Here is a 57,671-nt window from a genome sequence, read left to right as displayed (position 1 = left end):
GTTCCAGCGCCAGCAGCGGGATGCAGGCCATGGTGCGTTCCAGCGGTGGCAGCGCGGTATCCAGCGCCAGCGCCGCCACGCGTTCCGGCCAGGCCGGGGGCGGCGGCACGGCGAACGGGTCCTGTTCCTCGCATTCCCACAGCAGCCGCGCGATGTCCTCCAGCGTGGCGCCGGCGCGCGCCGCCGCCACCGCCGAGCGGCCGCGGTAATACGGCGCGTCCGGGCGGATCAGCGAGATCCGCGTCTCCAGCACCGGCAGGCCGCGGTCCAAGCTCTGCGCCGCGCCGCGTTCGGCGCCGCGGCCGGCGCGCTTGCGCTGCGCCAGCCGTTCCACCTCGGCGCGCAGGTAGACGCGGCTGCGCGGGTCCGGACCGGGCCGCGAACTGAGCTGGCCGCGGCTGACATAGGCATAGAGCGTGGCCGGGCTGATGCCGAGCAGGGCGCAGGCGTCGCTGGCGGGGATCAGTTCCGGTTCGGTGGGTTCGGCCATGGTGTTCAATATGTTGATTTATTGAATCAAGATTGATCAATGCTCTGGATGGTGCCAGATTGTGCGCCATCGCGGAACGGCCCTTTCGCCGCCGCCAGACCAGGAGTCCCGCCATGTCCCTTTCCTCCGCCGGCGCCGCCTTCCGCGCCGCCCTGGCCGCCGAGAAGCCCTTGCAGGTGATCGGCGCGATCAACGCCAACCACGCGCTGCTCGCCAAACGCGCCGGCTACAAGGCCATCTACCTGTCCGGCGGCGGCGTCGCGGCCGGCTCGCTGGGCCTGCCGGACCTGGGCATCAACACCCTGGAAGACGTGCTGATCGACGTGCGCCGCATCACCGACGTGTGCGACCTGCCGCTGATGGTGGACATCGACACCGGCTTCGGCCCGAGCGCGTTCAACATCGCGCGCACGGTGAAATCGCTGATCAAGGCCGGCGCCGCCGCCTGCCACATCGAGGACCAGGTCGGCGCCAAGCGCTGCGGCCATCGCCCGGGCAAGGAGATCGTGTCGCAGGGTGAGATGGTCGACCGGGTGAAGGCCGCCGCCGACGCCAAGACCGATCCGGACTTCTTCCTGATCGCCCGTACCGACGCGATCCAGATGGAAGGCGTGGACGCGGCCATCGAGCGCGCCATCGCCTGCGTCGAGGCCGGCGCCGACGGCATCTTCGCCGAGGCCGCCTACGACCTGCCGACCTACAAGCGCTTCGCCGACGCGGTGAAGGTGCCTGTGCTGGCCAACATCACCGAGTTCGGCGCCACGCCGCTGTTCAGCCGCGACGAACTGGCCTCGGCCGGCGTCGCCATCCAGCTGTTCCCGCTGTCGGCGTTCCGCGCCGCCAACAAGGCCGCCGAGAACGTGTACGAGGCGATCCGCCGCGACGGCCACCAGCGCAACGTGGTGGACGCCATGCAGACCCGCGAGGAGCTGTACGATCGCATCGGCTACCACGCCTTCGAGGCGCAGCTGGACAAGGTGTTCGCGCAGAAGGGCGCATGATGGCCGTCCCTGCGGCCACCTGATTCCCGCCATGGCGACGACCTCCTCCCACAGCACCCGTGTCGATCGCCGCGATGCCGCGCGGCGCCTGCTGCAACGCGAGCTGGAGCAGTTGACGCCGGAAGAACGGGTGGTGGTCGAACGCTTCATCTCCGGCGGGCGGGTCTCGCGCAACGTGCGACGCGAGCTGCACGAGTCCCGCACCCTCGGAGAGCGGGTCGCCGACCGCGTCGCCGCGGTTGGCGGCAGCTGGACCTTCATCATGTGCTTCGGCGTGGTGCTGGTGGTGTGGATGATCGTCAACAGCTTCCTGCTGGCCAGGGCGTTCGATCCCTACCCCTACATCCTGCTCAACCTGGTGCTGTCGTGCCTGGCCGCGGTGCAGGCGCCGATCATCATGATGAGCCAGAACCGGCAGGCGGCGGTGGACCGCATGCATGCCGAGAACGACTACCAGGTCAACGTGAAATCGGAACTGGAAGTACTGCAGATCCACGAGAAGCTGGACGTGCTGCGCTCCCACGAATGGGCGCTGCTGGTCGAACAGCAGAACCGCCAGATAGAAATGCTGCAGCGATTGCTGGAATGCGCCACCGCGGCGCCCGGCGACGGCAGGCAGAAACAACCCTAATCCTTCCCTCGGAGGCAGAAGACCATGTCAGAACAGACCACCGCCACGCCCGGCTTCAAGCCCAAGAAGTCCGTCGCCCTGTCCGGCACCGCCGCCGGCAACACCGCGCTGTGCACCGTCGGCCGCAGCGGCAACGACCTGCATTACCGCGGCTACGACATCCTGGACCTGGCCAATACCAGCGAGTTCGAGGAAATCGCCCACCTGCTGGTGCACGGCAAGCTGCCCAACAAGGCCGAACTGCGCGCCTACAAGGCCAAGCTGAAGTCGCTGCGCGGCATCCCGGCCGCGGTCAAGGCCGCGCTGGAGGAGCTGCCGCCGTCGGCGCACCCGATGGACGTGATGCGCACCGGCGTCTCGGTGCTGGGCTGCGTGTCGCCGGAGAAGGACGACCACAACCACCCGGGCGCGCGCGACATCGCCGACAAGCTGATGGCCTGCCTCGGCTCGATGCTGCTGTACTGGTACCACTGGAGCCACAACGGCCGTGTCATCGACGTGGAGACCGACGACGACTCCATCGGTGGCCACTTCCTGCACCTGCTGCACGGCGAGCAGCCGCGCGAGTCGTGGGTCAAGGCGATGCACACCTCGCTGATCCTGTACGCCGAGCACGAATTCAACGCCTCCACCTTCGCCTGCCGCGTCATCGCCGGCACCGGCAGCGACATGCACAGCGCCATCACCGGCGGCATCGGCGCGCTGCGTGGGCCCAAGCACGGCGGCGCCAACGAAGTCGCCTTCGAAGTGCAGAAGCGCTACGAGACGCCGGACGAGGCCGAGGCCGACATCAAGGCGCGCGTGGAACGCAAGGAAGTGGTCATCGGCTTCGGCCACCCGGTCTACACCGTGTCCGATCCGCGCAACAAGGTGATCAAGGAAGTGGCGCGCGAGCTGTCGGCCGAGCAGCAGAACATGAAGATGTACGACATCGCCGAACGCCTGGAATCGGTGATGTGGGACATCAAGAAGATGTTCCCGAACCTGGACTGGTTCAGCGCCGTCAGCTACCACATGATGGGCGTGCCGACCGCCATGTTCACGCCGCTATTCGTGATCGCCCGCACTGCCGGCTGGAGCGCGCACATCATCGAGCAGCGCATCGACGGCAAGATCATCCGCCCGAGCGCCAACTACACCGGCCCGGAAGACCAGGCCTTCGTGCCGCTCGACAAGCGCGCCTGATGCGCCGGCGCCTTCTCCCTGCGGGGAGAGGGCGCCTTCACGGGGAGCCGGCCCCTGCCGCTCCCCGCCGGGAAGCCGGCGATCACCGCGAAGCACGGGCGTGTCGATGCCGCCCCTCCCGCAAGCCCAGAGACTCACAGGCCAGCCATGAACACCGATTACCGCAAGCATCTTCCCGGCACCGCGCTGGACTATTTCGACGCCCACGAAGCGGTCGACGCAATCGCTCCCGGCGCCTGGGCCACCCTGCCGTACACCTCGCGCGTGCTGGCCGAGAACCTGGTGCGCCGCTGCGATCCGGCCACGCTCGCCGATTCGCTCAGGCAGCTGATCGAGCGCAGGCGTGACCTCGATTTCCCCTGGTTCCCGGCACGCGTGGTCTGCCACGACATCCTCGGCCAGACCGCGCTGGTCGACCTGGCAGGCCTGCGCGATGCCATCGCCGAGAAGGGCGGCGACCCGGCCAAGGTCAATCCGGTGGTGCCGGTGCAGCTGATCGTCGACCACTCGCTGGCGGTGGAGTGCGGTGGTTTCGACCCGCAGGCGTTCGAGAAGAACCGCGCCATCGAGGATCGCCGCAACGAGGACCGCTTCCACTTCATCGACTGGACCAAGCTGGCCTTCGAGAACGTGGACGTGATCCCGCCGGGCAACGGCATCATGCACCAGATCAACCTGGAGAAGATGTCGCCGGTGATCTACCAGCAGGACGGCGTCGCCTTCCCGGATACCTGTGTCGGCACCGACAGCCACACCCCGCACGTGGACGCGCTGGGCGTCATCGCCATCGGCGTGGGCGGACTGGAAGCGGAGAACGTGATGCTCGGCCGCGCGTCGTGGATGCGCCTGCCCGACATCGTCGGCGTCAAGTTGACCGGCAGGCCGCAGCCCAACATCACCGCCACCGACGTGGTGCTGGCGCTGACCGAATTCCTGCGCAAAGAGCGCGTGGTTGGCGCCTGGCTGGAATTCTTCGGCGAGGGCGCCGCGGCGCTGACCATCGGCGACCGCGCCACCATCTCCAACATGTGCCCGGAATACGGCGCGACCGCGGCGATGTTCTATATCGATCAGCAGACCCTGGACTACCTGCGCCTGACCGGTCGCGAGGAAGCACAGGTGGCGCTGGTGGAGAACTACGCGAAGACCGCCGGCCTGTGGGCCGACGCGCTGGCCACCGCACAGTACGAGCGCGTGCTTGAGTTCGACCTGTCCACGGTCGTGCGCAACATGGCCGGCCCGAGCAACCCGCACCGCCGCCTGCCGGTGTCGGACCTGGCCGAGCGCGGCATCGCCGACGAAGCCAAGCTGGAGAGCGGCAAGGGTGAGGAAGCGCAGGGCCTGATGCCCGATGGCGCGGTGATCATCGCCGCCATCACCAGCTGCACCAACACCTCCAACCCGCGCAACGTGATCGCCGCCGGCCTGCTGGCGCGCAACGCCAACGCGCGCGGCCTGGTGCGCAAGCCGTGGGTGAAGTCCTCGCTGGCGCCCGGTTCCAAGGCGGTGCAGCTGTACCTGGAGGAAGCCGGCCTGCTGCCGGAGCTGGAGAAGCTTGGGTTCGGCATCGTCGCCTTCGCCTGCACCACCTGCAATGGCATGAGCGGCGCGCTCGACCCGGCGATCCAGCAGGAGATCATCGACCGCGACCTGTACGCCACCGCCGTGCTGTCGGGCAACCGCAACTTCGACGGCCGCATCCACCCGTATGCCAAGCAGGCGTTCCTGGCCTCGCCGCCGCTGGTCATCGCCTACGCCATCGCCGGCACGGTGCGCTTCGACATCGAGAAGGACGTGCTGGGCATCGATGCCGACGGCAACGAAGTGCGCCTGAAGGACATCTGGCCGTCCGATGCCGAGATCGATGCGGTGGTGAAAGCCTCGGTCAAGCCGGAGCAGTTCCGCCGCGTCTACAACCCGATGTTCAACGTGCGCGTCGAGCATGGCGGCAAGGTCAGCCCGCTGTACGACTGGCGGCCGCAGAGCACCTACATCCGCCGCCCGCCGTACTGGGAGGGCGCGCTGGCCGGCGAACGCACCATGCGCGGCATGCGCGCGCTGGCGGTGTTGCCGGACAACATCACCACCGACCACCTGTCGCCGTCCAACGCCATCCTGCGCTCCAGCGCCGCCGGCGAATACCTGGCGAAGATGGGCCTGCCGGAAGAAGACTTCAATTCCTACGCCACCCACCGCGGCGACCACCTCACCGCGCAGCGCGCCACCTTCGCCAACCCGAAGCTGTTCAACGAGATGGTGCGCAACGACGACGGCAGCGTGAGGCAGGGCTCGCTGGCGCGCGTGGAGCCGGAAGGCAAGGTCATGCGCATGTGGGAAGCGATCGAGACCTACATGGAGCGCAAGCAGCCGCTGATCATCATCGCCGGCGCCGACTACGGCCAGGGCAGCTCGCGCGACTGGGCGGCCAAGGGCGTGCGCCTGGCGGGCGTGGAAGCCATCGTCGCCGAGGGCTTCGAGCGCATCCACCGTACCAACCTGATCGGCATGGGCGTGCTGCCGCTGGAGTTCAAGCCGGGCACCGACCGCCACACGCTGGGCATCGACGGCACCGAGACCTTCGACGTGGTCGGGCAGCGCACCCCGCGTGCCGACCTGACCCTGCGCATCCACCGCCGCGACGGCGGCACCGTCGAGGTGCCGGTGACCTGCCGCCTGGATTCGGACGAGGAAGTGGCCATCTACGAAGCCGGCGGCGTGCTGCAGCGCTTCGCGCAGGATTTCCTTGACGCTTCACAGACCGCCTGATGTTTTCGACGGCCCGGCAACGGGCCGTCTTCCATTGCAAGGAATCGTTTCGATGTCCCACCTCCCGCAGAGCCATGCTCCCCAGCAGCGCATTCCCGCCACCTACATGCGTGGCGGCACCAGCAAGGGCGTGTTCTTCCGCCTCGACGATCTGCCCGAAGTCGCGCGCGTCCCCGGCCCGGCGCGCGACGCGCTGCTGATGCGCGTGATCGGCTCGCCCGACCCCTACGGTAAGCAGACCGACGGCATGGGCGGGGCGACGTCGAGCACCAGCAAGTGCGTGATCATCGCCCCGGCCTCGGTGCCGGACCACGATGTCGATTACCTGTACGGCCAGGTCTCCATCGACAGCGCCTTCGTCGACTGGTCGGGCAACTGCGGCAACCTCAGCACCGCAGTGGGGCCGTTCGCCATCGCCAACGGCTTCGTCCCGGCCGCGCGCATCCCGCGCGACGGTACGGTGGCGGTGCGGGTGTGGCAGGCCAACATCGGCAAGACCATCATCGTGCACGTACCGGTCCGCGATGGCCAGGTGCAGGAAACCGGCGATTTCGAACTGGACGGGGTGACCTTCCCGGCGGCCGAGATCGTGCTGGAGTTCATCGATCCTTCCGACGACGAAGGCGAGGGCGGTGAGGGGCTCCAGCCCGGCATGTTCCCCACCGGCAACCTGGTCGACGATCTGGAGGTGCCCGGCGTCGGCACGCTCAAGGCGACGATGATCACCGCCGGCATCCCCACCGTGTTCGTCGACGCCGCCGCCATCGGCTACGACGGCACCGAACTGCAGCCGGCGATCAACGACGACAAGGCGGCGCTGGCCAGGCTCGAGGCCATCCGCGTGGCCGGTGCGCTGCGCATGGGCCTGATCAAGGCGCCGGAGGAAGCGGCCACGCGCCAGCACACGCCCAAGGTCGCCTTCGTGGCGCCGGCGAAGGACTACGCCGCCTCCAGCGGCAAGCACATCGCCGCCGCCGACATCGACCTCAACGTGCGCGCCATGTCCATGGGCAAGCTGCACCACGCGATGATGGGCACCGCCTCGGTTGCCATCGCCACCGCCGCGGCCGTGCCTGGCACCCTGGTGAACCTGGCCGCCGGCGGCGGGCAGCGCGACGCGGTGCGCTTCGGTCATCCTTCCGGCACCCTGCGGGTGGGCGCGGCGGTGGCCCGGGTCGACGGCCAGTGGACTGTCACCAAGGCGGTGATGAGCCGGAGCGCACGGGTACTCATGGAAGGATGGGTGCGGGTGCCTTGACGCCGCAAGCCAGTGAAGAGGGGCGGGGCAGGGCTGACGGCAAGGGCTGAGGCTGCCCCCGGTAGCGCGGGGCGGTGCCCGCCGTCGGTGGCCATGTCTCCATAGCGCCGGACAGGGGCACGGGGATTTGCCCGGGGATGCGCCAGCGGGGCGTTGCCTCGTGCTACAGGGGCGCTGGCCCGGCACCGCCTTGCGCGGTTTGCCGTGTCGGAAGCCGGTCACGGGAGTGTGGGCTTTCGCCCCCTATACTCACCGCGTCCGCAGGAGAACACCATGAACTGGAAGCAGGCGCACTGGGTCGTTGTCATGTTGTTGGTGCTGGCGCTGCTCGCCGGCTGCAAGCGCAACGAGACCGGGCAGCTGCCCGGCGCCAGCGGCGAGGCGATCCAGGCCAAGCGTGACGAGGTCAAGGGCTTCGCGCTGGTGCGCGTGTGGCCCGACCAGAAGGGCGGCGACGGCCTGTCGCTGGCGGTGGAGTTCTCCCAGCCGCTGGTCGGTACCCAGGATTTCGACAAGCTGCTGCGCTTCGAGGAAAAGGTCGGCACCGAGGACAGCAGCTGGTCGCTGTCCGACGACGGCAAGACCCTGCGCTATCCCTACGTCGAGGCGGCCAAGGACTACACCCTGATCGTCTCGGCCGACCTGCTCGCCGCCGATGGCAGCCGCCTGGGCAAGGAAGTGCGCCAGCAGGTGTTCACCGGCGAACTGAAGCCGGCCGCCGGCTTCGCCTCGCAGGGCAGCGTGCTGCCGGCGCGCGAGAGCCGCGGCCTGCCGGTGGTGTCGGTCAACGTGCCGGAAGTGGACGTCGAATTCCTGCGCGTGGGCGAGAAGAACCTGCCCACCTTCTTCAGCCAGTACCAGCGCGGCGGCCGCCGCGGCAGCTGGGAGCTGGACAGCGACTACGGCGAGCACACGCCGATCTCGCAGCTGGCCGACCCGGTCTACATCAACCGCTTCGTGCTCGGCGGCAAGCCCAACGAGCGGGTGCTGACCTACCTGCCGATCCAGGACGTCAAGGAGCTGCAGCAACCCGGCCTGTATTTCGCGGTGATGAAGCGTGCCGGCAGCTTCGAGGGCGAATACGACACCGCCTTCTTCACCGTCAGCGACATCGGCCTGCACACCCGCGCCTACAAGGAGCAGCTGTTCGTGCACACCGCCTCGCTGGCCTCCGGCGCGCCGGCGAGGAAAGTGGAACTGCGCGTGCTCGACGGCAAGGGCGAAACGGTGCTCAAGGGGCAGACCGACGCCAACGGCAATGCCCTGCTCAACTACACGCTCGACGCCTCGCACGTGCTGGTGGCCTCCAGCGGCGGCGATACCACGATGCTGCCGTTCAACCAGCCGGCGCTGGACCTGAGCGAGTTCGCCGTGGCCGGGCGACAGAACGCGAACTTCGACGTTTTCGCCTGGTCCGGCCGCGACCTGTACCGCCCCGGCGAGACCGTGCGCGTGTCGGCGCTGCTGCGCGACAACGACGGCAAGCCGCTGCCCGGCCCCGAGAAAGGCGGACAGCCGGTGTTCCTGCGGCTCAAGCAGCCCGATGGCAAGATCTTCCGCGAGACCCGGTTGCAGGCCGGCGCGCAGGGCTATTTCTCGTTCGAACAGGCGATCCCCGTCGAGGCGCCGACCGGCCGCTGGCAGGTCGAGTTCCGCACCGATCCGGCCAGCAAGGAAGCGGTGCAGGGCATGACCCTGCGCATCGAGGAATTCCTGCCCGAGCGCATGAAGCTGGACCTGGACAGCGCCCAGAAGACGCTCAAGCCCGGCGAACCGCTGAAGCTGCAGGCCGATGCGGCCTACCTGTACGGCGCGCCGGCCGACGGCAACCGCTTCACCGCCAGGCTGGCGGTGGCGGTGGAACAGCACCCGGTCGAATCGATGCCGGGCTGGTTCTTCGGCGACCCCACCGTGACCCTGCCGCGCGAAGCCAACGACGTGATCGACACCACCCTGCCCGGGGACGGCAAGCTGCGCGAGGATATCGCGCTGCCGGAAGAGGTCGGCAAGGGCACGACGGTGGCGGCGGTGGTGTCCGGCAGCGTCTACGAGACCGGTGGCCGCACGGTCACCCGCACGCTCAAGCGCGTGCTGTGGCCGGCACCGGCGCTGGTCGCGGTGCGCCCGCTGTTCAGCGACGCCGACGGCGCCGATGCCAACGCCAACGCCCGCTTCGAACTGATGCGCGTGGATGCCGACGGCAAGCCGCAGCCGGCCAAGGGGCTGAAGGTCACCCTGGTGCGCGAACTGCGCGACTACCACTGGACCTTCACCGACAACCGCTGGGACTACGACTTCACCCGCCGGTTCGAGAACAAGGACACCCGCAGCGTCGATGCCGGCGCGACCTCGGCGAAGTTCGATTTCCCGGTGGAGTGGGGCGAGTACCGGGTGGACGTGTTCGACCCGGCTACCGGCCTGACCACGCGCTATCCGTTCCGCGCCGGCTGGAGCTGGAACGACGACAACCGCGGCCTGGACGCGCGTCCGGACAAGGTCAAGCTCGCGCTCGACAAGACCGGCTACAAGGCCGGCGACACGTTGAAGGTGACGCTGACCCCGCCGCATGCCGGCCGCGGCGTGCTGATGGTCGAAAGCGACCGCATGCTCTACGTGCAGGACATCGAGGCCAAACCGGGCAGCACCTTCGAGATACCGGTCACCCAGGACTGGGAGCGGCACGACGTCTACGTCACCGCGCTGGTGTTCCGCGGCGGCAGCGCGCCGAGCAAGATCACCCCGGCGCGCGCGGTGGGCGTGGCGCACGTGCCGATGGACCGCCGCGACCGCCGCGTCGCCGTGGGCCTGGTGGCGCCGAAGCAGATGCGTCCCGAGCAGCCGATGACCGTCACCGTCAGCGCGCCGGAACTGGCCGGCAAGCCGGCGCACGTCACCGTCTCGGCGGTGGACGTGGGCATCCTCAACATCACCCGCTTCCCGGTGCCCGACGCCAACGCGCACTTCTTCGCGCAGCGGCGGCTGGGCGTGGACGCCTACGACATCTACGGGCGGGTGATCGAGAGCTTCGAGGGCAACAGCGGCAAGCTCAGGTTCGGCGGCGACATGGCCCTGCAGGCGCTGCCGCAGGCGCGGCGCCCGACCGCGCGGGTGCAGACCGTGGACCTGTTCTCCGGCCCGGTCGCGCTCGATGCCAAGGGCAATGCGCGCATCGCCCTGCAGGTGCCGGACTTCAACGGCACGCTGCGGGTGTCGGCGCTGGTGTATTCGGATACGCGTTACGGCAACCGCGACGTGGAGACCCTGGTACGCGCGCCGATCCTGGCCGAGGCCAGCATGCCGCGGGTGATGGCGCCGGGCGACCGCAGCACGGTGACCCTGGACGTGCAGAACTTCACCGGCAAGCCCGGCGAGTTCGCGGTGCGCGTGGACGGCGAGGGCCCGCTGGGCATCGGCGAAGCAGCGCGCAAGGTGCAGCTGGCCGCCGATGCCAAGCAGACCCTGAGCTTCCCGCTCACCGCGCAGGAGGGCTACACCGTGGCCAAGGTGCGGGTGCGGGTGGACGGCAACGGCTTCAAGGTCGACCGCCGCTACGACCTGCCGGTGCGTGCGGCGTGGCCGCAGGTGCTGCGCTCGCAGACCCGCACGCTCGATCCGCTGGCACCCATCACCCTGGACAGCGGCTTTGCCGGCGGGCTGATGGCCGGTTCGGTCAACGCGCGCATGCTGGTCAGTGCGTTGCCGCCGATCCCGTTCGCCTCGGCGCTGCAGGGCGCGTTGAATTACCCCTACGGCTGCGCCGAACAGACCACCAGCAAGGGCTATGCCGCGCTGCTGCTGGACCAGGCGACCTCGGCCATGCTCGGCGCCGACGGCCTGGACGCCAAGGCGCGCCGCGAGCGCATGGAAGGCGCGTTCGGGCGGCTGGCCTCGATGCAGGTGGCCAACGGCAACTTCTCGATGTGGGGCAACGACGACTACGTCAACCCGGCGCTGACCCCGTACATCGCCGAGTTCCTGCTCGACGCCAAGGATGCCGGCTTCGCGGTGCCGGACAACGTGCTGCAGAAGGCGCTGAACCGGATCAGCGAGGACCTGCTCAGCGGCGGCAACCAGTTCTACGGGCAGGACCGCCGCGACGCGTTGAAGTTCGCCAACCAGGCCTATTCGGGCTACGTGCTGGCGCGCGTCAACCGCGCCCCGCTGGGCACGCTGCGCGCGCTGTACGACAACGAGCGCGGCAAGGCGGTGACCGGCCTGTCGCTGGTCCACCTGGGCGCGGCGCTGTCGCTGCAGGGCGACGGCAAGCGCGGCCAGGCCGCCATCGCCGCCGGCTTCGGCATGGCCGGCAAGGACCGCCCGGCCTATTTCGGCGATTACGGCAGCCCGCTGCGCGATGATGCGTTGATGATCGCGCTGCTGCACGAGCGCGGCCTGGCCAAGCCCGAGTACGACGCGCGTGCGGTCAGCCTGGGGCGCACGCTGGATGCGCGCCGCAACAGCGGCTGGCTGTGGCTGAGTACGCAGGAGCAGGTGGCGCTGGCGCGGCTGGGCAAGGCGCTGATGGCCGACCAGAAGAAGCTGGTATCCGGCGAACTGGCGGTGGGCGAGGCGCGCGAGGCCATCGACGCGCGCAAGCTGTTCGCGCGCGTGTTCGACGCCGCGCAGCTGGCGCAGGGCGTGCGCTTCTCGCCGCAGGGCCAGGCGCCGATGTTCGCCAGCCTGGAAGTGGCCGGCATCCCGCGGCAGGCGCCGGCGCCGGACAACAGCGTGATCGGCATCGAGCGCGACTGGTTCACCACCGATGGCAAACCGTGGAGCCCGCGGCCGCTGAAGGAAGGCGAGGCGCTGATCGTGCGGCTGAGCGTCACCGCCAACACCGCTATGCCCAACGCGCTGCTGACCGACCTGCTGCCGGCCGGCCTGGAGATCGAGAACTTCAACCTCGGCGACGCCAAGCAGTGGGCCGACGTGGTGGTGGACGGCATCCAGATCAACGACCGCTCCAACGCCGCCGACGCCAAGCACGAGGAGTTCCGCGACGACCGCTACGTGGCCGCGCTGAACCTCTCGCGCGGCAGCACCGCGCGGGTGTTCTACCTGGTGCGCGCGGTCACCCCGGGCACCTACACCGTACCGCCGCCGCTGGCCGAGGACATGTACCGCCCCGAGCTGCGCGGCGTCGGGCGTTCCAGCCCGACCACGATCACCGTCGTGCAGCCTTGATGACGACAGCGGGCGCCTGCCCAGGCAGGCGCCCGCGCTGCAATGAATGGATGGCGGATGGCGAGCGGTACATCACAGGCACCCGCAACACAAAGCCCTTCTCCCGCCGGGAGAGGAGTGAGGGCCGGAAGCGGTAACGGCCCCGGGAAGAAGCGGAAATCCAGTAGGGTTCTACGCCTGCTCGGCCGCCTCCTGCCCTGGCTGCGCTGGGGCACGGTGACGGCGCTGTCGCTGCTGCTGGTCCTGGACCTGGCCTTCCCACCGCCGCTGCCGAAATCGCGCGATACCAGCACCCTGGTCGTCGCCCGCGACGGTACGCCGCTGCGCGCCTTTGCCGATGCCGAGGGCGTATGGCGCTATCCGGCCGACGCGAAGACCGTGTCGCCGCTGTACCTGCAGGCATTGCTGACCTACGAGGACCGCTGGTTCTGGCGTCACCCGGGCATCAATCCGTGGGCGCTGCTGCGCGCCGGCGGACAGATGCTGGCCGAGCGCCGCATCGTCTCCGGCGGTTCCACCCTGACCATGCAGGTGGCGCGCATCCTCGACCCGCACACGCGCACGCCGTGGGGCAAGCTCAAGCAGCTGCTGCGTGCGCTGCAGCTGGAGGCGCATCTGGACAAAGCGCAGATCCTTGATCTGTACCTGGAGCGCGCGCCCTATGGCGGCACCATCGAAGGCGTGGAGGCGGCCAGCTGGGCCTACCTGGGCAAGCCGGCGGCGCGCCTGTCGCATGCCGAAGCCGCGCTGCTGGCGGTGCTGCCGCAGTCGCCGAGCCGGCTGCGGCCGGATCGCCATCCGGAAGCGGCGCGGCAGGCGCGCGACAAGGTGCTGGCGCGCATGGCCGAACTGGGCGCATGGTCGGCCGAGGACGTGGCCGATGCGCGCGTGGAGCCGGTGGTGGCGCGCTCGCTGCAGCAGCCGCTGCACGCCGCCTTGCTGGCGCAGCGCCTGCGCAGCGCCCGGCCGCGCGCGGCGCACATCCAGACCACGCTCGACAGCGGCCTGCAGCGCACGCTGGAAGAACGCGTGGCCGCGTATTTCTCGCAGCTGCCCGAGCGCACCTCCGCCGCGCTGCTGGTGATGGACAACGCCACGCTGGAGGCGCGCGCCTACGTCGGTTCGGTGGCGTTCGGCGACAAGGCGCGGCTGGGTCACGTGGACATGGTGCAGGCCTGGCGTTCGCCCGGCTCCACGCTCAAGCCGTTCCTGTACGGCATGGCGCTGGACGACGGGTTGATCCATTCCGAAAGCCTGCTGGTCGATGCGCCGCAGAGCTTCGGCGGCTATCGCCCCGGCAACTTCGATGCCGCCTTCAACGGCCCGGTGGGCGCGGCCACCGCGCTGCGGCTCTCGCTCAACGTGCCGGCGGTGGACCTGCTCGACCGCGTCGGCCCGTCGCGCTTCGCCGCGCGGCTGGGCAACGCCGGCATCAAGCTGCGCTTCCCGCATGGGGTGCAGCCCAACCTGGCGCTGATCCTCGGCGGCACCGGCGCGCGCCTGGAGGACCTGGTCGGCGCCTTCGCCGCGCTCAACCGCGAGGGCATCGCCGGGCGCGTGCGCTACACCCCGGACGATCCGCGGATCGAGCGCCGGCTGGTGTCGCCGGGCGCGGCGTGGATCGTGCGCGACATCCTGCAGTCCAATCCGCGCCCCGGCTACGGTGTGGGTACGTTCGACACCGGCAGCCGGCCGCCCGTGGCATGGAAGACCGGCACCAGCTACGGCTACCGCGACGCCTGGGCGATCGGCAGCACGCGCCGCTACACCGTCGGCGTGTGGGTGGGGCGCCCGGACGGCACGCCGCTGCCCGGTCAATACGGCGCGGTCACCGCGCTGCCGCTGATGTTCGAGGTGATCGACAGCCTGCCGCGCCAGCCCGGCGACAGCGCCGCGCCGGCGGTGCCGGCCAGCGTCGATGAGGTGGATGTGTGCTGGCCGCTGGGCATCGCCGCGGCCGATACGCCGCCGGCGATGTGCCAGCGGCGGCTCGAGGCGCTGGTGCTGGATGGCACCGTGCCGCCGACCTTCGCCGAACGCGATGCGCGGCTGTGGCAGTCGGGCCAGGTGCGCTTCGAGGTCGATGCGCGCAGCGGCCAGCGGCTGTCGGCCGGCTGCGAGGGCCACCCGCAGCGGCAGGCGCGCGAGGTGGCGCGCTGGCCGGCGCTGGCCTCGCCGTGGCTGTCGCAGGTGCAGCGGCAGGCGCAGCGCCTGCCTCCGCTGGCGCCCGATTGCCCCGACGATGGCCGAGGCAACGACGGCATGCTGCACATCGACGGACTCACCGACCGCGCCACGCTGGCGCGCGCGCCCGGCGCCACGCACGGGCCGCGCCTGCAACTGCGGGCGATCGGCAGCGAGGCGACGGTGCAGTGGCTGCTGGATGGGCGCTGGATCGCGCAGACCGAAGGCGCGCGTACGTTCGTGCGCGATTTCGACGAACCCGGCGAGCACAGCCTCACAGCGCTGGCCGCGGACGGCGCCTGGACGCGCATCCGCTTCCGCGTGGCGCAGTGAGCGGCATATCTCTGCAGGTGCGAGGTTCGTCTCGCACGCCTTTCGTGGCCGATGTCGGGAAAGCCAGGTGCCGGGCGAGCCCGCCATCTACCGCGTTTTACTCGCCGATCCACCCGTCGAGCATGTCGGCGAAGTCGTCGGCGTGGTCTTCTTCCTGCGCCAGGATGTGCTCCAGGATGCGCTTGGTGGTGGTGTCCTTGTCGCCGACGAAGTTGATCATCTCGCGGTAGCTGTCGATGGCGATGCGCTCGGCGATGAGGTTCTCGCGCACCATGTCGCGCAGGTTGCCGCCTTCCTTGTACTCGGCATGCGAGCGCGCGGTGAGCGTATCCGGGTTGAAGTCCGGCTCGCCGCCCAGCTGCACGATGCGCTCGGCCAGCATGCCGGCGTGCGCCTGCTCCTGCTGCGCATGCTCCAGGAACTCGGCCTTCACCGCGTCGGCGAGCATGCCCTTGGCCATGTAGTAGTGGCGGTAATAGCGCAGCACGCATACCCACTCGGTGGCCAGCGCATCGTTGAGCAGCTTGATCACCATCTTGCGGTCGGCGCTGTAGGTCGGCGTGATCGCGCCGTCCTCGATGCTCTTGCGTGCGTTGGCGCGCAGGGTCTTGCGGTCGGTGATGGCAGTGGCCGTGGCCGGGACGGTCGTGGCCTTCTTGCTGGCGGGCTGCTTGCTCATGGCTGGCGTGCTCCGTGGTGGAAAGGGGGATCGCTACTCCGGAAGATGGGCGAGCATGTACTCGGCCGAGGACACCTCGAACCTGCCGGGTTCCTCGACATGCACGCCGCGGACGGTGCCGTTGTCCACGTACAGCGCGAACCGGCGCGAACGCATGCCCATGCCCGACCCGCTGGCGTCCATCTCCAGCCCCAGCGCGCGGGTGAAGTCGCCGTTGCCGTCGGACAGCATCATCAGCCCGTCCGGCACCGACTGCGACTTGGCCCAGGCCTGCATCACGAACGGGTCGTTCACCGCCATGCAGAACACCTCGATGCCGCGGCTGCGGAACTGCTCGAAATGCTCGACATAGCCGGGCAGGTGGCGCGCCGAACAGGTCGGGGTGAACGCGCCCGGCACCGCGAACAGCACCACCTTGCGGCCATCGAACAGCGCCTGCGTGTCGATGGTTTCCAGGCCTTCGCGGATGCGCTTGAGGGTCACTTCCGGGATGCGGTCGCCGACGTGGATGGTCATGGGGTTCTCCTGCTATGGATTGAAGTCTATGGACCGGGGGTTGAGGGTTGCGTCAACGGCTTGAAAAGAAAGTCTTCACGCCGCATTTCCCCACATGGGAACGATACCGGCATTGTCGCCGCTAAAATGGCGCTCCGACGCTTCCCGGCGCCATGTCCGCCCACACCAAGGCATCGCACGTGACCCGACTCCTGTTGCTCCTGTTGCTTGCCGCGGTGTCATCGGCCGCCGGCGCCGTCGTGATCCGGCACGATGTCGATGACGCGGAGTACCGGATCCCGGCTTCCGATTTTCCCGCCCTGGTCGACATGCCCGGCGAGGGGCACGGCGTCCTGATCGCACCGCAGTGGGTCGTCACTGCGGCCCATGCGATCCCGGCGCACGCGCCGCTCGATCAGGTGAGCATCGGCGGCATCGCCCGCGAGGTGGAACGCGTGGTCACGCATGCGGGCTACAGGACGCTGCCGCAGGCGCTGATCGACCAGGCCATGGCCAGCGGCGAGGCCATGTTGATCGTGGTGTTCCTTGCCGGGTCCGACGACATCGCGCTGGTCAGACTGGCCCGGCCGGTGACGGATGTGGCTCCCGTCGCCCTCTACCGCGACAGCGACGAGGCGGGCCAGGTCGTCCAGATCGTGGGGAAGGGCGCCACCGGCACGGGCGCCACCGGGCACAATCCCGCCGGCCCGAACCGGACGGAGTTGCGCCGCGCGTTCAACAGGGTCACCAGCGCTTACGACCGCTGGTTCTGCTACGTGTTCGACGAACCGCCCGCAGCGCTGCCGCTGGAGGGCGTCATCGGCAACGGCGACAGCGGCGGTCCGGCGCTCATCCAGGCCGATGGGCAGTGGCGCCTGGCCGGGCTGGCCTCGTGGAAGGTGGTCCAGGGCAATGTGCTGACTGCCCGTCCCGGGCGCTACGGTCAGACCGTCTGCAATGTCCGCCTGGGCCATTACCGGGAGTGGATCGAGAGCGTGATGGCCGGGCAGGCGCAGGCACAGGCTTACAATTCGTTCGACGGGCCGACGCCGCTTCGCGGCGGGGCCTGATTCTGGCAATGGCCGTCGCCACGCGGCGGCGGACCGACTTTCTGTAAAGGTGTCTGGATGGAATTCAAGGATTACTACGCGACATTGGGCGTGGAGCCCACGGCCGGCGATGCCGAGATCAAGACCGCCTACCGGCGGCTGGCGCGCAAGTACCACCCGGACGTGAGCAAGGAAGCCGGCGCCGAGGAGAAGTTCAAGGCCGTCAACGAGGCCTACGAGGCGCTGCGCGATCCGGCCAAGCGCCAGGCCTACGACCAGCTGCGCGCGCGCGGCTACCGGCCCGGCGAGGAGTTCCAGGCGCCGCCGGATTTTGGCGGCGGCCAGGGCTTCGACTTCGAGGAAGTGTTTGGTGGCGGTGGCGCCGGCGGCGGCTTCAGCGATTTCTTCGAGAGCCTGTTCGCGCGCCAGCGGGGCGGCGGCCGCGCGCATGGCGGTTTCGAGGGCTTCGGCGGCAGCGCCGGCCCGCAGCCGATGCGCGATACCCGCGCCAAGCTGTCGGTGCCGCTGGAAGCGGCCTACGGCGGCGATACGCTGCGCATCAACGTCGATGGCCGCCAGCTTGACGTGCGCGTGCCCAAGGGCATCCGCCCGGGGCAGGTGATCCGTCTGGCCGGACAGGGCAGCGGCGGCGGCAACCTGATGCTGGAAGTGGAATACGCCGCGCACCCGCAGTTCGAGGTGGACGGCCGCAACATCCTCTACACCCTGCAGGTCACGCCCTGGCAGGCGGCGCTGGGCACCAGCATCAGCGTGCCGACCCTGGGCGGCGCGGTGGAACTGAAGGTGCCGGCCGATTCTGACAGTGGCCGCAAACTGCGCCTGCGCGGCCGCGGCCTGCCGGGCAAGCCGGACGGCGACCAGATCGTCGAACTGGAAGTGATCGCCCCGGTGGCGACCAACGAGGCCCAGCAGAAGGCCTACCGCGCGCTGGCCAAGGCGTTCGGCGAGAAGGTGTAAAGCCGCAGGGGTGATCGCGGTGGGCCTTTGCCGGCGAAGCCCCAGCGGGGCGTTGCCCCGCTCTACAACGGGCTGGATCGCCGCGGTTCTGTAGCGCCGGGCAGCGCCCGGCGGGGCCTTGCCGGGAAAGCTTCAGCGGGGCGTTGCCCCGCTCTACAAACGGCTGGATCGCAGCGGTTCTGTAGCGCCGGGCAGCGCCCGGCGGGGCCTTGTCGCGAAAGCCCCAGCGGGGCGTTGCCCCGCTCTACAAAGGGCTGGATCGCCGCGGTTCTGTAGCGCCGGGCAGCGCCCGGCGGGGCCTTGCCGGGAAAGCTCCAGCGGGGCGTTGCCCCGCTCTACAAACGGCTGGATCGCAGCGGTTCTGTAGCGCCGGGCAGCGCCCGGCGGGGCCTTGCCGGGAAAGCTTCAGCGGGGCGTTGCCCCGCTCTACAAAGAGCTGGATCGCAGCGGTTCTGTAGCGCCGGGCAGCGCCCGGCGGGGCCTTGCCGGGAAAGCTCCAGCGGGCGATGCCCGTTTCGTGAGATCAAGCCTGGGGAGCGTCGCCACTGCCTTCGAACACCCGCGCGATCACCTCGGACAGCTCGTCCTCGGAGAACGGCTTGGTGATGTAGGCCTTGGCGCCCTGGCGCATGCCCCACAGGCGGTCGGTGTCCTGGTCCTTGGTGGTCACCAGCACCACCGGGATGTGCGCGGTGCTGGCCTCGCGCTTGAGCGTGCGCGTGGCCTGGAAGCCGTTGAGATTGGGCATCACCACGTCCATCAGCACCAGGTCGGGCAGGACCGACTTGGCGGCCTCCACGCCGGCGGCGCCGTCGGTGGCGGTGAAGGTTTCATGCCCCAGTTTTTCGACGATGCGCTGGATGCCGAGCAGCTGCGACGGCGAATCGTCCACGATCAGGATGCGCGCCACGTTCTTCCCCAAGATGATGTCGCCGGCATAGTGTCGGCCCGCCCGCGGCGCGAAGCAACCTGTATGCGCGCGCCGCGCGGCCGCATTCAGTCGATTCTTACGACCGTGCGCCCGAACGAACCGCCGGCCAGCATGGTGGCGAAGACCTCGGGCAGGCCGTCCAGGCCCACTTCGCGCGTGCAGATGGTGTCCAGGTGGCGCGGCTTCCAGTCCTCGCCCAGGTGCTGCCAGACCTGTTCGCGGATGTCGCGCGCGGTGCCGGCCGAGGCCACGCCCAGCAGCGACACGCCGCGGATGATGAAGGGCATCACCGTCATGTCCAGCTGCGCGCTGGCGGCCAGGCCGGCCGAGGCGACGTTGCCGTAGGGCGCGGTCTGCGCCAGCAGGCTGGTGAGCATGGCGCCGCCGACATTGTCCAGGCCGCCACCGAAGCGCGCCGATTCCATCGGCCGGGTGGTGGCCAGCGCGTCGCGGCCCAGCACTTCGCTGGCGCCGAGCCTGGTCAGGTAGTCCTTCGCCTCGGCCTTGCCGCTGATGGCGTGCACCTCGAAGCCGGCGCGGCTGAAGATGTCCACCGCCAGCGAGCCGACCCCGCCGGTGGCGCCGGTCACCGCCAGCGGGCCGTGTTCCGGCGTCTGCCGGTTGTCCTTCATGCGCAGCAGGGCCAGCGCGGCGGTGAAGCCGGCCGTGCCCAGCACCATGGCCTCGCGCAGCGACAGCCCCGCCGGCAGCGGGATCGCCCACTTCGATTCCAGCCGCACGTACTGGCCGTAGCCGCCGTCGCGGGTCTCGCTCAGGCCGCAGCCGGTGGCCAGCACCGCATCGCCCTCGCGGAACGCAGGATCCGTGGAGGCGACCACCTCGCCGGCCACGTCGATGCCGCCCACCAGCGGGAAGCGGCGCAGGATCTTGCCCTGGCCGGTGCCGGCCAGGGCGTCCTTGTAGTTGACCGAGGACCAGCGGGCGCGCACCACCACCTCGCCGGGGCTCAGCTGGTCCAGCGCGATCTGCTCCAGCCCGCCGCGGTAGCCGGCGTCGTCGTTGTGGATGCGGAAGGCGGTGAACGGAGCGTGGGCGGACATGGCGCGGCCTGCAGCGGAACGGGGGAATAACCAAGATAGCGGTTGCGAAACGTCAGGTCTGCCCCATCTTGTAGAATCGAAACCCGATTGAGACGGCTGGCGGCCCCGCGCCCGGCCCTGACAGATGGAGCATGCATGGCCTGGAACACACCTGGCGGCAACGAGAGTGGCGGCCCCGCCGACAACCGGCGCGGCTCGCGCTCGCCGCGCGGCGGCAATGGCGGCGGCGGATGGGGCGGGCTGCCCGGCCCGCTGCGCGACCTGTTCGACGGCGGCATCTGGCGCTGGGTACTGCTGGCGGTGGCGCTGCTGGTGCTGCTGTCCAGCTTCCAGCTGATCGGCGAACAGCAGCGCGGCGTGGTGCTGCGCTTCGGCCAGTTCTCGCGCATCCTGCAGCCGGGCCCGAATTTCAAGCTGCCGTGGCCGATCGAATCGGTGGTCAAGGTCAACGCCACCCAGATCAAGACCTTCAGCAGCAACGTGCCGGTGCTCACCCGCGACGAGAACATCGTCAACGTGGCGTTGAACGTGCAGTACCGCGTCGACGACCCGCGCCTGTACCAGTTCGGCACCATCGACGCCGACCAGGTGCTGGAGCAGTCGGCGCAGAGCGCGGTGCGCGAGCAGGTCGGCCGCGCCGACCTCAATACCGTGCTCAACAACCGCGGCCCGCTGGCCGTGGCCGCCGAGCAGCGCCTGCAGGCCTCGCTCAAGGCCTACCGCACCGGCCTGGTGGTCACCGGCCTGACCCTGCCCGACGCCCGCCCGCCGGAAGAAGTGAAGCCGGCCTTCGACGAGGTCAACGGCGCCCAGCAGGTCAAGGAACGCCTGATCAACGAAGCTCAGGCCTACGCCGCCAAGGTCGTGCCGGAAGCGCGCGGCCAGGCCTCGCGCGCCCGTACCACCGCCGAAGGCTACAAGCAGGCCATCGTCGCCCGCGCCGAAGGCGACGCGCGCCGCTTCACCCTGCTGCAGGCCGAGTACAAGAACGCGCCGGAAGTCACCCGCAAGCGCCTGTGGCTGGAAACCGTGCAGCAGGTGCTGGCCGAAAACCGCAAGGTCATCGGCGGCGACGGCCGCCAGCTGATCTACGTGCCGATGCCGGCCGACGCCGGCAAGACGGGCAACGCCCCGCAACTGACCCCGGAAATGGCGGTGCCGGCACTGCCGGCCGCCACGGACAGCATTCGCAACGCGGACCGCTCGGTCTCGCGCTCGGCAAACCGTGAGGAGGCCGGCCGATGAAGAATTCCCTGTTGATTGGCCTGCTGGTCGTCCTGCTGCTGGGCCTGCTGGGCTCGGTCTACGTGGTGCGCGAAGACCAGACCGCCATGGTGCTCAACCTGGGCAAGGTGGTGCGTTCGGACATCAAGCCCGGCCTGCACTTCAAGGTGCCGCTGGTGGAAACGGTGCGCGTGTTCGACCGCCGCTTCCAGGTGCTGGACACCGCCCCGGCGCGCTACTTCACCGCCGAGCAGAAGGACGTGAGCGTCGACTTCTTCGCCATCGGCTACATCTCCGACGTGCGCGCCTACTACCGCGCCACCGGCGGCGACGGCAAGGTGGCCAACGCCCGCCTGGCACCGATCATCACCGACTCGCTGCGCAACCAGATCAACTCGCGCACGCTGCGGCAGCTGGTCTCCGGCGACCGCGAGGAACTGATCGCCGGGCAGCTCAAGGGCATCAACGAGGCGGTGCAGACCCTGGGCATGCAGATCATCGACCTGCGCATCAAGCAGATCGACCTGCCCACCGACAGCCAGGTGATCACCGACGTCTACGAGCGCATGCGCGCCCAGCGCAAGCAGGAAGCGGCCAAGCTGCGCGCCGAAGGCGAGGAGCAGTCGCTGACCATCCGCGCCCAGGCCGACCGCGAAAGCACCGTGCTGGTGGCCGAGGCCGAGCGCGACGCCCAGCAGCTGCGCGGCGAAGGCGATGCCCAGGCCGCGGCCATCTACGGCAAGGCCGGCTCGGCCGACCCGGCGTTCTACGCCTTCTACCGCAGCCTGGAGGCCTACCGCGGTTCCATGGCCGATGGCAACGGCGTGATCGTGCTGGACAAGAACGACCCGTTCCTCCAGTACCTCAAGAACGACCGCTGAGCCCAGAAGCCCCAGCTTCTATAGCCCCTCTCCCTCCGGGAGAGGGGTTGGGGTGAGGGGCAGGGGGCGAAGCCCTCGAGTTGTCTCCCCCAGCGCTCCAGCCCACGCACCCTCATCCGCCCTACGGGCACCTTCTCCCGGAGGGAGAAGGGGAGACAGCACCCCATGCAAGACCTCCTCTCCGCCCTCTGCCTCGTCGCCGTCCTCGAAGGCCTGTTCCTGTTCGCCGCCCCCTTCGCGTGGAAGCGCATGGCCGCGCGCCTGCTGGAACTGCCCGCTGCCGCCCTGCGCCAGTCCGGCGCGGTGATGCTGGCCATCGGCCTGGCCGTGCTGTGGTGGCTGCGCCACTGAACCGCTGCCGGACGGCCGCCCCGGCCTGAACCCGCGGGGGTGGTAGCCGTCAGGCAAAACCCGGATAATCCAGAAAAGCCGGCCGGGGCACTCCCGTTCGGCTTTTTCCGTGTAAGGCCCTGGCGTTTGCCGGCCGCCCCCCGATGGGGCCGCCACACTGGCAGGCCCGCCGGCCCCGCACGGTCCCGTCCGCGGCCCCGATGGCCGCAGCCAACTCAGGAGTTCACCCGTCATGGGTCAATCAGTTGTTGTTCTCGGCGCCCAGTGGGGCGATGAAGGCAAGGGCAAGATCGTCGATCTGCTCACCGAGGAAATCGGTGCCGTCGTGCGTTTCCAGGGCGGCCACAACGCCGGCCACACCCTGGTCATCAACGGCAAGAAGACCGTCCTGCACCTGATTCCGTCCGGCATCCTGCGCGACGACGCGCTGTGCCTGATCGGCAATGGCGTGGTGATTTCCCCGGCCGCGCTGCGCAAGGAAATCGAAGAACTGGAAATGGCCGGCGTGGAAGTGCGCTCGCGCCTGAAGATCTCCCCGGCCGCGCCGCTGATCATGCCGTACCACATCGCCCTGGACCAGGCGCGCGAGAAGGCCGCCGGCGGCAAGGCCATCGGCACTACCGGCCGCGGCATCGGCCCGGCGTACGAAGACAAGGTGGCGCGCCGCGGCATCCGCATCGCCGACCTGCACTACCCGGAACAGCTGGCCGAAAAGCTGCGCGCCGCGCTGGACTACCACAACTTCGTGCTGACGAAGTACCTGGGCGTGGAGCCGGTGGACTTCGACACCGTCTACGCCGAAGCGCTGGCCTTCGGCGAGTATGTCGAGCCGATGAAGAGCGATGTGGCCGGCATCTGCCACGACCTGCGCAAGCAGGGCAAGCGCGTGCTGTTCGAAGGCGCGCAGGGCGCGCTGCTGGACATCGACCACGGCACCTACCCGTACGTCACCAGCTCCAACACCACCGTGGGCGGCGCGCTGGCCGGTGCCGGCGTGGGTGCCGACGCCATCGACTACGTGCTGGGCATCGCCAAGGCCTACGCCACCCGCGTCGGCGGCGGCCCGTTCCCGACCGAACTGGACGACGAAATCGGCCAGGGCATCCGCGACCGCGGTGCCGAATACGGCGCCTCCACCGGCCGCCCGCGCCGCTGCGGCTGGATGGACATCGTCGCGCTCAAGCGCGCCGTGGCCATCAACGGCATCTCCGGCCTGTGCATCACCAAGCTCGACGTGCTCGACGGCATGGAAAAGCTCAAGGTGTGCATCGCCTACGAATACCGCGGCAAGCGCACCGAATACGCCCCGCTGGACGCGCAGGGCTGGGAAGAGTGCACCCCGGTGTACCTGGAATTCCCGGGCTGGAGCGAAAACACCCACGGCATCACCAACTGGGACGACCTGCCCCCGGCCGCGCGCGCCTACCTGCGCTCGCTGGAAGAACTGGCCGGCTGCCCGATCAGCATCGTCTCCACCGGCCCGGACCGGGATCACACGATGGTGTTGCGGGATCCGTGGGGGTGAGGTGCTAGCTCCACAGGAGCTGGGGCGCTAGTTTCGATGTGATGATGTTGTACCAAGAAGCCCCGTATTTGCGGGGCTTTTTGTTGCTGCTGCTTAAGAAAATTTTCGCTTATCGCTAGCAATAAATGGAGCGCTTTTGGGCGCCGACTTAGGGCGGTGTCCCATTTCAATTGTCAGTTTGTACATCAGAGAATTTGCGGGGATTACAAGAAGAACATCAAGGTAATGTTCGCTTTCAGCCAGCAGCAGTCGGGGCGGAGGAGGCTATCGGTCAATGTCAGAAAATGACAATGACCCCGTTCGCGAAGTGGGCTTGGCCTTATTCCTCCCTCACTCAGTTGCAGTGCAGGCACTGAAGGGGGTGAAACTGGGACGAAGGCGATCCTCTCCGTCCCGGTTATATCGGCGCTGGCCGCCCTTTCTGCGGACTTTTCCGCTTACTTGTCAATCAACTTGAGATCGAACCTGCGCCGATTGACATCATACTTAATTACCTCGATAAGCACCCAGTCGCCAGTTTCGATGTCCGCACCAAAACCATTGAAATTCGTTCGGTGAACAAGGCCGTGCCCGCGGACACCAAAGTCAACAAAGAATCCATAATGTTGAACAGAGGCTACTTGTCCTGGCTCCTGCGCGCCAGGAGGGTACTGGGCCAACAATCCCTCGTATGCGCGATAAGCTTTATCGTTGTCTCTCAAGCGCGCGACCTTTTCACGCGCATCAGCAATGACCTCCAAGTAGGTCGGTCGAACTTCGGATACCAGACGCACATCGCCAATGAGATATTGCGCACGGTATCGTTCCAGAAAATCCAACAAAAGCACAGAGCTACTGAGTGCAGCTTGACGGCTATCCGCCGGGAACACGCCCCGGCCGACCATGTTATCCGCAACCCTCCGCGCGGCATCTCTGGAATCAAACAACACATCTTCAGCAACCGCACTTAGATAGTTCACATCAGAAATCAATTCCAAATGAATGAACCCAGCAGGCGCGATTGTGATCAAGTCGCATGAGTCGATGCTTGAGCCCTGGCTCTCGGAGTCAATGCACTCCGCATCAGAAAGAACCTGTACTTCATGTAAGACTCGCTCGGCGGAGAATCCGAACTCTTCAAGAGCAGCAACCAGCTGGGATACTTGGTGAAAGCCTTTGGTTCTGTTGGGGCCATACTCACTTCTCCGCTCTCGGAGCCACTGAAGTATAGAGATGCGGATGAATGGGTTCGGCAACGCATCATCTTGGGTTGCGGAAAAAAGATTATTAATGCCAGAATAAACGTCTGAATAATAACGGCGCTGTCCTTTTAAAAGGATTTTTGAGATTATATGATTAGGAATCTTGTGCTCGCCGTCCGAGCTCCTAATCTTAAGTATTTCAGATTCGTTGATATATCCGCTTTTGCAGAAATCCAAGACAATCTCAAGCCCTCGTCGAACATTCCGGCCCGCCAGTCCAGTAATGATTCTTCTAAAAAAACCGTCTTGAAAAAGCGAGGCGACAATAGATTTTAAGTAGTCGCCAACATCTTCGCGTTTACAATCCACGCGCATTCCGTTAGGAAGGTGATAGACGAATGCGCTTGATGATGCTGCTATTTCACGAATCGCATATTTGAGGCGTGCATATATTACCTGTTCGAGCAAGGGTGGATCAATGCGAAACACCAGATCCTTTATTACAGTATCTAGCGGAGGTTCCAAGCGATATTGATCGTATGTAGTGTCACGCAAGGGGAGGAAAATGGTGCATGAGAGGCGATCCTTTAACCAGGTTGCCACTTCAAACATTAGCAATTGATCTTCGCGTCCACGCTTGTCACAATTATCAAGAACAACGATAAGGTGCTTGCCGCGACCCTTATAAAAGAACTCTATGAATGCCCTTGCGGTCTCAAGTCTGTCAGACTCTACCCGCTTAAGTTCGTCGAAAATCGCCTGTCGGAATTGCTCAGATTCAACGGGGAACAACGCGGCTCTTCCTTTCTCGACCCTCGACAGCTGAGCCGAATAGACCTTTCGAAGAAAGGATAGATCGTCAAAATCCACGTCTGGAAATTTTTCCTTTGTGGCGCGTATAAGCTCGTCAAGAATCCAGTCGTAGATTTTTTCCTTAGAAAGAGGCGCAAGATTGAGATTGAGGCTCACCCATGCTGTTGTACCTATAAGGTCGCTCGGCAACCCTTCAACACGCAGGTAGTCTGTGAATGTCGACTTGCCCGACCCAACGCTGCCGATCAGCAGGCACAATTCATTGCTCCGGCCCGCGATACGTCGCAACTGATTGGTTACCTCGATTGGCTTCTTGAGATCACTAATTTCCCTGGCATCACGAATATGGGACGGAATGGCTGCGCGAATGATGCGGTCGATCGGGCCGACATGTGACATTCGACGTCGCGATGTTACGTAAGCATTCCGAACAATTCGCTCACGATCAGCTGTGCTTTCGGGATTGAATAAATATTTATACTCAATAGATATATTCGCGCCGAAGGAATTTTCACCCACCGTTTCTTCAGCCACCGACTTTCCGCCAATCTGTGACGTCGGCTTTACAAATTCAGCCGAATGGGAAGCAGTCCTAAGAACCTCACGTGCCGCCTTCGTAAGTGTTGCCGACCCAGCGAATGCAGCCAATTCGTCGAAGCCTTTTTCAAGGGGGGCAAGAGATTCGGCCGCCAGGTCGACGACGTATTTAATCTGATCCCAGTATCCAGCAACAACGCGAGCTCCATCTGATGCGAGAATCCGTGAACAGGGGTTTAGGCCGTTTGAATAGGAGGCATTAATCTCCGTTGCATATAGGCGCGCCTCGCGGAACGCCTCTTCAAGGTCCTCGCCAGGTGCCTTTGCTTCAACGATAAGGACCGGGACACCCTCGACAACAATCGCGTAGTCGGGGTAATAAATTTTCTTGGAGTTGCCTTTGTCGATCGTCAGGCGTTTTATATTTGCCTTCGTCTTAACCTGCGGGTGGGTATATCCAAGGCCATCTGGAGTTGGCGAAGTAAGCAGTGGATAAATGAACTGTTGCTCAACGTCGCTTTCGGTCTTGTACATTTGCCTTTCCTTTAGATTTCGTCAGTTCAAGAATCGAAGTTTAACGAAACACATCTAGCTACAACACGCTCATCAGGTGCGGACTGCCGTCGCGCATTCTGTGCTCGTAATACAGCTTCCTGGATCTTGCCGCGCTGGTACATGGTGTCCATGGCGCCGAGCATGCACTAAAAGTGTCAGAGACAATTCCCTAAGAGTGCACCGTTCGCTGCCGACGGCCGCTTTGGGTCGAAAGCAGCTATCCCGATATCGCCGTTTTCAATGCTTGGTCGCCGACATAGACATAACACCCCTTCATCCCTCGGCTCATCAGTGTTTTGTAGGTATTCCGGATGATCCGATCCACCTGGTCGTGAACCTCAAAATTATTCTTGGCCTGCGACTTGTACCCCCAAATCGAACGGTCCTGCTTTGAGCGTTTGCTTGGGTCGGTGACGAGCCGGCCATCGCGCCAGGCCAGGTCGGGGCCGATGATCACGCCTACGTAGTCCATTTCCAGGCCTTGGCTGGTGTGGATGCAGCCGACCTGCTCGACGGAGTTGTCGGCGATGGCCCACAGGCTGCCGTCGCTGCCCAGATTCCATTGGGCGCGGTAGTCGTGTTCGGGGATTTCGATGTCCCAGGCGTTGGGGTCTTTCTTGCTCTTCCAGTCCCAGCAGTAGCCGGCGACCATGCGCGACTTGTTGTTGGCGCGGTTCTTCTCGCGGATCAGTTGGTGCAGGTCGCGCGGGGAGTTGACGATGCCGAACTCGAAGGCGCCGCGGTCGAAGTCGGTATTGGCGGCTTCGCGGATGCCGAGCAGGTTGTCCAGCCATGCGATGTAGCCGTCCGAGCCGGCGCAGCGGAACTGGGACGACAGTTCGAGCAGGCTGACCTCGGCGTCGAAGTAGGCGGCCCAGCGGCGCAGTTCCTCGGTATGGCCGATGTCGGACAGGGTGACTATCTGGTCGTCATCGACAAAGAACACGGTGCAACGGGCGCTGCGGATCAGTTCCATGACCTGGTTGTCGCCGAGGTTGCCGTACAGGCCGCTCTTCTCGTTGAGACGATGGGCCTCGTCCACCACCAGCACGTCGAAGACGTTGGGCTCGGTGGTGTGGAAGCCGCCGGAGCCGGAGAACAGGCTGGCGATTTCGTACTTGCGGAGATGCCCGGCCAGCTTCTGCGCGTAGACGGCGCGCGGCGCGGCGTTCTTGGAGACATATTTAGTGGTTAGGCCGCGCTTGGTCAGCTCGACCAGCAGGTTGACCGCCACGACCGATTTTCCGGTACCCGGGCCGCCCTTGACGATGACGACCTGCTTGCGGGTGTCGCTGGCCTGTGCGGCACGGGCCAAGCAGTTTTCGTAGACCAGTTTCTGGTCGTCGATCAGTACGAATTCCTCGTTGCCCTTGAGCATGCCGGCAACGCTGTCGGCCAGCATCTTGGAAGGGCGCACACGGCCGTTTTCGATGCGGTACAGCAGTTCGGCGTTGTCGCCGCGTTTGACGTGCTGCTTGATGAAGGCGCGCAGCTTCTGCTTTTCGCTCGGCCCGCGTAGGAATACCGGTGCCTTGTCCAAGTGGGCGGCATAACGTGGGTCATCGATGGCGCCGTTGCGCACGTGGTTGTGCAGGTAGGCGCAGGGCTTGAGCTGGATGCCGCCTTCGTGCACGGCCTCGTTGAAGCCTTCCAGCAGCGCAGCGTAGGACCAGGCCTGATAGCTGGGGTGGATGCCTTCACTTTCCGAGCGGCCGCCGCGCTGGGCGATGATGATGCCATCCTTGTCGGTGACCCTGGACTCGGACCACTGCTTGAGTTCTACGATGATCGCGCGCGGGTCGCTGTCGGCGGCATGGCCACTCAGAATGAAATCGATGCGCTTGTTGCTGTAGGGAATGCCGAACTCGATGCCGACGCCCATGTCATCGGGCAGGTCGTCGTCGCTGAGTACGTCCACCATCTGCATCAGCGAATGGCGCCACGCGCGGAATTCCGGGGTAGGGGCATACCGCTTGGTCTTCTGGAGGAAGGCCTGCGCGACGATTTCCTCGATGGCGTTTTCTTCCGAATCCCTGAGGAATCCGGACCGTGTGGACTGATAGACAATCACGCTGGATCTTTCCCTGATGTTTCCCCGCTTCCGTGAAGCTCGGTGTACTTGTCGCTGCGGCCTTTTGCAAGTTCGACCGGGTATTTCTTCGCGTTGAGCGCGAGTTTGCTGCGCGCGGCGTCGGCCGGGTCGATCTGCAGAACGTCGCACAGGCGCAGCAGGTAAAGCAGGACATCGGCGATTTCCGTGCCGACTTGAGCCTTGCGCTCGTCCGTCAGATTCCGGCTCTGCGCTTCGGTGAGCCACTGGAAGTGTTCCATCAGCTCACTGGCTTCGATGCTCAGGGCCATGGCGAGGTTCTTGGGGCTGTGGAACTGCTCCCAGTCGCGCTCTTGTGCGAACTGGCGCATGGCGGACTGGAGTTCATGGAGTGCGTCGGACATGGCATCGAGTTGCTGTCAGAAATTTCCGATTATGGTAATCCTCGATTGACGTCGGTGGGATCCGGTAGCATCCTCGTCCCACGGAGCCTAGAAACTCCTTGCATAGCGGTACCCACCTCCGACAAACCGGTGGGTTTTTTGTGCCTGCATGTTTGTGGGCACAGCCGACGCGATGCCTGCGTCGGGAGGGCGGCGAATACAACACCCGCAAGGGGAATAAGCCCGCCGGCTATGCACGGTTTCTAGCCTCCCGACTTCCCGTCCGCCGTTCGCGGCGGGCGGCCACTTCATGGAAGGAGGCGGCAACGATGGCGAAGCACACGTTGGACGATGACCGGCCGGGCTATTACCTGCCCGAGGACAGCCAGCAGCGGCTGGTACGGCTGAGCGACCACATCAAATTCCTGCTGCGGTTGATGCAGCCGCTGGTGGATGCGGCGGACGAGCCGGTGCGCGAGGTGCGCATGGGCGAGGTGGCGTTCTGTCTGGAACTGCTGGGCGACCAAGTGGATCTGGTGCTGGACGAGGTGTCGTGGCCGGCGCGGCGGGCGATGCAGGCGAGCGCTTCTGCCCGCGATGCTGTGGACGAGGCGTTGGGCTACACCTTCGGTGTCACGCTGGCGCAGATCGACACGCTAGATGGGCTGGTGCGCACGCTCGCCGCGCATGGTGATGTGCTGGCGGGTAGCGATGCGGCTGGATTGGCGGGCGGTACGTTGCCGTCGATGGGGCGCGCGGTGTTCGATGCGGCGGCGGCCGTGCGCGGTGTGCTGGATGAAGTGGAAACACAGCGGCTGGCGGCAGGCGCCGATGCGCGCTTCCGGGTGGGTGAGGCGCGGGCGGTGTATGCGGTGCCGCGTGCATTGCCGGCGCGGCTGTCCACGGATCAGGTGCAGGTAGCGGCGGAACTTTCGTATGGCGACTACCTGCACTGAGGGTTGAAGCGAGGCACGGCGCAGGGCGGTGCAGCTATGGGCGGACGGGCTGTCGGCACGCCCGTAATCGCATTGGTGCGGACGGCTGTGTCACATAGCGGCCACCACCCACGTCGCTTCCCACGGGCAAGGCAAATCGGCGATGCTGCCGCAGCGAAAGGGGGAAGCGATGACGCACGGGGAGCAGGACGACAACCGGGATGCGCAAGGCAGTGCGCTGCCCGCCGAGCCGATCAACTGGTCGCCGATTCCCGATGTGGGCGCGGGCGATGACTCCTGGGTGCTCAACCTGTGGCGGCGCGGCTGCCGCGAGCCGGCGCTGATGTTCTCCGCCGCCTATGTGCTGGTGGCGTTCCTGGGGTTGTGGTCGAGCGCGTGGTTCTACCATGGGTTCGGCATCAGCATCGCCGATTACCTGCAGGCCAGCGATTACCTGGTGGCGGGCCTGCGCGACCCGGCGTATGCGCTGATCTTCGCCATCGGCGTGCTGCTGGCGGCGCTGGTGAGCTGGCCGGAGGCGCTGCGCCGCCGGTATCCGGAGTATGTCGCCGACCTGCGCCGCCGCCGCTGGTGGGCGCGCATGGTGTTCCCGCAGGCGCGGATCATGACCTGGGATGGCATCGGCATCCATCCCATCACCGGCGTCAGCATGGTGGTGGCGAGCTTCATGCTGCTGGGCTCGGCGGTTTACGTGCAGACCAAGGGCGAACTGGTGCGCGAGAAGGGGCGTGGCACGCCGGTGCGCGTGCACATGCTGGGCGATGCCACGCCGCTGCCCGGCGAGGCGCGGCTGCTGGGCACCAGCAGCGCTTTCGTCTACCTGTGGTGGCCGGCGCAGCAACGCGCCGAGGCGGTGCCGATCACGTCGGTGAGGCAGGTGCAGGGCCTGCGGAAATCCGCCCGGAACGCCAAGGCGCCGCAACCGGCGCCCACGGCTTCACCCACTGCGCGCTAGATGGCTCAGGGCTGGTCCAGCGGAATGCCGTTGAGCCGGCGTTCGAGGATTTCCAGGATGGTCGGCACGCTTACGCCGAAGGAGGCGGCATGGCCCGCGTCGAAGGCCTGCCGCCATTCGTCGTAACCCTTGCGGTAGTCGGCGGCCGGTGCCTGCGGCCCGATGTACACCATGCCGCTGCGTTCGAAGGTCTGTTCGATGACCGGTGCATGCGCCAGCCGCGTCATCACCCCACCGGGCAGGCCGGGGTGGCGCACGCGCAGGCCGTCCAGGGTGATGTGGAAGATGCGCCCGCCCAGCGGGTGGGTTTCGACCAGGTTGATCAGCAGCGTGGGCTGCTCGCCGGGCTCGCGGCCGTTGCAGCGCCACAGCTGGCCGGCGGCGTAGTCGGTGGGTACGGGCGGCTGGCTCATGATCATGGTCCGGGGAGTGGACCGCCGATGATGCCTGCCTGCGGCCGGCCTGGCGTTGCCCAATCCGGCCGGATGCGCTCAGTGCTTGGTGTCGTGCTTGCGCCCGCTGCCGGACTTCTTGCCGCCGCCGTCCTGCTTGTTGACCGTGGCCCAGGCGATGCGCTCGGCGGTCCTGGTGCTGGCGCCGCGTGCCTTTTCGCTCTTCTCGATGTGCTCGGCCTGGCGCTTCTGCTTGTCGGTATAGGTGGATTTGTCGCCCTGGGTCATGGCGGCGCTCCGGTGGGTTGTCGGGCTTGCAGATATAGGCCGGACGATGCGTGGAGAAGGTGAAGCAGCCGTTGGCGACGTGTTAGGCCGGCCCGTCTGCCCGGCACTGGAGGAGGGGTTGGCTAGAATGCGGCGACTGCACCGCTGCCGGACCCTTGCTTGATGCGCATAGACCCCGCCGAGATCGAAGCCCTGTTCGACGCCATTCCCAGCGTGCTGTTCTTCGCCAAGGACGTGGATGGCCGCTACACCCACGTCAACATGACGATGATGCAGCGGCTGGGCGTGCGCTCGCGCGGCGAGGTGATCGGCCGGCGCGCCGATGAGCTGTACCCGGCCGGCATGAGCGAGGCCTATGTCGCCCAGGACGCGCGCGTGCTGGCCGGCGAGGTGATCGAGAACGTGATGGAGCTGCAGCTGTTCGCCAACCGGCAGCCGGGCTGGTGCCTGACCTGCAAGCGGCCCATCGTCGAGAACGGCCGGGTGGTGGGATTGATCGGCATTTCCCGCGACCTGGGCCAGCGCGGCGGGCTGGAATCGCAGTACGAGCCGCTGCGGCTGGCGCTGGAGTACCTCAACACGCACTACGCCGAAAACGTGCGCATGCAGACCCTGCTGGACATCACCGGGTTCTCGCTGTCCAAGCTGGAGCGCAGTTTCCGCAAGGTGTTCCAGATGACGCCGCAGCAGGTACTCACGCGCCTGCGCATCCAGATCGCCCTGCACCTGCTGCACGGGCAGGACAGCGTGGCCAGCATCGGCCAGGCCTGCGGCTTCACCGACCAGAGCGCGTTCACCCGCAAGTTCAAGGCCGAGGTGGGCATGGCGCCGCGCCAGTACCGGGCGATGATCGCGGCGCGGCAGGAAGGCCGGGTGCTGGAAAGCTGAACGAACCATGACTTCCGGCGCTGTCGGGCTGGCTTCCCGAGGATGACGATGGGCGACTCGGCATTCCATCGACAACAGGGAGAGCAGGCATGCGCCGCATTCTGGCAACCGCGATCACGCTGGCCTTGGCCGGCACCGGCATTCCGGCATTCGCGCAAGGGGAGGCGCCCGCCGCGCCGGCAGCACAACCGCAGGCGGTGACGACGCAGTTGCCGCATACCGCGCGGCCCAGCCATTACCGTGTCGAGGTCACGCCGCACGCTGAGAAGATGGCGTTCGACGGCAGGATCAGCATCGATCTGGACGTGCTGGAGCAGACCTCGAGCATCGTGCTGCAGGCTGCGGACCTGCGTTTCGCCAACAGCACGCTGGTTGCCGCCGGCGGCAAGCCGATGCCGGCCAGGGTGAGCGTGGATGCCGGGAACCAGACCGCGAGCTTCAGCTTCGACAAGCCGCTCTCGCCCGGGCGCTACACGCTGGCTACCGACTACAGCGGCGTCATCAACACCCAGGCCAACGGCCTGTTCGCGCTGGACTATCCGACCGAGGCCGGCAGCCGCCGCGCGCTGTTCACCCAGTTCGAGAATTCCGATGCGCGGCGCTTCATTCCCTCGTGGGACGAGCCGGGCTTCAAGGCGACGTTCGATGTGGCCATCAACGTGCCCGAGGCCGACATGGCGGTCAGCAACATGCCGGTGGCCAGCAGCAGGGCGCTGGGCAACGGGCTGAAGCAGGTGGTGTTCCAGACCACGCCGAAGATGTCCACCTACCTGCTGTTCGTGGCCGCCGGCGATTTCGAGCGCGCCGCGATGGAGGACGACAACGGCACCGAGATCGGTGTGATCACGCAGAAGGGCAAGGTGGAGCAGGCGCGCTTCGCGATGGAAGGCAGCCGTGATGTGCTTCGCGAGTACAACGACTACTTCGGCGTGCCGTACCCGCTGCCCAAGCTGGACAACGTGGCCGCGCCGGGCAGCAGCCAGTTCTTCAGCGCGATGGAGAACTGGGGCGCGATCTTCACCTTCGAGCACACCCTGCTGCTCGACCCGGCGGTGTCCGGGGTGTCGGACAAGCAGCGCGTGTTTTCGGTGGCCGCGCACGAGATCGCGCACCAGTGGTTCGGCAACCTGGTGACGATGGCGTGGTGGGACGACCTGTGGTTGAACGAAGGGTTCGCAAGCTGGATGGAAGAGCGCACCACGCGCAAGCTGCACCCGGAATGGGACGTCAATGATGTCGGCGCGGCGATGACCAGCCGCGGCGCGATGGGGCGCGATGCCTATGCCACCACCCACCCGATCGTGCAGCACGTGGCGACGGTGGAGCAGGCCAGCCAGGCGTTCGACGGCATCACCTACGGCAAGGGCGCGGCGGTGATCGCCATGTTCGAGGACTACGTGGGCGCGGATGCCTGGCGCGAGGGCGTGCGCAGCTACGTGCGCGCGCATGCTTACGGCAACGCGGTCACCGACGACCTGTGGCGGGAGATGGACAAGGCCGCGCCGGGCAAGCGTTTCGTCGATGTCGCGCACGATTTCACCCTGCAGCCGGGCGTGCCGCTGATCCGCGTCGCCAGCCAGTGCGTGGACGGCAAGACCCGGGTGACGCTGACGCAGGGCGAATACACCCTCGACCGCAAGGACAAGGTGCCGCTGCGCTGGCGCGTGCCGGTGACCGTACGCGGCGCAGACGGCACCGTGGCGCGCACGCTGGTGGACGGCAACAGCGCGCTGGAACTGCCCGGCTGCGCCGGGCCGGTGCTGGTCAATGCCGGGCAGAAGGGCTACTACCGCACGCTGTACGCGCCGGAGCAGTTCAAGGCGCTGGGGCAGGGCTTCGCGCGCCTGCCGGTGGTGGACCAGCTGGGCATGATGATGGATGCCAGCGCGCTGGCGGCGGTGGGCCTGCAGCCGGAATCGGACGTGCTGGATCTGACCGCGCAGGTGCCGGCCAATGCGCCGTCGGACCTGTGGGAAATGGTGTCCGGCACGCTGGGTGGCATCGACGCCCTGTTCAAGGGCGATGCGCCGCGCCAGGCGGCATTCCGCAGGTACGCGCGTTCGCGGTTGTCGCCGGTACTGCAGTCGCTCGGCTGGGATGCGCGCGAGGATGATTCGGCGCAGACCCGGCAGCTGCGCAGTGGCCTGATCCGCGTGCTCAGCACGATGGGCGACGAGCCGGTGATCGCCGAGGCGCGCCGCCGCTTCGACGCCTTCCTGGCCAACCCGGAATCGCTGCCGGCCGACCTGCGCCGCACGGTGTTGGGCGTGGTCGCGCGCAATGCCGATGCCGCCACCTGGGACAGGCTGCACGCCCTGGCGAAGAAGGAAACCTCGTCGATGGTGCGCGACCAGTACTACGGGCTGCTGGCCCAGGCGAAGGACAAGGCGCTGGCGCAGCGTGCACTGGACATGGCACTGACCGATGAGCCGGGCGCGACCAACGCCGCCGAGATGATCGGCCTGGTGGCGCATGAGCATGCGGACATGGCGTTCGACTTCGCCGTGGCCCATCGCGAGAAGGTGGACACGCTGGTCGACAGTACCTCGCGCGCGCGCTACTACCCGGGGCTGGCCAGGAGTTCGGACAATCCGCAGATGGTGGACAAGATCCGCGCGTTCGCCGACAAGCACATCGCCCCGACCTCGCGTCGTGATGCGGAAACCGCGATCACCGGCATCCAGACCAAGCTGAAACTGCGCGCCCAGCGCAAGCCGCAGATCGATGCCTGGTTGAGGAAGAACGGCTACTGAGGTTCGTGGTGGGCTGAGGCGCGACGCAACCGTCGCGCCTCAGCCGGCGTAGTTCGCGCGCGGTTCCTGCACGCGGCCACCGGCATCGATGCGGATGCGCGGGCGTAGCCAGGTGGCGAATTCCGCTTCGCTGGTGGAGCCTTCGGCCAGGCGCAGCATGGCGATGTATTTCTCTTCGTCGGTCGCGGCCAGATGCCCGTCGTTGAGGGCGATGAACACGCGATAGCAGACATGCGCGGTGCGCTTGTTGCCGTCGACGAACGGGTGATTGCGCGCCAGGCCGAAGGCCAGGCTGGCGGCAAGATCGGCGAGATCCGGTGGCGGGTCGCCATAGGCATGCAGTTGCTGTGCACGGGCGAGTGCGGAGTCGAGCAGGGTGTCGTCGCGTACGCCGCTGCCGCCGCCATGTTCGGCGAGCTGGCGATCGTGGATGGCCAAGGCCAGCGGTTTGCTGATCCAGCGGATCATGGCCGCCTCACTGTGCCAGCTTGTACAGGACCTGCCGGTCCTCGCGCATGATCGCCTCGGCCACTTCCATCTGCGCGGCGAGCTCCGGGTCGAAGACGGTCAGGCGGATGCCGTCGGGGGTCTCCAGCGCATGGAGCTCGTCGCCCTTTTCCAGACGCAGGCGCGCGAGCAGCTCCTTGGGCAGGATGATGCCGGACGAATTGCCGATGCTGGTGATCTTGAGTTTCATGGTGGGATTCCGCGATTGTTATAACAAAAATTATCACTCAGGGGCGGGCTGGGCAAGCGGATGGCAGGGCGCGTCGGTCGCAGGCGTGCGTTCCCGCCGGTAGTGTCGACGTGGAAAAGAAACGGCCCGCTTGCGCGGGCCATTTCTTTTTCCGTCTGTCTCGACCGGATCAGGCCTCGACGTCGTCCTTGTAGGCATCCACCGGGATGCAGGCGCACATGATGTTCTTGTCGCCGTACACGTTGTCCACGCGCGCCACCGGCGGCCAGTACTTGGACTGCTTCAGCGACGGCAGCGGGAACGCCGCCAGCTCGCGCGGGTAGGCGTGGGTCCACTCGCTGGCCGACACCGCGGTGGCGGTGTGCGGGGCGTGCTTGAGCGGGTTGTCCTGGCGATCCAGGCGGCCGTCCTCGATCGCCTGGATTTCGGCGCGGATCTGGATCATCGCGTCGATGAAGCGGTCCAGTTCGTACTGCGATTCGCTCTCGGTCGGCTCGACCATCAGCGTGCCGGCGACCGGGAAGCTCAGGGTCGGGGCGTGGAAGCCGAAGTCGATCAGGCGCTTGGCCACGTCCTCGGCGCCGATGCCGGAGGTCTTCTCCAGCGGACGCACGTCGAGGATGCACTCATGCGCCACCAGGCCGTTGCGGCCGGTGTACAGCGTGGGGTAGTGCGCGGCCAGGCGTTTGGCGATGTAGTTGGCGTTGAGCAGGGCGACCTGGGTGGCCTTGCGCAGGCCGGCCGCGCCCATCAGCGCGATATACATCCAGCTGATCGGCAGGATGGAGGCGCTGCCGAAGGTGGCGGCGCTGACCATCGCGCCGTTGCCGGTGCCCTGCGTGCGCAGGCCGTCCTTGACCAGCGCGCCCGGCAGGAACGGTGCCAGATGCGACTTGACCGCGCACGGGCCCACGCCCGGGCCGCCGCCGCCGTGCGGGATGCAGAAGGTCTTGTGCAGGTTCAGGTGCGATACGTCCGAGCCCCACTTGCCGGGCTTGGCCACGCCGACCAGGGCGTTCATGTTGGCGCCGTCGGTGTACACTTGGCCGCCGTGCTTGTGGATGATCTCGCAGATCTCGACCACTTCTTCCTCGAACACGCCATGCGTGGACGGGTAGGTCATCATGATCGCGGCCAGGCGGTCGCCGTACTTCTCGGCGTTGGCGCGGATGTCCTCGACGTCGACGTTGCCGTTGGCGTCAGTCTTGGTGACCACCACCTTCATGCCGCACATCTGCGCCGAGGCCGGGTTGGTGCCGTGCGCCGAATCCGGGATCAGGCAGATGTCGCGGTGGCTCTCGCCGCGCGAGGCGTGGTAGGCACGGATCGCCAGCAGGCCGGCGTATTCGCCCTGCGCGCCGGAGTTCGGCTGCAGGCTCACCGCGTCGTAGCCGGTGCACTCCACCAGCATCGCTTCCAGCCCGTCGATCAGTTCCTTGTAGCCCTGCGCCTGGTCGGCCGGGGCCAGCGGGTGGATGTTGGCGAACTCCGGCCAGGTCACCGGAATCATCTCGGCGGTGGCGTTGAGCTTCATGGTGCACGAGCCCAGCGGGATCATCGTGCGGTCCATCGCCAGGTCCTTGTCGGCCAGCGAGCGCAGGTAGCGCAGCAGTTCGTGCTCGCTGTGGTGGGTGTTGAACACCGGGTGGGTCAGGAACGCGGACTGGCGCACCAGGGCGGCCGGCAGCGCGTCGGCGGTGGTCGCGTCCAGCGCGTCTACGTCCACGCTGGCGCCGAACACCGCGCCCAGCGCGACGATGTCCTCGCGGGTGGCGGTCTCGTCCAGGCTGATGCCCACCGCTTCGCTGTCGATCACGCGCAGGTTGATGCCCGCGGCCACGGCCTTGGCCTGCAGCGCGGCGGCGTCGACGTTGCGCACGTGCAGGGTGTCGAAGAAGTGCTCGCCCACGTCCACGCCGTTCTTGCGCAGCGCCGCGGCCAGCAGGGCGGCCAGGCGATGGGTGCGGCGGGCAATGCGGGTCAGGCCTTCCGGGCCGTGGTAGACGGCGTACATCGAGGCCATCACCGCCAGCAGCACCTGCGCGGTGCAGATGTTGGAGGTGGCCTTCTCGCGGCGGATGTGCTGTTCGCGGGTCTGCAGGGTCAGGCGGTAGGCCGGCTTGCCCTCGGCATCGACCGACACGCCGATCAGGCGGCCCGGCATCGAGCGCTTGTAGGCGTCGCGGCAGGCCATGAACGCGGCATGCGGGCCGCCGAAACCGAACGGCACGCCGAAACGCTGGCTGTTGCCGACCACGATGTCCGCGCCCCATTCGCCGGGCGCGGCGATCAGGGTCAGCGCCAGCAGGTCGGTGGCCACTGCGACCAGGCCCTGGCGGGCGTGCACGGCCTCGACCAGCGCCTTGTGGTCGCCGATGTGGCCGAAGCTGTCCGGGTACTGCAGCAGCACGCCGAAGGAATCGGCTTCCAGCGCTTCGGCCGGGGTGCCCACGCGCAGCACGATGCCCATCGGCTCGGCGCGGGTGCGCAGCAGTTCCAGCGTCTGCGGATGCACCGCGTCGTGCACGAAGAACACGTCCGACTTCGACTTGGCCGAGCGCTTGGCCAGGGTCATCGCCTCGGCGGCCGCGGTGGCTTCGTCCAGCAGCGAGGCGTTGGCGATCTCCATGCCGGTCAGGTCGGCGACCATCTGCTGGAAGTTGATCAGCGCTTCCATGCGGCCCTGCGAGATTTCCGCCTGGTACGGGGTGTAGGCGGTGTACCAGGCCGGGTTCTCGAGGATGTTGCGCAGGATCACGTTCGGCGTGTGGGTGCCGTAATAGCCCTGGCCGATGAAGCTGCGCAGCACCTTGTTCTTGCCGGCGATGGCGCGGATCTTGGCCAGCGCCTGCACTTCGGTCAGCGACTCGGGCAGGGCCAGCGGGGCGGGCGACTTGATCGCGCCGGGGACGATGGCGTCGGTCAGCGCATCGAGCGAGTCATGGCCGACCACGCGCAGCATCTGCGCGATTTCGGCATCGTTGGGACCGATGTGGCGGTCGACGAAGGCGGAGGCGTGTTCGAGTTCGCGCAGCGAAGGCGTGTTCTGGGGCATGACGGACGTCCGGAGAGTGGCGTGCGGGGCTGGGTCGGCGAGCCCCCATCCGGTCCGGCAGCAGTTCCGCGCACGCGGCACCACGGCCGGCAAGCCGGCGGCTCGCCTCGTGCCCCTCTGTCCTTTTGCCTGAGAGTTTGGAAGGCGCGACCTGCGGGTCGCGCGCCTCGTGCACCTTCGGCGCCGGATTGAACCGGTCTCTCCAGAGTTTTGACGCAGGTGGTATCGGGGCCTGAGCGATTGCGGGCGTTTGCGCCTTCGGCAGCGATGAACCGCTTCTCCCACCGTGTAGCGCGCTGATTATAGCGGTTGGCCCGGCTGGGCGGTGCCCGCTGCGGGAGCCTTCTCCCTCCGGGGTGAGGGCGTGTGGTTTGCGAGGTATTGGCTCGCGCATGCCTGAACGCGCGGCAGGTTGCGTCGGGCAGGGGGCGAAGCGAAGTGCCCCGCGGGGGCGGACGCGGGGGAGCTGCAAGGAATTACGGGATCGCGATGATGGACACGTCGCCACGCACCCATGTGGGAAGCAATCGGGATGCCATGGTTTCAGGTGGCGCATGCGCTCCACCCCGGCCCTCGGCTCCACCCCCGCCTCGCATCCTGGCCCACGCCAGCGGAGTGGGCGTTCGAACGCGCGCGTGCCTTCTCGTCCCAGAGTGAGGGCGGCTTCCCCGCATCGGCATTCAGCTGCGCGCCTACCGGCGGCAGGCCCACCCCTCTATCATGTGCAGCCTTCCCGTTTCCTCCCGGCGCCGCCCGCACAGGGCCGGCGCCCGTCGTGCGTCCTCGCGCACGCCCCGCCGGATACCCCATGACCACCGCTTCGCCCTCCACCCGCCGCCTGGCCCTGTTGCTCGCCGGGCTGTCCATGTTCGGGCCGTTCTCCATCGACACCATCTTCCCGGCCTTCCCGCTGCTGGCGCGGGAACTGGCGGTGGACGAGGTGGCGGTGCAGCAGACTGTCAGCGTCTACCTGCTGTTCTACGGCCTGATGAGCCTGGCGCATGGCCCGTTGTCCGATGCCTGGGGGCGCAAGCGGGTGATCCTCGGCGGGCTGGTGCTGTTCGTCGCCGCCTCGGTCGGCTGCGCGCTGTCCACCCACCTGGGCACGCTGCTGGTGTTCCGCGCGCTGCAGGGCGTTTCCGCCGGCGTGGGCATGATCGTCGGCCGCGCGGTGATCCGCGACCTGTACCACGGCCCCGACGCGCAACGGCTGATGAGCCAGGTGTCCATGATCTTCGGCATCGCCCCGGCCATCGCGCCCATCATCGGCGGCTGGATCCTGCTCGGCGGCGGTGACTGGCCGCTGATCTTCTGGTTCCTGGTGGTGTTTTCGCTGCTGCTGCTTGCCGCCACCGCGCGCTGGCTGCCGGAAACCCACCCGGCGCAGGCACGCACCGCGCTGTCGCCGCGCGGCCTGTTGCGCGACTACCTGCGCATCGGCTTCAACCCGCGTTTCCTGCGCCTGTCGCTGGCCGGCAGCGTCAACTTCGGCGGCATCTTCCTGTATATCGCCTCGGCGCCAGTGTTCGTGATGCAGCACCTGCGCCTGGGCGAAGGCGGCTTCGCATGGCTGTTCATCCCCACCATCGGCGGCATGACCACCGGCGCGTTCCTGTCCGGGCGCATGGCAGGGCGCACCTTGCCGGTGCGGCAGATCGGCATCGGCTTCGCCTGCTGCGCGCTGTCGGCGGTGCTGAACATCGCCTACGCGGCATCGGTGGAGCAGTTGCAGCTGCCGTGGGCAGTGTTGCCGATATTTCTCGGCGGCCTGGGCACCGCGCTGATCTTCCCGGTGTTGGCGCTGGCCGTGCTGGACATGTACCCCCAGCAGCGCGGCCTCGCCTCATCATTGCAGGCCTTCGTGCAGCTGATGATCAGCACCGTGGTGGCCGGCGTGATCTCGCCGCTGCTCAGCGGCCGGCCGCTGTACCTGGCGCTGGGCATGGCCGGCTTCATGCTGCTGGGCTTCGCGTTCTGGTACTGGGAACACCGTAGCGAGCGCCACCTGGCCGGCCCGCACATGCATATCTAGGCCCGGCGTCCATTCCCGCATCACTCCACCTGCTTCACTCTCCCCCTACCGGCCACCAAGGCCGTCATCGGAAGCCTGCAACCATGTCCATCCACTCCAAGGGCCGCCGCGAGGCGAAGAAAAAGCTGGCCGAGCGCGAGCGCAACCAGACTGCCGCCAACCCGGCGCCGAAGGCCACGGTGGAACCGCATGCCGAACTGCGCGACCAGCAGCGCACCCTGCTGGCCGGCATCGTCCGCCGCGACGGCGAATGGGTGCTGGGCATGGACGGCAAAATTGCCGGCGAAACCCCCAGCGCCGCCCGCGTGCTGGCGTTGATCATGCAGGCCGCCGAACTGCACGAACGCAGTGGCAAGCCCGTACGGCTGATGTACTCCGACGCGCTGAAGGATGCCGCGCATGCCGAAGTGGCGGAGCAGGGCATCGACTTCGATACCTGGAAGCGCAACCTGGCCGCGGAGCTCGGCATCGGTGCGAAGGATGCTGCGGCCACGCATTGAGTTGTGTCGGGGCGTGAACGGACAAGGGCGCCGCGGGGCGCCCTTGTCGTATGAGCAAGGCGTGTTGAATCAGCCCGGATGGAACAGGTACAGCGCGTACAGGACAAATGCGGTACCCAGCACGCCATGCACGGCGAGGCCCTGGCGACCCTGCAGGATCGATGCGGGACGCCTCGCATGTACGATCCACGCCAACCCGGCGGAGTGCGCCAGCAGCAGGCCGACAGGCCAGAGCGACAGGTAAAGCAGAATCACGACGCCATCCGGACCGGTGCCGTCGCCGTGATACGCCGGTACGTGCGTCACGGCGACGATTGTCCAGGCGGCCAATGCCAGCATGCTGATGACGAGGCTGATGCCGTAGTAAAGGAACACGGTGCGGGTTTCCTGCAGGAAGGCTTCGACACTTTACCGGCCTGCGGCGAAAGAACCCATCGCACCCCATGCTGCGACAGCCATCTTGCAAGCCGGCATACGAATACGGTTGGCGAAAAAACTGGCCGGTTGATCGGCACTGCGAAACCGGTATGCGGACGGGTTGTTCTTGCCGGAGAGCAGGGGCGTCGCTTTCGTACACCTTCGCTGTATATCCGACTGCGAGGTCACTGGCTGCGGCATGCGGGCTTTATCGCAGGCCAGAAGGCGAGCATGCACATTGAAGATGGCTGCATCACGATCGTTCCGAGCCCGGAGAGCTGATCTGCGATGGCGGGTAGGCAAAACATGTTTTGTCCACCGGCAATACTCCGTAACCAAGCTGGTCCGCGAGGCGGATTCGGCTTGAGCGAACGGTTAGGTTCCAAGTCCGTTGCTCGCGAGCAGGCGGGCCAGCACGTAATAGCCGAAGTTTGCCAGCTCTTCCTCCGGGAGTGTAGCCAAGTCCTCAAGGGTGCCAGGTGGGTAGTCCTTGAAGGTCACCAAGCTTTGGTATGCCCAAGTGCCTGGCTCTTGGCCCTTGCGAGCGTCGTCAAGTACCACCCTCAATGAACCATCAGGTAGCACCGCCAAGCTGCATAGAACAGCTATGCTTTTTGTTGGCGCAGGCTGGGAAAATTCCATGACACTTGGCGCCTGAATTAAGCCGCGCCGCGAAGCGGTGTCGGCTTGAATGAATTGTTAGATGTGTACATCAAGGCAATGCCTCAGCTGTGCTCCAGAGCGTGTCGTATGCGGATACCGACTTGTTGCACTGTTCCGAGAGTTGCTGGACAGACATTCCGAGTCTTGCAGCCTCTACCTCCCAGAAGCGAAGCACAAATGCCTCACCGCCCTCCATGCGAATGGTCTTTTGGAACTGAATCATTGAATCCATGATGCCGCAGGCACCGGTCTTCTTTCCGATTGCCAGAATGCCTTGGGCCGACAAGTCATCCTGTGCGGAGGCTGGCATGCCAAGAGCAAGCGAGGTAGCGGCAACGACGATGAACTTGCTTGCGGTTTTCATGATCATCCCCTGGCGCCTAACTCCGGAATTAAGTCGCGCCACGAAGCGGTGTCGGCTTGGATGAACTGTTAGGTGGTGAACTCATTTCACGTACTGGTCCCAGTTATCCAGCAGTACGGCGGGAACGCAGTACCCGCCTTCGGGCTGCATACTAAACGGAGGTAGCTCGAAGTAGGTATAGCGGCCTCCGGCCTCATTGCAGGTCATGCCGTTCGGCAACTCGAATCGAATAATACGGACGGTATGGTTGGGGCAGATGTCACTACATTTGTACTCAACAACTACGTCGACGCCCCGCAGACTGCCCAGGATCTTGGGTGGTTGGTCGTAGAGCCTTTTGTCATAGCCAGTGGACGCATAGTTGAGTACTCCGCTATCAGTTAGACGCGGCCCGCATCCAGCAAGGCCGACTAGCGTCAGGCCAAGTCCAACCCCCTTGAAAATACGCATCATTGCCACCTAACTCTGGAATTAAGCCGCGCCGCGAAGCGGCGTCGGCTTGAATGAATTGTTAGGCATCAAGCCGACACCAGAATGCCAGCGAGTACCTGCCCATGTCGATTGACTCCCAATCAGAGGACTCATGAATTGGCATCTTAAGGACGATTGTGTTGAGGTCAACATGAGTTGGGAACTCTGAAAGAACAATATCCGCCGCTTCTTGCCCGAGCTTGTGAGTGATTTTGAACAGCGGGGAAAAGCTTGAGAGCTCGGCAGCACCTACGCGAAAGCTGTCGCGGGTCAGCAGTTCGTCACCTTCAAAGAGGGCTAAGTCAACGCGCACAGATCCGTCCTTTGATGCCTAACGCCTGAATTAAGCCGAGCCGCGAAGCGGCTTCGGCTTGAATGAATTGTTAGACCTGCTACCCGTGACCATGACTAAAGGCGCCTTTGGCATCAAATGTGGGGTTGCCCAGCTCGTCGTGGAGTGATTCCAGGATGGCTGCAATGGTGTCGGGTGCAGATTGGCCGTACTGCTCCTGGAGTGCATTGGCGATGTGGCGGATGGTGTCAGCTAGGAAGATGCCCCATGCCGGGGCCTCCTCACGACCGTTGTCCTGCCATAGGCCGATGTTAATCGTGCAGTGCTGCCCGTGCTCAGCGATCCAAGCGCTGAGCATTTGGATGGAATTGTCATCGCGCTGTGTGGCGGGTGGGATTACGAGAGGTTTCATAGCAGGTCTAACGCCTGAGTTAAGCCGCGCCGCGAAGCGGTGTCGGCTTGAATGAATTGTTAGGTTGCACGCTAGTCATCTTTAACTTTGACTGTAAGCGACCCGTCACCGTTTAAAGCAGATCGTAGCGACTGATGCAAATCAATCTGTGCTTTCAATGCGTCTTCATCAATTGGAAAGCTGGTGACATTCATGCTTAGGGGGCTTGCTCCGGAAAGAACATCAATGGCGAGACGGCGCAGCCTTTCTTGTTCCTCCTCAAGGCGACCATGAGCCACGGGTGAGTAGATGTGCTTTTTTAGCTGGACGCGGTCAAAGGTAAAGTCAACGTCAACTGCAATTGCGTTTAGCAAGTTGACAAAGAGCTCTTCTCCGCGTGCTCTCCAGTTCGCCGCTTGATCATCCTCAAATTTTGTTTCAAGGTGGTCCAGGTACTCTCGCCAAGAGTTCAGCACCGTCTGCTCCCGCTTAGATCGACGATGTATCCCTAGAGCTCTATGACCATAGAACGTCAGGTCAATCATGTTGAGCGCTTGCACGTGCTCAGTGCTTAGACGAGCTGCGCGCGTTGCCATTAAGGTGTGGAATACCCAGAGCTTTCGCTGTCTTCTCTCGCGAATACGCTCAATCGTCTTCTGAGCTTGTACGGCAAGAATTGGGCCGAGTAGCGTGGCAGAGATGATGAGTGTGTTTGCTATTTCCATCATATCCCCCTGATGTGTCCGTGCAACCTCAACGCCTATTGGACCGCCTAAACGCGGTGTAATGCGGATCATGGCTGACTTCCATTGGGCTGGCAATGCGTGGCTTTCCCTTTCTGCATCAGTTGCTTGGAGGGCTCTTGAGCGATTGGGTAGGATGGTTTTGCTTCGGCGTTATACCGCAGGAATGCTGCTGTAACGAATACACCTGCTGGCCCGTGGGTGTAACGCGGATGCGACGTAACCGGATTGCCGCGCAGGTCAGCGTGGTTGGATGCAGAAAAGCGAAGGGCGCCATCGGGCGCCCTTCGTGTTCTGGTTTTGCTCCGGCTCCATGGTGCGCCGGTGTTGCGATATCAACCTGCCGGTTGCATCGGCTTTTAACCGTTCACTTCAATCCGGGGCGGCGGCGCCTACACCGACGAGAGCAGCTGGAAAATCGGCAGGTAGGCCGACAGAAAAACCAGGGGCACGCCGCCGAACAGCGTGAGCAGTCCGAGCACGCCTGCGGCGATCGGGCGGCGGGCCTTGCTGGGCCAGGACAGCCGGATCAGGATCACGAGAGCCGGGGCGCACCAGATGGCGGGGTAGAAGCGGGTGGTCAGGCGAGTGAGCAGCGGCAACTCGTTGCCGGACAGGCTGAAGGCGGTGAAGGTGTCGGAGAACTGCGGGAAAACCCATGCGCCGATCAGGGTGATGGCGATGGCCGCGACGATGCTGGAGATCAGGCCGATGAGCAGCCAGATGATTCCCCGCGAGTGTGCCGGTGTTGCTGGGGCAGGGGAAAGTCCGGGAGATCTGCTTGCGGAAATATCGGTCATGGGCAGTGTTTTAAGGTCATGTCGAGATATGGGGCACGCGCGGGTTTCACCTGAGCGAAGGGCGCCTTGAGGCGCCCTTCGTCTCCACGCTTCAACCCGGCTTTACGGCGCCGCCGGCTTCACCGGCTGCGGGGTGCCCGCCTGCCACCCGCACATCTGCCCTTCGTTCTGCTGCTTGAGCCATTCCTGCAGCGGGGCGAAGTATTCCAGCATCGGCGCGGCGTCGAGTTTCTCGGTGCCGGTCAGTTCCTTGAGGGTGGCCTGCCACGGCTGGCTGGCGCCCTTGCTGAGCATGGCCCAGTACTTCTGGCCGGCTTCCTTGTTGCCGTAGAAGGTGCACTGGTTGAGCGGGCCGGTATAACCGGCGGCGTCGCACAGTCCCTTGTAGAACTGGTACTGCAGGATGCGCGCCAGGAAATAGCGCAGGTACGGGGTGTTGCCCGGCACGTGGTACTTGGCGCCCGCGTCGAAGTAGTCCTCGCCGCGCGCGCTGGCCGGGGCCACGCCCTGGTACTGGGCCTTCAGTTCCCACCACTTCTGGTTGTACTGCTCGGGCTTGATCGAGCCGTCGAAAACGCCCCAGCGCCAGCGGTCGATCATCAGGCCGAACGGCAGGAACGACACGCCGCTCAGCGCCATGCGCATCTGCGCGTTGATGGTGGCCTCGCGGCTTTCCTGCGGCTTGTCGACCAGGCCGATGGAGTTGAGGTACTGCGGGGTCATCGCCAGCACGATGGTGTCGCCGATGGCTTCGTGGAAGCCGTCGTTGGCGCCGCCCTGGAACAACGGCGGCAGCGGGTTGTAGGCCAGGTCGTAATAGATGTGGCCGAGCTCGTGGTAGATGGTGGTGAAGTTTTCTTCGTTCGGGGTGATGCACATCTTGGTGCGCACGTCCGCGCCCACGTCCTTGCCGTCGCCGCCCATGTTCATGTCCCAGGCGCTGGCGTGGCAGACCACGTTGCGGTCCAGCGGCTTGATGAACTGGGTGTTCTGCCAGTAGCTGGGCGGCAGCTTGGGCATGCCCAGGGACACGTAAAAGTCCTGCGCGCGCTCGGTCATCTGTTTGGCGGTGGCCAGTTCGGCCTCGCGCTGGGCCTTGAAGCGGGCGGCGACGTCGGCGTTGGCGCCGGCCTTGGCCAGCGCCGCGCTCAGGTTGCCCTGGTGCTGCTTCTCCAGCGCGGCGGTGATGTCCAGGCTGCCGGCGCCGGGGTAGGGCTGCAGCTGGTCCCACAGGTTGCTCCAGTCCTGCTGCCACATGTTGCCGGTCAGGTGCGCGGCGATCAGGCCGCCGCCGACTTCGGCCTTGTCCTTGCCGTATTCCTTGTCCAGCTTGGCGCGGGTGTAACAGTGCAGCTGTTCGTACAGCGGCTTGACCTGCTCCCACAGGCGGTCGGTTTCCGGGCCGACCTGCTCGGCCGGCATGTCGTAGCCGGCGCGCCACATCTGCCCGGCATCGGTGTAGCCCAGTTCGCGCGCGCCTTCGTTGACCAGTTCGACGAAGCGCTGGTACGGCTCGCGCGAGGCCACGGCGGTGGAGTGCCAGCCCTGCCACGCGTCGAGCTGCTTGGCGTAGTCGTGCGAGCGCGCCAGCACCTGTTCCAGCTCACCGAGCTGGCGGCAGTTCTGCGCATCGCCTTCGCCGGTGCAGTAGGTGCCGGCGCCGTAGTCGCCTTCCAGCTTGGTGGCGATGGCGGCCAGTTCGGCCAGCTTGGCCGGGTCGCGCGGGGCCGGCATGGCGGTCATCAGCTTGAGCAGGTGCAGGGCACGCTTTGTGTCCTCGCTCATCGGCTGGCCTTCGTACTTGCCGGCCTGTTCGATCCAGCCGTTGAGCGTGGTCAGCCAGCGCTCGTTGGCCTTGGCCGCCACGCGCGCGGAATCGTCGTTGATGTAGGTGGACGAGAGCCACTGCGCCGAGGTCATTTCCGGGTACATGGCTTTGTACTCGTCGTTGACCCGGGCGATGAACTGGTCGGCGCTCTCGGATGGCGCGGCCTGCGACGCCGGTGCGGCGGTGTCGGTGGCGGTTTCCTTGTTGCAGGCGGCCAGCGACAGCACGCCGGCGCTCACGGCGAGGGCCAGCAGCAGATGACGTTGTTTCACGCGATTCCCCGGTGGTAGTTGACCGGCGAAGGCTAGAGGGCCGCGGCGGTCGCGGCAAGAGGCGAGGAACGCGTGGAGAGGAGCGAGACGGAGGCTGGACGATCTGCGTCTTGTAGAGCGGGGCAACGCCCCGCTGGGGCTTCACCGGGAAAGCCCCGCCGGGCGTCGCCCGGCCCTACAGAGCGCGGCGGTCGTGTAGAGCGGGGCAACGCCCCGCTGGGACTTCACCGGAAAGCTCCGCCGGGCGTTGCCCGGCGCTACAACACCTCAGCGCTTAAGGGCCATCAGCAGCACGCCGCCGCCGATCATCGCCACGCCCAGCCATTCGCGCCAGGCCAGGCGTTCGTGCAGGAAGGCGAAGGCGAATACCGCCACCAGCACCACGCTGAGCTTGTCCACCGGCGCCACCTGCGAGGCCGGGCCGCGTTGCAGGGCGCGGAAGTAGCACAGCCACGAGGCGCCGGTGGCCAGTGCCGAGAGCAGCAGCCAGAGCAGGGTCTTGCCGGGCAGGGCCAGCGGGTTGCTCCACTTGCCGGTGGCGGCCACGAACAGCCCCAGCACCGCGACGATGGCGACGGTGCGCAGCAGCATCGCCAGGTCGGAATCGACCTGCTGCAGGCCGAGCTTGGCGAAGATCGCGGTCAACGCGGCGAAGGCGGCCGACAGCAGGGCCCAGGGCAGCCATTGCGGGAAGGTGGCCATGGTGGTTCTCCGGGGTGAGTCGGATCATCTTGCCACCGAAGAAGCGCACTTCAGTGCGCGATGGGGCTTCGGCGGGGTACTGGCAGAAGGCTGTCCGCAAAGAGCGGCAATGACGCCTGGAAAACACCGACTGTTTTTGCTTCCTCTACGGACAGGTGTTCCGGAAAGGCCTCATCGTGCATTGAAGTGTGCTCGCGCGAAGGGCGGCTTTACCCCCCGCAACCGGCGAACAGGTCGCGGTCGCGCGCGTAGACCGAGGTGCCGACCTGCATCAGCCCCAGCACCGAGGGGAACAGGTTGTCCTGGTCGGTACGGCGGTGCGCGCGGTCGCGCAGGCATTGCAGGTCCAGGCCGCGGTCGGTGGCGAACTGCGGCGAGAACCACATCACCATCGGCACGCGGGTCTGTTCGTCCGGTGCGATGGCATAGGGCACGCCATGCAGATACAGGCCCTTCTCGCCCAGCGATTCGCCGTGGTCGGAGAGGTAGATCATGGCCGTGTCGTAGTCGTCCAGGCCGCGCAGGGCGGCGATGGTCTGGGCCAGGAAATGGTCGGTGTAGCGCACCGCGTTGTCGTAGCTGTTGACGATCTGTTCGCGGCTGCATTTGCCCAGGTCCGCGGTGTCGCAGGTCGGCGCGAACTGGCGGAACTGCGCCGGGTAGCGTTGGAAGTAACTCGGGCCGTGGTTGCCCAGCTGGTGCAGGACGACGACGCGGTCGCCCGGCTTGGCGCGCACCTGCGCGGCGAGGTCGTCGAGCAGGATCTCGTCCATGCAGCGGCCGTCGGCGCACAGGCCGGGCTTGGTCGCATCGTCCAGGCGCTGGATGTCCAGGCCTTCGCACACGCCCTTGCAGCCGGACTGGTTGTCGCGCCACAGCGTGGCGATGCCGGCATGTTCGAGCACATGCAGCAGCGACTGGTGGGCGCGGATCTTCTTCTCGTCGTAATCGTGGCGGCCGAACGGCGAGAACATGCAGGGCAGCGAGACCTCGGTGCTGGTGCCGCAGGAGTGCATGTCGGGGAAGTTGATCACGCCGGCCTGCGCCAGTTCGGGCGTGGTCTGGCGGTCGTAGCCGTTGAGGCCCCAGTTCTGTGCGCGCACGGTTTCGCCGACCACCAGCACCAGCAGGCGCGGCCTGCTGCCCGCTGCGCGAGGGGGGGCCTTGGCGTCGGTGCCGAGCGGCAGCTTGGGCTGGTTCTTGATCGGGTTGGAGGTGACCAGGTTCTGCTTGAGCGCGATCAGGTAGTTCACCGGGGTGGCCAGGTAGCGCACCTCGCGATGGTTGCGCATCAGCGCCGACACGTTCTGGAACGAGGCCAGCGTGCCGGCGCCGGCCACCACCACCACGCCCACCAGGAACAGCAGACGCCACAGCAGGGTGCGGCCCCAGCCGCGGCGGCGCAGGCGCACGCGCCACAGCAGCACGCACGGGACCAACGCGTAGCCGAGCAGCGGCAGGAGCAGCGCCGGCGTCATCAGCTCGCGCGATTCCTTCTGGTCGGTGGCCAGCACGTTGCGCAGCATGTCCGCGTCCAGGTAGACGTTGAAGCTGTTCATGTAGTGCGTGGCGAAGGCGGTGGTGACGAACAGGACCGTCAGCAGCACCTTGGCGTTCCAGCGCCACACCAGCAGGCCGAGCAGCAGGGCATGCACGCCCATCAACAGGGCGAACAGCGACAGCGCGAACAGCACGCTGCCGGGGTTCGTGGCCATGGCGTCGCGCCAGAACAGGCCGTTGCAGACCAGCGCGAAGAACGCGCTGGCCAGCAGGATCAGCGTTTCGGTAGTGATTTCCGGGCGCCACCGGCGCAGACGCGCGAATGCGGTGGTCGATGCGGGCAGGGGCGGGGAGACGGCGTTCATGCGCGAGCTTCTTCCTTGAAGGGGGTGGCCTTGGCCGGCGGGAACATCAGCAGGTAGATCAGTACCGCCACGGTCCAGCTGACCGCCAGCGACCACACATCATGCGAGAGGAAGTGCGCGCCGCGCAGTTGCTGGGAGATGCCGAACACCAGGCCGGTGGCCACGGCGACCGCCAATGCCGCCCAGCGCCATTGCGGGCGCATCCGCAGCGCGAAGAAGTACAGCGCCACCCAGCCATAACCGGCGCTGGCATGGCCGGCCGGGAAGCAGGCGGCATGGCCGAGCATGACCGGGCGTGGCTGGAACAGGCCGATGAACGGACGCAGGCCGCCGTAGCGCTGCAGGTCCCAGGGGCAATCCATCTGGGTCATGGATTTGAGCAGGGCGACCATGCCGGTGGACAGGCCCACCGCCAGCAGCAGGTACAGCAGCGGCATCCGCAACGGCTTCCAGCGGGTGTCGAAACAGGCGCGCAGCAGGGCCAGCATCACCAGCAGTGCGGCGAGGGTGCTCAGGTTCTTGCCGCCGCGATGGACCACATGGCTGGTCCACCAGGAATCCTTGAGTGCCCATTGGCCGCCCTCCCAGCGGTAGAACAGGTCGGCCAGCCACTGGTCGCCATTGCCGGCCATCAGTACCGCGCTGGCGGCCAGCGCGATCAGCAGGGGAATCAGCAGGTGGCGGCCAAGAAAGCCGCGCCGGGTGGCGGCGAGCCCGCCGACCGGCAATGCATAGGGAGCAGGCGAGGAAGGAACGGCAGGCACAGGAGCGGTACGCCATCGACGGTGAATGGCGGCATGGTCGGTCCCGGCATGTCGGAGACTGGTCGGAGGCGCGTCGGCAGGACGTTAATGCCACACCGGGTTCAGTCGTCGTTGGTTTCGTCCGGCGTTTCGGCGACTTCGCCGTGGCTTGCGGCCACGCAGGCGGTATCCAGCGCGGTGCCCGGCAGCAGCTGCCATTCGTTGCGGTTGGCGCTGCCGATGTCGATCACCCGTGCCGGGTCGGCGCAGGGCGTCATCGCCTGCTTGAGGACGAATAGCCAGCGCCGCTCCGGAGCGGCCGCCACCCACTGCCCGGCCAGTTCCCACTGTTCGGACCAGGGGCGCTTGAAGCCGAAGTCCGCCGCCTGCGGATGGGTCTGCAGCAGGTTCTGCTCGCGCCAGGCGACCATGCCCAGTTCGCCGTCGCCGATGCGCTGGCGTGCCTTGTCCATGACCGCGGCGGCCGAACTATAGGGGTCCAGCGCCGGCATCAGGCCCAGCCCGTACATCGCCCACAGCAGCACGGTGGCCAGCACCGCCGCCAGCCCGGCGCGGCGCAGGCGCAGCGTTGCCACCAGCGCCAGTGCGGCGATGCCGAAACCCAGTAGCCAGGCGCCGACCTGCGGCAGCACCCACGGGTCGATCGCGCGCTTGGCCGCGTTGCGCTGCGCCCAGCCGTCGCCGTGCAGCGCGCCATAGCCGATGGCCAGCGTCGCCACCGCCAGCAGCAGCACGTATGCCAGCAGCGCCCAGCGCACGCCGGTGCGGCGCAGCAACCCGGCCAGCAGCGGCGCGGCCGCAACCGCCAGCGCCGGCAGCATCGGCAGGATGTAGACCTCGCGCTTGCCCGGGCTGGCGCTGAAGAACAGCAGCACCAGCAGCGCCCAGCCCAGCAGCACGATGTAGCGCGGATCGGCGCGGCGCAGGCGGCGCCACCAGGCCGGCACCAGCCACGGCAGCAGCAGGCTGCCCGGCAGCCACAGCGTGGCGATCACCTGCAGGTAGTACCAGGCCGGCTGCTTGTGGTGCCAGGCGTTGGCATAGCGGGTGCCGGTCTGCTTGAACAGCAGTTCCTGCGCGTAGGACTGCAGGTGCGGATCGGGGTTGTGCAGCAGGGCGATGCCCAGCGGCGCCAGCCACACGCAGGTGCCGGCGATGAACAGCGGCAGGATCAGCCACCAGCCCCAGCCGCGCCCGGCGCCGGTCACACGGGGGTGCCGCCAGCGCCAGGCGGCCCAGGGCAGCAGCGCCAGCAGTGGCAGGAACCCCACGCCCTTGGTCACCGTGCCCACACCGGCGGCGAAGGCGCCCAGCGCCAGCAGCTTCCAGTTGGGCCCCAGCAGCAGATGCCGCAGCAGCGCCCACAGCGACAGCGTGGTCATGCCCACCAGCACCATGTCGATCTGCGCGCGCTTGGCCATCAGCCCGAACTGGATGCACACGAACAGCCCCAGTACCGCGTAGCGCGCCACGCGCCGGTTCCACAGCCGCCGCGACAGGTCCCAGGTCAGCCACAGGGTCAGCAGCGCGGACAGCAGCGACGGCAGCAGGAAGGCGATGTTCCAGTTGCCCAGCACCTTGTAGGTGGCGGCCTGGATCCACATGAAGGTCGGTGGCTTCTCCGCGTACAGCTCGCTGCCCCGGTGCGGCAGCAACCACTGCCCGGTTTCCACCATCTGCCGCGCGGCCAGCACGAAGCGCGGCTCGTCGGGCGGGGAGGGTTCGCGCATGCCGAGCCCTGCCAGCAGGCTGGCCACGATCAGGGCCAGCAGCAGGAACCAGGGGGCGGAAGATCGGAGGCGGGTCGGGCGCACGCGGGGCTCGTCTGCGGGGTGGTCGGGGATCATCGCGCGGCCGGCGTGGGAAGCGCGTCGTAGGACGCATTGTCACCTGTTTCGACGTCGCTCCGACCACCGCTGCGGCTACGATGGGCACGCACGCCCGTCCCACCGCCGCCTGGATGCCCGTCGATGGCGCCGGAGTGCGTTCCACAGGCGGGGCGGGGCATCGTTCTTCCAAGGGTTCTGCACATGCGGCTGCTGGTCATCGAAGACAATCGCAATCTGATCGCCAATCTTTTCGACTATTTCGAGGCGCGCGGCCATGTGCTCGATGTCGCCCCCGACGGCGTGACCGGGCTGCACCTGGCCGCCACCCAGTCCTACGATGCGATCCTGCTGGACTGGATGTTGCCGCGCATGGAGGGGCCGGAGGTGCTGCGGCGCCTGCGCGAGGAACACCGCTCCGAGGTGCCGGTGATCATGCTCACCGCGCGCGACGAACTGCCCGACAAGATCGCCGGTTTCCGCGCAGGCGCCGACGACTACCTGACCAAACCCTTCGCCCTGCCCGAACTGGAAGTGCGGCTGGACGCGGTGCTGGCGCGCACGCACGGGCGCAATCCACGCAAGGTGCTTGAAGTGCACGACCTGCGCCTGGACCTGGCCACGCTGGAAGTACGGCGTGGCGGCCAGCCGCTGCACCTGTACCCGGCCTGCCGCAAGCTGCTGGAAGTACTGATGCGCGCCAGCCCGGCCGCGGTGCCGCGCGACCAGCTCGAGTACGCGCTGTGGGGCGAGGAGCCGCCCGACGGCGACATGCTCCGCTCGCACATCTACGAACTGCGCCGCAGCGTCGATGGTCCATTCGAGGAGAAACTGCTGCACACCCTGCCGCGCGTGGGCTATCGCCTGTGTGCGCCCAGCGCGTCGGCGATGGCCGAGACGGGCGAGCGATGAAGCGGCGGACGCTGCGGCGCAAGCTGCTGGGCTGGCTGGCCAGCTATCTGGCCCTGCTGACCCTGGTGGTGTTCAGCGCCGCCAACTACGTGCACGAGCGTGCCGAGCATTCGGTATGGCGGGCGCTGCTCAATTCCGAACTGGACAGCGTGATCGCCAACAAGCGCGTGGACCCGGACTACCGCTGGCAGGATTCGGACACCCTGCATTTTTTCAGCGAGCACGATGCCCATGGCATCCCGGACGTGCTGGCGCACCTGATGCCCGGGCTGCACGACGGCGTGTGGCTGGAAGGGCACCGCAGCGCGGTCATGGTGCGCGAGACCAGCGACTTCGGCCGCGCGATGCTGGTGCTGGACATCACCGATTTCGCCGACCTGGAGCACTTCATCACCCGCTGGGCGGTATTGGCCGGCATCGCGATGGCGATCGTCACCCTGCTGATGGCCTGGGTCGGCATGAACCGGCTGGTGCGCCCGCTGGTCGGACTGGCCGACGACATCGCCGGGCTGCAGCCCGAGCGCAGCGGCCAGCGGGTGCAGGTCACCGCCCGCGGCAGCGCCGAGATGGAGGTGATCGCCGACTCGGTGAACGATTACCTGGAGCGCAACGAGCGCTTCGTCGAGCGCGAGCGCGCCTTCATCAGTACGGCCAGCCACGAACTGCGCACGCCCATCGCGGTGATCACCGGTGCGGCCGAGCTGGCGCTGGAGCAGGCCGGACTGCCGCCGCGCGCGCGCCAGCAGCTGCAGCGGGTGCGCAGCACCGCTTCCAGCATGGAACAGCTGATCCAGCTGATGCTGCTGCTGGCCCGCGAGCCGGCGCGGCTGGCGGCGTTGAGCGAGCCGTTGGCGCTGGAGCAGTTGCTGCCGGAGATCGTCGCCGACCATGCCTATCTTGCGGGCGGCAAGGAACTGTCGGTCCAGGTGACGGAATCGGCGCCCTGCACGATCGTGGCGCCGGTGGGGGTGGTGCAGGCGGCGGTCGGCAACCTGCTGCGCAATGCCATGGAGAACAGCGACCGCGGCGTGATCCGCATGTCGCTGACGCCGCGGGCCGTGGTGACCATCGAGGATCCGGGGCATGGCATGAGTCCGGAGGAAGTGGCCGCGGCCTACGCCAAGATCGCGCGCGGCGAACGCAACATGCGCACCGGCATCGGCCTGGACCTGATCGGCCGCCTGTGCGAGCACCTGGGCTGGAAGCTGGACATCCACTCGGGCCCGGAGCGCGGCACCCGGGTCACGCTGGACATGGGCGCATCGTTGCCGTGATGCAGGCAGGCCGGTCGCCGCGGCTTTGTAGCGCCGGGCAACGCCCGGCGGGGGCTTTCCCGGTAAGGTCCCAGCGGGGCGTTGCCCCGCTCTACGAGGTGCAGGCTGCCGTGGCTTTGTAACGCCGGGCAACGCCCGGCGGGGCTTTCCCGGTGAGGCCCCAGCGGGGCGTTGCCCCGCTCTACAAGGAACGGGCTGCTGTGGCTTTGTAGCGCCGGGCAACGCCCGGCGGGGCTTTCCCGGTGAGGCCCCAGCGGGGCGTTGCCCCGCCCTACAGGAGGGGCAGGGCGAGCAGGTTGCGTTCGACCAGCCACTGCTTCGCGTCGTCGGCATCCTGCTCGAACCACGCACGCGTCGAGCCGAGCCGGTAGGTATAGCCCCACGCATCCATGTCGGCCATCAGCCGCGCGCTGCCGACGCCGGGCAGTTGCCCGGCCAGCACGATCTGCAGGTAGCAGGTGGCGTCTTCCTCGGGCACCGAATCGGTGGCGTCGGTGTGCACGAGCGCGCGCCGCTCGGGCGGCAGCACGATCAGGTGGCAGGCCTCGTGCAGCATCGAGTGCACCGGCGTGTCCGCGCGCACGTAGACATCGGTGGCGATGATGCCGGCCTCGGGTTCGCCCCAGTAGCTGCCGGGAATCTTCTGCCCGTCGTCGACCCGGTTCAGGCGCAGGCCGTGGCGGGCGAGCAGCGCGGCCGCGTCGTCCCAGGCGATATCGCCCACGCACAGGATGGTGGCGGGCTCGGTGGAGGGCGGTAGGGGCATCAGTATCGGCACCCGGGGCCGGCAGGCGGCCCCGGGTGCAGGAATCAGCTCTGCGGGCCTTCGGGCAGGGCCACGGAAATGTCGAGCACGTCGTGCTCGCCATCCTTGACCAGGTCGACCTTGACCGCGTCGGCGTCGATGTTGACGTACTTCTTGATCACTTCCAGCAGCTCGCGCTGCAGCAGCGGCAGGTAGTCCGGGCCGCCGCGGGTGCTGCGTTCCTGGGCGATGATGATCTGCAGGCGGTTCTTGGCGGTTTCGGCCGTGCTTTTCTTGGCCTTGAAGATGTCGAAAAGTCCCATCGTCACCCTCCGAACAGCTTGCTGAAGAAGCCCTTCTTCTCAACGGAAATGAAGCGCATCGGGCGCTCCTCGCCAAGGATGCGGCCGACCGCGTCCTCATAGGCCTGGCCGGCCATGGATTCGGTGTCCAGGATCACCGGCTCGCCCTTGTTGGAGGCGTTGAGCACGTCGCCGGACTCGGGGATCACGCCGATGGCCTTCAGCCCCAGCACTTCCTCCACGTCGCCGATGCTGAGCATCTCGCCGCTTTCCACCCGCGCCGGGCTGTAGCGGGTCAGCAGCAGGTAGGCCGGCACGTTCTTGCCGACCTCGGCATTGGCGGTCTTGGAGTCGAGCAGGCCGATGATGCGGTCCGAGTCGCGCACCGAGGACACTTCCGGGTTGACCACGACCACCGCGCGGTCGGCGAAGTACATCGCCAGGAAGGCGCCCTTCTCGATGCCGGCCGGCGAATCGCAGATGACGAAGTCGAAACCGTCGGCGGCCAGGTCCTTGAGCACCTTCTCCACGCCCTCCTTGTTCAGCGCGTCCTTGTCGCGGGTCTGCGAGGCGGCCAGCACGAACAGGTTGTCGAAGCGCTTGTCCTTGATCAGGGCCTGTTTCAGCGTGGCCTCGCCATGGACGACGTTGACGAAGTCGTATACCACCCGGCGCTCGCAACCCATGATCAGGTCCAGGTTGCGCAGGCCGACGTCGAAGTCGATGACGGCGACCTTCTTGCCGCGGCGGGCCAGGCCGCACGCGATGCTGGCGCTGGAGGTGGTCTTGCCGACGCCGC

51 protein-coding genes and 1 riboswitch (1 of these 52 running past the window's edge) are annotated in these 57,671 nt (G+C 66.7%); of the genes, 22 read left to right on the top strand and 29 right to left on the bottom strand.

Features of this window, described 5'->3' with window-relative positions:
- Positions 1-490 carry the start of a citrate synthase family protein gene (locus tag ABB22_RS07860; protein ID WP_055765313.1) on the bottom strand. 734 nt of this gene lie to the left of the window's left edge, so only the first 490 of its 1,224 coding nucleotides appear in the window; it begins with the start codon at positions 488-490; the stop codon falls past the left edge of the window.
- 113 nt (positions 491-603) lie between these two features.
- On the opposite strand from ABB22_RS07860, the gene prpB reads away from it, so the two are divergent.
- From prpB to pbpC, 7 genes are all read left to right on the top strand, one after another.
- Entirely contained in the window at positions 604-1,491 is an 888-nt protein-coding gene (gene prpB / locus ABB22_RS07855; RefSeq protein ID WP_055764219.1) for a methylisocitrate lyase, read from the top strand.
- 31 nt (positions 1,492-1,522) lie between these two features.
- On the top strand, positions 1,523-2,122 hold the full coding sequence (locus tag ABB22_RS07850; RefSeq protein ID WP_055764222.1) for a DUF1003 domain-containing protein: 600 nt from the start codon (positions 1,523-1,525) through the stop codon (positions 2,120-2,122).
- A gap of 24 nt (positions 2,123-2,146) precedes the next feature.
- Positions 2,147-3,307, top strand: a complete 1,161-nt coding sequence (gene prpC, locus ABB22_RS07845; RefSeq protein WP_055764225.1) for a bifunctional 2-methylcitrate synthase/citrate synthase — start codon at positions 2,147-2,149, stop codon at positions 3,305-3,307.
- A 147-nt stretch (positions 3,308-3,454) separates the two neighbouring features.
- Entirely contained in the window at positions 3,455-6,073 is a 2,619-nt protein-coding gene (acnD, locus tag ABB22_RS07840) for a Fe/S-dependent 2-methylisocitrate dehydratase AcnD (protein WP_055764228.1), read from the top strand.
- A 52-nt stretch (positions 6,074-6,125) separates the two neighbouring features.
- Positions 6,126-7,331 (top strand): 2-methylaconitate cis-trans isomerase PrpF, encoded by a 1,206-nt coding sequence (prpF, locus tag ABB22_RS07835; protein WP_055764231.1) that lies wholly within the window; start codon positions 6,126-6,128, stop codon positions 7,329-7,331.
- 306 nt (positions 7,332-7,637) lie between these two features.
- A complete protein-coding gene (locus ABB22_RS07830) occupies positions 7,638-12,515 on the top strand; it encodes an alpha-2-macroglobulin family protein (RefSeq protein WP_425477794.1) in 4,878 nt (1,625 codons plus the stop codon).
- Between the two features lie 57 nt (positions 12,516-12,572).
- Positions 12,573-15,032, top strand: coding sequence for a penicillin-binding protein 1C (gene pbpC / locus ABB22_RS07825; protein ID WP_082443446.1), 2,460 nt, complete (start codon positions 12,573-12,575; stop codon positions 15,030-15,032).
- A 97-nt stretch (positions 15,033-15,129) separates the two neighbouring features.
- Here the strand turns inward: pbpC and ABB22_RS07820 are convergent, their stop codons facing one another.
- Complete coding sequence (locus ABB22_RS07820) at positions 15,130-15,711, bottom strand: ferritin-like domain-containing protein (RefSeq protein ID WP_055764237.1); 582 nt, start codon at positions 15,709-15,711, stop codon at positions 15,130-15,132.
- Positions 15,712-15,744: 33 nt separating this feature from the next.
- Positions 15,745-16,227 carry a peroxiredoxin gene (locus ABB22_RS07815; RefSeq protein ID WP_055764239.1) on the bottom strand — a complete coding sequence of 161 codons (483 nt, stop codon included), beginning with the start codon at positions 16,225-16,227 and terminating at the stop codon, positions 15,745-15,747.
- Positions 16,228-16,406: 179 nt separating this feature from the next.
- Here ABB22_RS07815 and ABB22_RS07810 point away from each other — a divergent pair, with 179 nt between their 5' ends.
- Positions 16,407-17,276, top strand: coding sequence for a S1 family peptidase (locus ABB22_RS07810; protein ID WP_235504189.1), 870 nt, complete (start codon positions 16,407-16,409; stop codon positions 17,274-17,276).
- 57 nt (positions 17,277-17,333) lie between these two features.
- Entirely contained in the window at positions 17,334-18,233 is a 900-nt protein-coding gene (locus tag ABB22_RS07805; protein ID WP_055764245.1) for a DnaJ C-terminal domain-containing protein, read from the top strand.
- 523 nt (positions 18,234-18,756) lie between these two features.
- On the opposite strand, the gene pilH is transcribed toward ABB22_RS07805, so the two are convergent.
- A complete protein-coding gene (gene pilH / locus ABB22_RS07800; protein WP_055765318.1) occupies positions 18,757-19,143 on the bottom strand; it encodes a twitching motility response regulator PilH in 387 nt (128 codons plus the stop codon).
- Positions 19,144-19,229: 86 nt separating this feature from the next.
- On the bottom strand, positions 19,230-20,225 hold the full coding sequence (locus ABB22_RS07795; RefSeq protein ID WP_055764248.1) for a YhdH/YhfP family quinone oxidoreductase: 996 nt from the start codon (positions 20,223-20,225) through the stop codon (positions 19,230-19,232).
- Between the two features lie 135 nt (positions 20,226-20,360).
- On the opposite strand from ABB22_RS07795, the gene hflK reads away from it, so the two are divergent.
- From hflK to ABB22_RS07775, 4 genes are all read left to right on the top strand, one after another.
- On the top strand, positions 20,361-21,470 hold the full coding sequence (gene hflK / locus ABB22_RS07790; protein ID WP_055764251.1) for an FtsH protease activity modulator HflK: 1,110 nt from the start codon (positions 20,361-20,363) through the stop codon (positions 21,468-21,470).
- Complete coding sequence (gene hflC, locus ABB22_RS07785; protein ID WP_055764254.1) at positions 21,467-22,330, top strand: protease modulator HflC; 864 nt, start codon at positions 21,467-21,469, stop codon at positions 22,328-22,330. Before hflK ends, hflC begins: the two co-directional genes overlap by 4 nt.
- A 165-nt stretch (positions 22,331-22,495) precedes the next feature.
- Complete coding sequence (locus ABB22_RS07780; protein WP_055764257.1) at positions 22,496-22,681, top strand: DUF2065 domain-containing protein; 186 nt, start codon at positions 22,496-22,498, stop codon at positions 22,679-22,681.
- Between the two features lie 232 nt (positions 22,682-22,913).
- Positions 22,914-24,206 carry an adenylosuccinate synthase gene (locus ABB22_RS07775; protein WP_055764260.1) on the top strand — a complete coding sequence of 431 codons (1,293 nt, stop codon included), beginning with the start codon at positions 22,914-22,916 and terminating at the stop codon, positions 24,204-24,206.
- Positions 24,207-24,643: 437 nt separating this feature from the next.
- On the opposite strand, the gene ABB22_RS18165 is transcribed toward ABB22_RS07775, so the two are convergent.
- The 3 genes from ABB22_RS18165 to ABB22_RS07760 all read right to left on the bottom strand — a co-directional run bounded on the left by ABB22_RS18165 (position 24,644) and on the right by ABB22_RS07760 (position 29,746).
- The gene (locus tag ABB22_RS18165) at positions 24,644-27,271 is read right to left on the bottom strand and encodes a type I restriction endonuclease (RefSeq protein ID WP_152984082.1); all 2,628 of its coding nucleotides are present in this window, start codon (positions 27,269-27,271) and stop codon (positions 24,644-24,646) included.
- A 238-nt stretch (positions 27,272-27,509) separates the two neighbouring features.
- The gene (locus ABB22_RS07765; RefSeq protein ID WP_055764263.1) at positions 27,510-29,363 is read right to left on the bottom strand and encodes a DUF2075 domain-containing protein; all 1,854 of its coding nucleotides are present in this window, start codon (positions 29,361-29,363) and stop codon (positions 27,510-27,512) included.
- Entirely contained in the window at positions 29,360-29,746 is a 387-nt protein-coding gene (locus ABB22_RS07760; protein WP_055764266.1) for a nucleotide pyrophosphohydrolase, read from the bottom strand. The genes ABB22_RS07765 and ABB22_RS07760 overlap by 4 nt, the downstream gene beginning before the upstream one ends.
- A 308-nt stretch (positions 29,747-30,054) precedes the next feature.
- On the opposite strand from ABB22_RS07760, the gene ABB22_RS07755 reads away from it, so the two are divergent.
- Both ABB22_RS07755 and ABB22_RS07750 read left to right on the top strand, forming a co-directional pair.
- Positions 30,055-30,681: an XAC0095 family protein gene (locus ABB22_RS07755; protein WP_200911321.1), complete on the top strand. Its 627-nt coding sequence runs from the start codon at positions 30,055-30,057 to the stop codon at positions 30,679-30,681.
- A 142-nt stretch (positions 30,682-30,823) separates the two neighbouring features.
- On the top strand, positions 30,824-31,636 hold the full coding sequence (locus tag ABB22_RS07750) for a hypothetical protein (protein WP_055764269.1): 813 nt from the start codon (positions 30,824-30,826) through the stop codon (positions 31,634-31,636).
- Between the two features lie 5 nt (positions 31,637-31,641).
- Here ABB22_RS07750 and ABB22_RS07745 read toward each other — a convergent pair whose 3' ends face one another.
- Both ABB22_RS07745 and ABB22_RS07740 read right to left on the bottom strand, forming a co-directional pair.
- Positions 31,642-32,049, bottom strand: coding sequence for a hypothetical protein (locus tag ABB22_RS07745; protein WP_055765320.1), 408 nt, complete (start codon positions 32,047-32,049; stop codon positions 31,642-31,644).
- 78 nt (positions 32,050-32,127) lie between these two features.
- Positions 32,128-32,316, bottom strand: coding sequence for a hypothetical protein (locus ABB22_RS07740; RefSeq protein ID WP_055764272.1), 189 nt, complete (start codon positions 32,314-32,316; stop codon positions 32,128-32,130).
- 159 nt (positions 32,317-32,475) lie between these two features.
- Between ABB22_RS07740 and ABB22_RS07735 the strand changes: the two genes are divergently transcribed.
- Complete coding sequence (locus ABB22_RS07735) at positions 32,476-33,204, top strand: AraC family transcriptional regulator (protein WP_235504190.1); 729 nt, start codon at positions 32,476-32,478, stop codon at positions 33,202-33,204.
- Between the two features lie 89 nt (positions 33,205-33,293).
- A complete protein-coding gene (locus ABB22_RS07730; protein ID WP_055764277.1) occupies positions 33,294-35,957 on the top strand; it encodes a M1 family metallopeptidase in 2,664 nt (887 codons plus the stop codon).
- 39 nt (positions 35,958-35,996) lie between these two features.
- On the opposite strand, the gene ABB22_RS07725 is transcribed toward ABB22_RS07730, so the two are convergent.
- From ABB22_RS07725 to gcvP, 3 genes are all read right to left on the bottom strand, one after another.
- Positions 35,997-36,425, bottom strand: a complete 429-nt coding sequence (locus ABB22_RS07725; protein ID WP_055764280.1) for a type II toxin-antitoxin system death-on-curing family toxin — start codon at positions 36,423-36,425, stop codon at positions 35,997-35,999.
- A 7-nt stretch (positions 36,426-36,432) separates the two neighbouring features.
- A complete protein-coding gene (locus tag ABB22_RS07720; RefSeq protein WP_055764283.1) occupies positions 36,433-36,654 on the bottom strand; it encodes an AbrB/MazE/SpoVT family DNA-binding domain-containing protein in 222 nt (73 codons plus the stop codon).
- A 169-nt stretch (positions 36,655-36,823) separates the two neighbouring features.
- Positions 36,824-39,709, bottom strand: coding sequence for an aminomethyl-transferring glycine dehydrogenase (gene gcvP, locus ABB22_RS07715; RefSeq protein WP_055764286.1), 2,886 nt, complete (start codon positions 39,707-39,709; stop codon positions 36,824-36,826).
- A 107-nt stretch (positions 39,710-39,816) separates the two neighbouring features.
- A riboswitch (glycine riboswitch) is annotated at positions 39,817-39,925 on the bottom strand.
- 592 nt (positions 39,926-40,517) lie between these two features.
- On the opposite strand from gcvP, the gene ABB22_RS07710 reads away from it, so the two are divergent.
- Positions 40,518-41,741 (top strand): multidrug effflux MFS transporter, encoded by a 1,224-nt coding sequence (locus tag ABB22_RS07710; RefSeq protein ID WP_055764289.1) that lies wholly within the window; start codon positions 40,518-40,520, stop codon positions 41,739-41,741.
- A gap of 83 nt (positions 41,742-41,824) precedes the next feature.
- Positions 41,825-42,241 carry a hypothetical protein gene (locus ABB22_RS07705; RefSeq protein ID WP_055764292.1) on the top strand — a complete coding sequence of 139 codons (417 nt, stop codon included), beginning with the start codon at positions 41,825-41,827 and terminating at the stop codon, positions 42,239-42,241.
- Positions 42,242-42,310: 69 nt separating this feature from the next.
- On the opposite strand, the gene ABB22_RS07700 is transcribed toward ABB22_RS07705, so the two are convergent.
- Complete coding sequence (locus ABB22_RS07700; protein ID WP_055764296.1) at positions 42,311-42,616, bottom strand: hypothetical protein; 306 nt, start codon at positions 42,614-42,616, stop codon at positions 42,311-42,313.
- Between ABB22_RS07700 and ABB22_RS19010 the strand changes: the two genes are divergently transcribed.
- Entirely contained in the window at positions 42,524-42,940 is a 417-nt protein-coding gene (locus ABB22_RS19010) for a SymE family type I addiction module toxin (RefSeq protein WP_425477793.1), read from the top strand. The genes ABB22_RS07700 and ABB22_RS19010 overlap by 93 nt on opposite strands.
- Before the next feature lie 93 nt (positions 42,941-43,033).
- Here ABB22_RS19010 and ABB22_RS07695 read toward each other — a convergent pair whose 3' ends face one another.
- The 12 genes from ABB22_RS07695 to ABB22_RS07650 all read right to left on the bottom strand — a co-directional run bounded on the left by ABB22_RS07695 (position 43,034) and on the right by ABB22_RS07650 (position 53,660).
- Entirely contained in the window at positions 43,034-43,300 is a 267-nt protein-coding gene (locus tag ABB22_RS07695) for a hypothetical protein (protein WP_055764299.1), read from the bottom strand.
- A gap of 70 nt (positions 43,301-43,370) precedes the next feature.
- The gene (locus ABB22_RS07690; protein ID WP_055764303.1) at positions 43,371-43,691 is read right to left on the bottom strand and encodes a hypothetical protein; all 321 of its coding nucleotides are present in this window, start codon (positions 43,689-43,691) and stop codon (positions 43,371-43,373) included.
- Positions 43,692-43,766: 75 nt separating this feature from the next.
- Positions 43,767-44,138: a hypothetical protein gene (locus ABB22_RS18155; protein WP_152984081.1), complete on the bottom strand. Its 372-nt coding sequence runs from the start codon at positions 44,136-44,138 to the stop codon at positions 43,767-43,769.
- Between the two features lie 58 nt (positions 44,139-44,196).
- On the bottom strand, positions 44,197-44,469 hold the full coding sequence (locus tag ABB22_RS07685; RefSeq protein WP_055764306.1) for a hypothetical protein: 273 nt from the start codon (positions 44,467-44,469) through the stop codon (positions 44,197-44,199).
- Between the two features lie 79 nt (positions 44,470-44,548).
- A complete protein-coding gene (locus ABB22_RS07680) occupies positions 44,549-44,860 on the bottom strand; it encodes a DUF5076 domain-containing protein (RefSeq protein WP_082443448.1) in 312 nt (103 codons plus the stop codon).
- 71 nt (positions 44,861-44,931) lie between these two features.
- Complete coding sequence (locus ABB22_RS18150; protein ID WP_152984080.1) at positions 44,932-45,636, bottom strand: DUF6680 family protein; 705 nt, start codon at positions 45,634-45,636, stop codon at positions 44,932-44,934.
- Between the two features lie 338 nt (positions 45,637-45,974).
- Positions 45,975-46,382, bottom strand: a complete 408-nt coding sequence (locus ABB22_RS07675; protein ID WP_055764312.1) for a hypothetical protein — start codon at positions 46,380-46,382, stop codon at positions 45,975-45,977.
- Positions 46,383-46,484: 102 nt separating this feature from the next.
- On the bottom strand, positions 46,485-48,482 hold the full coding sequence (locus ABB22_RS07670) for a M2 family metallopeptidase (RefSeq protein WP_055764315.1): 1,998 nt from the start codon (positions 48,480-48,482) through the stop codon (positions 46,485-46,487).
- Between the two features lie 267 nt (positions 48,483-48,749).
- Complete coding sequence (locus ABB22_RS07665; protein WP_055764318.1) at positions 48,750-49,184, bottom strand: EamA family transporter; 435 nt, start codon at positions 49,182-49,184, stop codon at positions 48,750-48,752.
- Positions 49,185-49,393: 209 nt separating this feature from the next.
- Positions 49,394-51,049 carry a phosphoethanolamine transferase gene (locus ABB22_RS07660; protein ID WP_082443449.1) on the bottom strand — a complete coding sequence of 552 codons (1,656 nt, stop codon included), beginning with the start codon at positions 51,047-51,049 and terminating at the stop codon, positions 49,394-49,396.
- On the bottom strand, positions 51,046-51,813 hold the full coding sequence (locus tag ABB22_RS07655) for a phosphatase PAP2 family protein (RefSeq protein WP_082443450.1): 768 nt from the start codon (positions 51,811-51,813) through the stop codon (positions 51,046-51,048). The genes ABB22_RS07660 and ABB22_RS07655 overlap by 4 nt, the downstream gene beginning before the upstream one ends.
- Before the next feature lie 101 nt (positions 51,814-51,914).
- Positions 51,915-53,660, bottom strand: coding sequence for an ArnT family glycosyltransferase (locus tag ABB22_RS07650; RefSeq protein ID WP_082443451.1), 1,746 nt, complete (start codon positions 53,658-53,660; stop codon positions 51,915-51,917).
- A 183-nt stretch (positions 53,661-53,843) separates the two neighbouring features.
- Here ABB22_RS07650 and ABB22_RS07645 point away from each other — a divergent pair, with 183 nt between their 5' ends.
- Entirely contained in the window at positions 53,844-54,551 is a 708-nt protein-coding gene (locus ABB22_RS07645; RefSeq protein WP_055764324.1) for a response regulator transcription factor, read from the top strand.
- Positions 54,548-55,825, top strand: coding sequence for a sensor histidine kinase (locus ABB22_RS07640; protein ID WP_055764327.1), 1,278 nt, complete (start codon positions 54,548-54,550; stop codon positions 55,823-55,825). Before ABB22_RS07645 ends, ABB22_RS07640 begins: the two co-directional genes overlap by 4 nt.
- Positions 55,826-56,096: 271 nt before the next feature.
- Here the strand turns inward: ABB22_RS07640 and ABB22_RS07635 are convergent, their stop codons facing one another.
- From ABB22_RS07635 to minD, 3 genes are all read right to left on the bottom strand, one after another.
- On the bottom strand, positions 56,097-56,591 hold the full coding sequence (locus ABB22_RS07635) for a hypothetical protein (protein WP_055765329.1): 495 nt from the start codon (positions 56,589-56,591) through the stop codon (positions 56,097-56,099).
- A 44-nt stretch (positions 56,592-56,635) separates the two neighbouring features.
- The gene (gene minE, locus ABB22_RS07630; protein WP_055764330.1) at positions 56,636-56,893 is read right to left on the bottom strand and encodes a cell division topological specificity factor MinE; all 258 of its coding nucleotides are present in this window, start codon (positions 56,891-56,893) and stop codon (positions 56,636-56,638) included.
- Between the two features lie 2 nt (positions 56,894-56,895).
- On the bottom strand, positions 56,896-57,671 hold a 776-nt coding region (minD, locus tag ABB22_RS07625; protein ID WP_057505175.1), incomplete at its 5' end, for a septum site-determining protein MinD.

The sequence above is a fragment of the Stenotrophomonas nitritireducens genome (assembly GCF_001431425.1).
Lineage (GTDB): Bacteria > Pseudomonadota > Gammaproteobacteria > Xanthomonadales > Xanthomonadaceae > Stenotrophomonas > Stenotrophomonas nitritireducens.
The sequence above is the reverse complement of the archived record's forward strand: the minus strand, read 5'-3'. Positions and strand labels throughout refer to the sequence as shown.

Bases quoted from the DNA above. Each gene is read 5' to 3' on its own strand.
- ABB22_RS18150 (WP_152984080.1), bottom strand. From the start codon at position 45,636: ATGATCCGCATTACACCGCGTTTAGGCGGTCCAATAGGCGTTGAGGTT.
- ABB22_RS18165 (WP_152984082.1), bottom strand. From the start codon at position 27,271: ATGTACAAGACCGAAAGCGACGTTGAGCAACAGTTCATTTATCCACTG.
- acnD (WP_055764228.1), top strand. From the start codon at position 3,455: ATGAACACCGATTACCGCAAGCATCTTCCCGGCACCGCGCTGGACTAT.
- ABB22_RS07660 (WP_082443449.1), bottom strand. From the start codon at position 51,049: ATGAACGCCGTCTCCCCGCCCCTGCCCGCATCGACCACCGCATTCGCG.
- ABB22_RS07850 (WP_055764222.1), top strand. From the start codon at position 1,523: ATGGCGACGACCTCCTCCCACAGCACCCGTGTCGATCGCCGCGATGCC.
- ABB22_RS07680 (WP_082443448.1), bottom strand. From the start codon at position 44,860: ATGAAACCTCTCGTAATCCCACCCGCCACACAGCGCGATGACAATTCC.
- ABB22_RS07740 (WP_055764272.1), bottom strand. From the start codon at position 32,316: ATGACCCAGGGCGACAAATCCACCTATACCGACAAGCAGAAGCGCCAG.
- prpB (WP_055764219.1), top strand. From the start codon at position 604: ATGTCCCTTTCCTCCGCCGGCGCCGCCTTCCGCGCCGCCCTGGCCGCC.
- ABB22_RS07815 (WP_055764239.1), bottom strand. From the start codon at position 16,227: ATGACCATCCACGTCGGCGACCGCATCCCGGAAGTGACCCTCAAGCGC.
- gcvP (WP_055764286.1), bottom strand. From the start codon at position 39,709: ATGCCCCAGAACACGCCTTCGCTGCGCGAACTCGAACACGCCTCCGCC.
- ABB22_RS07635 (WP_055765329.1), bottom strand. From the start codon at position 56,591: ATGCCCCTACCGCCCTCCACCGAGCCCGCCACCATCCTGTGCGTGGGC.
- ABB22_RS07750 (WP_055764269.1), top strand. From the start codon at position 30,824: ATGCTGCCGCAGCGAAAGGGGGAAGCGATGACGCACGGGGAGCAGGAC.
- hflC (WP_055764254.1), top strand. From the start codon at position 21,467: ATGAAGAATTCCCTGTTGATTGGCCTGCTGGTCGTCCTGCTGCTGGGC.
- ABB22_RS07665 (WP_055764318.1), bottom strand. From the start codon at position 49,184: ATGGCCACCTTCCCGCAATGGCTGCCCTGGGCCCTGCTGTCGGCCGCC.
- hflK (WP_055764251.1), top strand. From the start codon at position 20,361: ATGGCCTGGAACACACCTGGCGGCAACGAGAGTGGCGGCCCCGCCGAC.
- ABB22_RS07830 (WP_425477794.1), top strand. From the start codon at position 7,638: ATGTTGTTGGTGCTGGCGCTGCTCGCCGGCTGCAAGCGCAACGAGACC.
- ABB22_RS07645 (WP_055764324.1), top strand. From the start codon at position 53,844: ATGCGGCTGCTGGTCATCGAAGACAATCGCAATCTGATCGCCAATCTT.
- ABB22_RS07755 (WP_200911321.1), top strand. From the start codon at position 30,055: ATGGCGAAGCACACGTTGGACGATGACCGGCCGGGCTATTACCTGCCC.
- ABB22_RS07760 (WP_055764266.1), bottom strand. From the start codon at position 29,746: ATGTCCGACGCACTCCATGAACTCCAGTCCGCCATGCGCCAGTTCGCA.
- ABB22_RS07805 (WP_055764245.1), top strand. From the start codon at position 17,334: ATGGAATTCAAGGATTACTACGCGACATTGGGCGTGGAGCCCACGGCC.
- ABB22_RS07780 (WP_055764257.1), top strand. From the start codon at position 22,496: ATGCAAGACCTCCTCTCCGCCCTCTGCCTCGTCGCCGTCCTCGAAGGC.
- ABB22_RS07725 (WP_055764280.1), bottom strand. From the start codon at position 36,425: ATGATCCGCTGGATCAGCAAACCGCTGGCCTTGGCCATCCACGATCGC.
- ABB22_RS07650 (WP_082443451.1), bottom strand. From the start codon at position 53,660: ATGATCCCCGACCACCCCGCAGACGAGCCCCGCGTGCGCCCGACCCGC.
- ABB22_RS07775 (WP_055764260.1), top strand. From the start codon at position 22,914: ATGGGTCAATCAGTTGTTGTTCTCGGCGCCCAGTGGGGCGATGAAGGC.
- ABB22_RS07820 (WP_055764237.1), bottom strand. From the start codon at position 15,711: ATGAGCAAGCAGCCCGCCAGCAAGAAGGCCACGACCGTCCCGGCCACG.
- ABB22_RS07690 (WP_055764303.1), bottom strand. From the start codon at position 43,691: ATGATCATGAAAACCGCAAGCAAGTTCATCGTCGTTGCCGCTACCTCG.
- ABB22_RS07720 (WP_055764283.1), bottom strand. From the start codon at position 36,654: ATGAAACTCAAGATCACCAGCATCGGCAATTCGTCCGGCATCATCCTG.
- ABB22_RS07745 (WP_055765320.1), bottom strand. From the start codon at position 32,049: ATGAGCCAGCCGCCCGTACCCACCGACTACGCCGCCGGCCAGCTGTGG.
- ABB22_RS07705 (WP_055764292.1), top strand. From the start codon at position 41,825: ATGTCCATCCACTCCAAGGGCCGCCGCGAGGCGAAGAAAAAGCTGGCC.
- ABB22_RS07640 (WP_055764327.1), top strand. From the start codon at position 54,548: ATGAAGCGGCGGACGCTGCGGCGCAAGCTGCTGGGCTGGCTGGCCAGC.
- prpF (WP_055764231.1), top strand. From the start codon at position 6,126: ATGTCCCACCTCCCGCAGAGCCATGCTCCCCAGCAGCGCATTCCCGCC.
- ABB22_RS07710 (WP_055764289.1), top strand. From the start codon at position 40,518: ATGACCACCGCTTCGCCCTCCACCCGCCGCCTGGCCCTGTTGCTCGCC.
- ABB22_RS07695 (WP_055764299.1), bottom strand. From the start codon at position 43,300: ATGGAATTTTCCCAGCCTGCGCCAACAAAAAGCATAGCTGTTCTATGC.
- ABB22_RS18155 (WP_152984081.1), bottom strand. From the start codon at position 44,138: ATGATGCGTATTTTCAAGGGGGTTGGACTTGGCCTGACGCTAGTCGGC.
- prpC (WP_055764225.1), top strand. From the start codon at position 2,147: ATGTCAGAACAGACCACCGCCACGCCCGGCTTCAAGCCCAAGAAGTCC.
- ABB22_RS07730 (WP_055764277.1), top strand. From the start codon at position 33,294: ATGCGCCGCATTCTGGCAACCGCGATCACGCTGGCCTTGGCCGGCACC.
- ABB22_RS07675 (WP_055764312.1), bottom strand. From the start codon at position 46,382: ATGACCGATATTTCCGCAAGCAGATCTCCCGGACTTTCCCCTGCCCCA.
- pbpC (WP_082443446.1), top strand. From the start codon at position 12,573: ATGGCGAGCGGTACATCACAGGCACCCGCAACACAAAGCCCTTCTCCC.
- minE (WP_055764330.1), bottom strand. From the start codon at position 56,893: ATGGGACTTTTCGACATCTTCAAGGCCAAGAAAAGCACGGCCGAAACC.
- ABB22_RS07795 (WP_055764248.1), bottom strand. From the start codon at position 20,225: ATGTCCGCCCACGCTCCGTTCACCGCCTTCCGCATCCACAACGACGAC.